Source organism: Proteus sp. G2626 (assembly GCF_009915985.1).
Taxonomy (GTDB): Bacteria; Pseudomonadota; Gammaproteobacteria; order Enterobacterales; family Enterobacteriaceae; genus Proteus; species Proteus vulgaris.
In genome coordinates, this window is the sequence record NZ_JAABNH010000016.1 from 1 (window position 1) to 57,243 (window position 57,243).

The window sequence follows — 57,243 nt, forward strand, 5'->3', positions numbered from 1 at the left end:
AAAAATTGCCCGTCATGGAAAGAGGATATGATTGGTCGAGGTCTGGCGTGGTTACGTGTGACACTCACGTTTGACCAAGAAAAATTCCCTTATGGATTACCCAATGTGAAATGTGAAGTTTGGGGAAAACATCTGTTTGATCCTCGCACTGGGCAAACCGAGTGGAGTAATAATGGGGCTTTAGTCATTTTGGATTATTACCGCCATTATTTAAAAGTACCTGATACAGATATTGATTTTGACAGCTTTAAACAGGCGGCCGATTTATGTGATGAAAAAGTGAGTCTACCAGAAGGTGGATTTGAGTCGCGATATACCCTTAATGGTGCCTATGACTTAAATGAGAGTCCATCGAGTGTCTTGGAAGCGATGCACAAATGCATCAACGCGGAACCGACATTCACCGCAGGAAAACACGGTATTCAAATCGGTGCTTATTATGGGCCGGCAATAAAAACTATCACCGAATCACAATTGATTGGCACTGTCACGTGTACCCCTGAAACAGGTTTAAAAGACGCGACCAATGCGGTGTATGGCACGTTTATTGATGCTGAACAGTTATACACAAAAACGGATTTCACGCCTGTGATTGTAGACGAATGGGTGAAAGAGGATGGCTTAGAAATTCGGGAGAATATCGACTATCGTTTTGTCACCAGCCCTTATCAAGCCCAACGATTAGCTCGCCAATATCTCCGTAAAAAGAAAGCAGGAAGACGGGTTCAACTCACGATGAACTTAGACGGCTATGCTTATCGTCCGGGGGAAGTTGTGCTTTTAGAATTACCCGCTTTGGGGATTAGTGGGCTTGAATTTCGTATTGCCGAATGGGCATTTCATGCTTTAGAGGGTGTGGCTTTAACGTTGGAAGAGGATGGTGCCTATTTATATGAAGATGTGATTGGCAAACCGTTTGAGCGTCCACCATTTGTGAGTTTACCCACTGGTGGTGTTGCTTCCCCTATTAATCTTACCTTTGTTCCACTTGCCGTCAGTGACATCGTACAAGGTACACTTTCTTGGCAGAATGTGGCGTATGATGTGCGTTATAATACGGTTAATATCCTTCAAAATGGTAAAGTGATTCAATCTATTCAAGTGCCGGCTGAGCGTGTTGATATTAACGGATTAGCGCGAGGAACTTATCGTGTTGAAGTTAGAGCAACAAATGTGGCTGGCGCAATGTCGGCACCCGCTATTAGTGATTTTGCTATTCAAGCACCACCACCTCCTGAGCACATTGATGTCACCTCTGGCTTATTTAATCTGACCATTGCACCGAAACAAGGCGATGGCGCTGTCTTTGGTTATACCTTTGAGTTTTGGTTTAGTGAGGAAAAACTCACTAATCTTTCTGAAAATGAAGTGATCACCAAAACAAATAAAGTTGGCCAAGGGAATTTCTGGACGCAAGAGAATTTAAAAGCAGGGCATACGTATTATTTTTATGTTCGAACAATCAACAGCTATGGCAAATCACCGTTTGTGGAAGCTTCGGGTACTTGCTCTTCTCAAACGGATTTAATTCTTGAGGAATTAGCGGGGCAAATTAGTCGAGATCAACTCACACAAGACCTATTGGGTGAGATCAACAGCAAAGCTAACCAACTCGATATTACTGAATTACATGAGTTGATGAGGATAAATCACGACAAGATTTTATCTGAGTTGGTGAGGCATGGAGCAACGATTGAAGAAAGTGAAAAAAAACTGGAGGAGGCAGGAAAATTATTAGCTGAGCGAATGAACCAAGTTGCAACGGCAACAGAAGCACAGGCCGCCGCAATTAAACAAGAGCAACAAGCACGCATTGAGACTGATAAAACTGAAGCACAACAACGACAATCCTTAGCCACTCAACTTCGTGGTGATTATACAGGCAATGATTTATCGAAAGTCACCGCAGGACTTATCTCCGCCGAGAAACAAGCACGTGTTACAGGCGACCAAGCAGAAGCGAAAGCCAGACAATCATTGGAAACACGGATGAATGGGAATGTTTCCGCTATTAATAAATCATTAGAAACCCTCACCTCGAAACAGCAAGCACAAACGCAAGAGATTTCAACGCTCAATTCAAATCTTAAGGGGAAAGCTGATAGTAGTGCGGTAAATGCATTAAATACACGAGTATCTAATATCGATGGCAAAGTGACGTCTGCAACCTCTCAGGTACAAACGTTATCCAGCAAATTAGATAAAGTGAAAGCCGATTTAACGGAATCTGTGGTGGTGGATTTAGATTTATCTAAACTCAATGAAAACACCTATTACCCGGTTATTTTGCCTTTAGTAACCTCTCGACGTTATGCCTTTAAGGTTTTTAGAACCTTAGGGCAATATTCAGATAATAAACCCAGCTATGCGACTCACAGCACCAAAGGTTTTGCCATGATTGTGGAATGGCAAGTGAGTGGTTCTGGATGGGGAACTCAGTCTGAAAACCGCATCATTGATAATTTTGATTGGAAATGGACAAATCAATCCCCTGTGATGGGGCCAGCTCAATTAATGAATGGCTCTGTGGAATATATCTATTTGCGAGGAGGGGCTAAATATCAGCTCACTAAGCATAAAAGTGTTAACCATCAAATTATCACCAGCACTTACACTAATAACAAACAATCGGTGGCACCAAAAGGGTTTGTGGCGAATGATGTGCCTAAATCGAGCGAACAGAAAGCTAATGCAACGGCGAATGCGGTAAACCAACTTGAAACTAAAGTGACCGAGGTTTCAGGAAAGGTGACCTCGACCGCCCAACAAGTGACTCGTTTAGAAAGCCAAGTGGGTACAAGTTCAGCCAAAATAGAACAAACTTCGAAAGTGGTCACAGACATAAATGGCAAAATTTCGGCATCATGGACGATGAAAATCCAACAAGATAGCAAAGGGAATAAAGTCATTACTGGCATTGGCTTAGGGTTTAATGCACAAGGAAATAGTCAATTTCTGGTCAATGCCCAAAACTTTGCGGTGATATCGTCATTAAATGGCAAAGTGGTGACACCGTTTGTGATCCAAAGTGGACAAGCTTTTTTCAATGATGCGTTATTTAGCAAGGCAACCATTGATAAATTATCAGTAGGCAAAAAGATAACCTCCACTAATTATTTAGCGGGTAAGAAAGGATTTAATATTGATGCCACAACAGGGAATGTGGAATTAAATGATGCGGTATTTCGTGGACGGTTAGATATTAACTCAGGAGGAACAAAAGGGCGGTTAGTGATCACGAATAATACTATTTATGTTTATGATGAAAACAATCAGTTAGCGGCAAAAATAGGTTATTTAGGGTAGAGTATGAAGTTTATTGTTTTAATTACAGCATTATTATTGTCAGGGTGTACCTCTGGATATAAAAAAGTCGATTGCCAAGGTGTTTACCAAATAAAAACTTTTCACCATCAACAACCTGTATTGGTGAAGTTTGATAAAAAGAGAGAAACCATTAAAGGGCCTCTTTATCATGCTGTACCTCAATTAGGATTTAAATTCTTAGGAGGATGGGTATCTCCTGATGCCGTAGAGGATTTCTCATGTCGTGGGGAATAGAGATATATGAAAAAGGAAAGCCAATAAAAATCACAGGGCGTTCGTTTATTTTTGACCAAATAGCGGTCACTCAAAATGGCAGTAAAACTTACAATAATATTCCTAAAGGGCGGTCATTGGCCGCCTATATTGTAGCTAGAAATCGAGGTTCTTATTTCACTGTTAGAGTCGAGAATAATAAAATTTCGTGGAATTCTCTACGCGGTAGTCAAGCAATTAATGGAATTATTATGGTACTAATTAAATGAGTAAATATGGTGCATTATTTTTTAATCAGGGAATTACCGAAGAATTAACACCTTATGAATCAGCCGTATTTTTAAAGAAGATAAAAACTAAGCCGGGACTAATTAAAGTTATTGAAGGTAATAATAACGCAGTGCCACTTATTTTTATTCGAGTTCTTAATTCTTCTAATCCATCATTAGGTGGATTATCTGAAGTAATTTATGAGAACAATGCGTGGTGTGTGAATTTAATCGATACTATTCAAGGCAATTCAGCAGAATATGAGCTCTATGTATTTGTGAAGTCTTCTTATCATATTTCACTTCATCCTCAAAAATGGGGAATTCAAATCTATCATAAAGGCGTTATTACACACGCTTCAAGCCAAAGACCGCTTAATTTATTAGAGGGAAATAACTTTGTACTCACAGGAAATAATTGGAATGGCGTGGATGTCGGTTTTCCTTGTGCGGTATTAATCACAACAATTGGGCATATTGGAATGATGGATTCGATGGGAGGAAAAACGATTAGAGTAACCCTCTGTGGGCGAGGTAATCGTATTATCCCTCATTCCATGATAGTAGCCGGACAGATGTCAACAACCTCACTAGGAAAGCAGTATTTTTATATCGATGTAAGGGAGTATGGTGGGGGATAGAAAGGGTTTAGATGGTTAGTTTAGTTATTGAGTACGAAAGACCATTAAATAAAAGTATATATTTCTTTGTGGTCGGCTTCGTGCTATTAACGGACCAATTCCGATCTGTTTTTATTTTAGTCTTTACAATATACCACTAAAAATTATTGATAATAATTTTCAAATCAATAAATTAAATTTCTGTCACTTAGTGAGCTGATAGTCCGGATTTTGCCAAGGAACTGCATTCTCTATTTTAGAAAAAACCGTTGATTCAGAACTATTTTGACATTAACTTTAAATGGATATAAATACAGAAAGAATGCAAGATAATTTCCGACTTGCGGTTATGCTGCATTCTAGTATGCGTTAGGTATTTTCAAACTAGAAGAAATTCATGAATCCAATAATTATTGATGCAGCCACTATATATGATCCTGCTCGCTTGCTTGCAGTATTAGCCTCTGTTGATATTAGATACTCTGAAGTTTGGGTATCCCAACGATACGATCATTTCAAAGAAAAGGATTTCTTAACTGGATGGGGTACAGATGACCGCATTGGGCTTCTTCCGGCGCTAGATGGGAGCTATAAAGCAAAACCCTTAGAAACTCCGTCCCTTGATACGAAATTAAATCCAAAGCATTGCGATACAGGGCCACAGATACTTCGCTGGGCTCTTGATAAAGGTATAGTTGTACCTAAAGATTTGTTTAAGCTTGAAGAGCTTGCTATAGAGCTTGAAGAGAAAAATGGATTAGCAAATCTTTCAGAGGCAATAATGCTTGGTCCACCTGCCACTTACGATTTAAGAGCTGGCGAAGAAAGAACCAAGGAGTATTTGAAAAGAACAGGGAAAGAAAGCTTAGGACCAGAATATGCCTGGAGGTTAGAACCATATGGAATTGGGCACGGTTTTGGTTTGATGTTGGCTGCAGCGGAAGAATACTCAGTGGAGCCATTTTTCAGTCATCCATTTTTTCGAGATGGAATTTCTAGATATAACTATACACATTATAAACGTGACAAGTTTATTGGCGAGTTATCCCAGGCCACTGTGAGCGAAGAAAGAGGCGATGTTGAAATAGGTAACTCCATCATAGAGGCAAAGAACCTCTTAAAAAGTCCTGAGTCACTTACCCTTGCAGAAGTAGCTTTCTATTTGGATCAAAAAGAACGTATTGACTCTATTTCAGGAATCATTACCGCTTCAAAAGATCTCGAAAGTCGTGGGAAAGATATTGGTATAATAGCGAGTAAATATGTTGGTACTGTAGCTGCCGATACCTTGCTTTTCGGAGGTCTACCCGTATCAACGTCAATTGTTTCAATATATGATATCGGAACAAGATTCTTTAAACCGAGAAAGTAGTCATTGTGGTATTTAATTATAATCGCTAGCTTTGTCACTATCCCTATAATGGCCTTAGCCCAAAATAATTTAGAAAAACTCGTTTAAGTAGCTGTCCACATTATTTTAGTAAGAACAGCACAAAATAATTGCAGGCTATCGGACAGGTTATTTCCGGAACTACAGATGTGGTGTAAAGATTAAGGATTAAAAAGTGAAATTTGAACGAATCTACAAAAATATTACTGGTCTTAGCTGTCCAATATTCGGAATCCAGTGGAACGCGCCGATCATAGAAGCTGACGAAGCAAAACATATTATCTTATTTCTTGAAGATAAGCGTGTTTTATTCAATTCAGCGGATATGGAGAATGCAAATCATTGTGCTCAAAGTGTTATTCAAATTAGGAATGAATTAACCAATGCTCTTCAGAGTTTGCCAAGTGATTCTATTTTAGCCAGGTCAATTAAGAGCATGAGAAGAGCTTGCCAAGAATTTAGTGACAAACTTGGGCATCCAAAATTTTCGCAATTTGAATACCCTGTGCAAGTATCCATGCTTGAGCGAGAACTTTTCAAATTAAGAGGAAAGTGCGGCATCTCCGTAGCAAAAATAGCAGTTTCCTATGGTATCGATATTGATGACGGATTGGCTAGTATTATACCTTTTAACAATGCAGAAAATACGTAATGATGCGTATCAACATTTAGCTAGTGTGACTAGACACCTTTCAAGATACGCTCATGTAGCGTTACTGCGGATTTAGTTTAAGTAAGATACTCTAATTTATTACTAGCGTTAATTGTTATAACTAACCTATTATTTAATATAAATAATAGGTTTTAATACTTGATATCAAGCTTGATAAGCTTTCGAACACTTCAAATCACTTCCCCAAAACCACTCCAGCCCAAACTAAAAATCAACCAGTTACATACAAACCAAGATCACATAAAAAAAGATTATCACCCCCAATAATTATAATTTATTTAATAAGTTACTTAATTATTATGGGTATAATGTTACGCCACATGGGTTGGACAGAAGCCGCTGACTTAATCATTAAAGGTATGGAAGGCGCAATTGCCGCTAAGACCGTAACTTATGATTTCGAACGTCAGTTAGAAGGCGCTAAACTGCTGAAATGTAGCGAGTTTGGTGACGCGATTATCAAACACATGTAATTGTTGATTTGATAAATAGTTAACGGGAGCTTATTAGTTCCCGTTTTTTATTGTCAATCTTGAAACGGTTATCAAAAAGTTATCAAAACGAATTATCAAAACTAGCTAAAACCTCTAAATTTATATGAGTTATTTTAGGTGAAAATGAGCCAATTATCCTTGATAAGGAGAGCGAATTTTAATTTATAATTTTTTATGGAGCGAGAATATATATCTATTTACGAAAGATTGGATATAAAAATTACTCTAATTCAAGTATGGCTTTATTGATAGATAATACATAGTTGATCACAGGTATTGGATATATATCTGGTATAATACATAAAAAGTATCTCCTGCCTGAAGGGATTTTCTTATGTCGTATGTCAGTATTAATGATTTCAAATTACTAAATATTAAATGCCAAAAATATTTTGACCTTTTCAGTAAAACAAATGCATTCACTAATCCTGTTATTGATACTAAACTTCAACAAAGATTTGGGTTTTACCTGTTTATGCTTGAATCTCTTTGTAATGAAAAAGATATTGATAAGATAAGTAATTATATTACTGATACAGAATATAATACTTATTTAACAGGTGATCGTTATGATGACCATGGTATTGATGCATTTTTCATTGATGAGGAAAATAAAGAGATAAAATTATTCAACTTTAAATTTCGTGAAAAATTTAAATCAGATCAAAAGCAAAGTTTTAATGAAGCTTTTATTTCTACTAAACTAGTCAATTGTATAATGAACGAAAGCATAGCTGGTTTAGATGGAAAGCTTAAATTATATGTTCAATCTGTCAATGAAATGCTTAATGGTAACGATGTTTGGAAGCTTTCGCTTTATATGATCAGTAATGAAATGGTTCCGATAGAGCATGACGAGAGTGCCATCCAGCAACTAAAAAGTTTTTATGACATGGAAGTGATATCGATATGTTTGCCTAATATTGCTAGTATTATGTCAATAAGGCCGGCTCCTATTAATGCTGAATTGATAATCGATAATGATGCATTAATGTCCTACTCTGAAAGCTCAATATCGACATCAAAATCATATGTTGTTCGATTGAACGCTGCTGATGTGATAAGGATTACATGTAGAAATGTTGATCTACGTTTAGATCATAATTGTGAGAGTATTGAACAGTTAGCTGAAGAAAAGATAGATTTTAGTGTGCTGTTTGATAACGTAAGGGGTTTAGTTCAGCGATCACGATATAATGGAGGAATAGCCAAAACCCTTCGAGAGGAACCAGGGAAGTTCTTCATGTATAATAATGGTTTAACCATTGTTGCTAATGATATTAAAGCATATCCTGTAAATGGAAATAGAAAAGTTAGAATTAGTCTTACAGGCATTCAGGTACTGAATGGAGGTCAGACACTTAGGACTCTTCATGATTTTAATGCTACAGATAAATCCCACATTACGGAGTTTCTTTCAAAAAGCGAAATTCTTGTGCGAATTTTTAATGCTTCGAGTAGTGAAACTGCAAATAAAATAGCTGAGTATACAAATAGCCAAAACTCCATTTCAAACGTGGATCTTAAATCATTAAGCACATTGCAAATACAGTTGGAACAGCTACTAGATGCCCACGATATTATCTATTCTAGAAAAAGTGGCGATACTGGAATGGATGATAAAAAAGAATACCGTTATAAAATTAGCATGGAGCAGTTTGGCCAGATACTTTTTGCTATACAAGGATTCCCAGAGAAATCATCAAATCAAAAGCAACATATTTTTGGCAAGTATTACGATGAAATTTTTAGTGAAGTAAACTTTAATTTATCCGAGGCTCCCGAAATAATCGATTGTTACTTTAATGTTAAAAAAGCATATTCATTATCAACTGATAGTATCCAAAAAATAGAACAGAAAATTTTCTATATACTTTATATGCATAAAATTCGAAGTGATTTAAACTACGAACAATGTATTAATCTCTTAGAAAAAGCACTTAAGAGTTTTGATACGACTAATGTTAATCTAACAGATGCTCGTAAAATGATTCAAGTGCGCTTTAAGGATCATCTAAATTCGATTCTTCATTCAGAAGATTAACTAGGATATTCTCTTCTGAAAAATAAGGTTCGCTTCATAATTAAGCAGCAGATGATATTAGACCTTAGCAAGGTTGATATCATCTATAGTTTTACTGCGAAATCACTTTTCTAAAATAATTGGAATGAAACAGAAAAGTTGAAAAATTTAAAATAAAGAAATATGGTCTAGTCAGTATATTATGCTATATCTAGCATAATATACTGACATTCTTGTTTAATACACATAGAGTTTATTTATATCACTACTTTTATCCAATTTTTCCCTCGATCATCATGGTATTTATCTGTTTGAATTTGGTTTTTATGACCGAGTAAATCTTTAGTATTTATACCTTGTGCTCTATATAACCTTTCAGATAAAGATCGTTGTTCATGAAATGTTGCAGGTGTTCCTTCTCCCCAATCAATATCCGTTTTATTTCTCGCTTTTTTAAAGTTAGTCGTTAGCGTATTTGCAGTAACTTGATCACCACGTTTAGATTGTGAAGTGGTATGAAAATAATGAATAAGATAAGGGCTAATAACGCGATCACGACAACGAGCAACGACATCACGTAATGACATATTTAATTGTTCAGAACGTAGTGATAATGGAATAGCTAATTTAGTACCCGTTTTTTCTTGAGTAATATGTAAATGATCATCCCAAATATCATTAAACTTCATTGCGGAAATATCACCTAATCGTTGGCCTGTAATAAGTGCAAGCAACATGGCATTCCCAACATAACGATGTTGTTTATCAGCAATCTCAAATATCTTTTTCCATTCATCAAAATTAAGACGTTGGCGAGTTACTTTTCGTTTCGGTTGTTTAGTGGCGAGGGCAGGGTTATAACCAGGAGGAACTTCACCTGCATGTTGCGCTTCTTTAAATACATCAATTAAAACAGAGCGAATAACTTGTGCCATTCTGTGCTGACCATTAGATTTATATTCATCCAGAATTTCAGCAATATCTCTGGCATCAACAGCGGGTAATGGTTTCATGGATAAGGCTTGCCTCATTAAATCTACCGGCTTCCTTTTTTGTTTATAAGTATTCGGCTTTATATCACCTTCTTTTAAACGCTCTTCTTGAATAATCCAGTATTTATCCAACCAAGTATTAACCGTGATTTCTTTACCTTTTATTTTTGCCACCCGATCACCAATAGCCATAACTTGTCGGCTACGTTGTTCCGCTAACCTTGTGTTAGCTTCAATGGCTATTGCTTTCGCCTCGGCTTCATTATCACCGAGGGCATGATATTTACCTGTTACAGGATGGCGGTAACGCCAATAAACCTTGTTAGCTTTACGACTAAATAATGGGTAAAGATTAGGGATATTGACGTTATTTTTACGAGGTCTGGCAGCCATCTTTGAGGATCCTTTGTAAAATAGGGTTATCGTTGTTATTGATAACCGGTGATGTCAAATTACCGACAAGGTCGGCATCTTCTCTCACGCGCCAAATGCCACCTTCTTTCCTTGCTGGTGGGTAGAACAGGCCACCACGAGCATATCGTTGTAGCGTTCCTAACTTTGGTGGACGACTTTTATATCTTTCTTGCGCCCACTCCTCTAAAGTCAACATTTGCATATTTTTCTCTCCACACTGTCCGTACACAGTTTAAATAGATATTAGTTGATGCTGGTGGTTATTAGCCCTTTTTCTCTTTATAAAGTTCATTAAAACGGCGGAGGAATAAAGCTTTTGCTTGTGGTGGTGTTAGTGGGTTAACAACAAAATCACTTGCTGGAATACCTTCAAGCATTAACCAATTACTACCTACATCAATTTCTAAATCACGCTTTTCTGTGGCTAACATCATTAAGTCAGCAAAATGAACTGCATCAGATTTAGATTCAGGTAGCCCAAACTTTTTGCGGATCATCTTTTCTACACGTAATTCAATTAATTTATATTCAGGCAATAGCTTTTTAAGTGGTGATGGTAGGTCTTTGACATAAGCTTCACTGGCATCATGAAGTAGGGCCTCTAAAGCAAATTCAGGTGCAACTAAATAACTTGCATATACAGAATGCTGAGCAACAGAATAGAAATTATCAATCTGTCCATTAAAGCGACATTCATTAGCAAGGCCACTAGCAATATCTTGAATATCTATATCTTCGATCCGTACATCGAGATAATAGAAATGTTTATTTGTTGCTGTTGCAATATAAGACATTATTCTCTCCACACAATTTTTAGGTAATAAAAATCCCTCTCGAATTAATCGAGATTACATTTCCCTGGTGTTGCTAATAAAAAATAAAAATGAATTCACACTTCAAATATTGAGCCTGATTATTTTGCCACCTCAGGCGGTGGTGGTAATCTTGGAAGTTCCTACACAACCAAGAGAAAATAAAATGCAAGACAAAACCCTAAATGAATATCCTGACAATGTGCGTATTGCTGGTCTTGAAATGCTATTTCAACTATTAATATCCGCTCAATCTAATGAACAAAAAATAAAGTTTAGTACTACCGCTCTTGAGCTCATCAAAACTATTAAATTATCCTCAGATGAGGTTAGAATTAATGAACTAGAAGATTATTTAGCTAACACAATAGAAAGAGTAATAAGTTTATAATTCTTTAATCCCAAGGCTACTGGCTATTTTTTTAGAAGTAGCTTTTGTTTTTTCTCTATATTTTTTATCACCCATTAACTCAATAATTTTCTTGTGCTCGCATTTATTAATGCATTGAGCTTTATCTGATAATTGTTCTTCAAACGCGAGCGTTATAAATCTGCGAAACATAGTGCAATCTTTTAAGGTCCATTCACACTGCTCAGAGGATATTACTTTTCCTTTTGGTATATCGTTATGAGCATTACTGTGAGTGCATTTTTTTGCAGCATTTTCTAGTTGCGTTACAGACTGCAGTAAGCTTTCTTTAATATTTTCAATACTCACTAGCTAATTCCTCCCCACACAATTGTTTCTCTTCACACGTTCTCTTCACATATAAAAATCATTCACTTTGTATCTGAATAGTGCTTTTATTTGTGTACTCTGCTATTTCAGCATCCAGTTTTGCTAGTTTATCCACCAGCTCTTCACGTCTTGCGTTTAGCTCACCGAGAACTTTAATCGACGATAGTTTCTCTTCCATCCAATCAACAATATCTGCCTCAGTGAAATTAGCTGGCGGTATGATTACTGGTTCAGTTGTCATAAGTATTCTCAATAACTATTTAGTATGGATATTAGTAAACTTACATTTTAAGTCAAGAAAAAAATATAAGTAATCTTACATTTCTTTCTTTTTGTGAGGAGATTGGGATCAGTCTAGATTTATAATGACTTGTTTAACTTTACCAGCTATAACGCAGTCACCGTTTATTTGAATAGGGTTAAATTGTGGATTTAAAGGAGCTAAGTATTTGTTTGGTCCATCAATAATAAGTTTTTTAATAGTAGCTTCATCACTACCTTTTTGTTGTGCTATAACTATTTTTCCATTTATATCATCTAGATAACCATAATCAGGTTCAACTATAACCACTGCTCCTTCAGGAATACTCAACTCCCCGTTGTATGTAGTCATTGATTGACCTTTAACGATTAGTGCAAATGCTTTATCTGATAATTTTAAATTGGTATCAACATATTTGTAATCACTAGGATCTGATTCACAGTATGTTTCAGTCCATACTCCAGCCTGGACCCAACTAATGATAGGTATAGACTTATAAATAGCAGCTTGTAATTTAACATCATCCTCAGGAAGTCCTGTTCCGAACATTAACCATGTTGGATTACAATTCAAAACGGATGATAGTTTTAATAAACTTTCTGCAGATAAACCAGTGTTGTCACTTTCCCATTGAGTAACCGCTGACGCTGATATACCAACACGTTCAGCTATATCTTTTTGAGTCATTTTTAACTGTCGTCTACGCTGCTTTATTCTCTCTCCTACTGTTTCCATAGTTGGCCTCAAATTCACACTCGTCATGTAAGCAATCTTACATTTTATTGACATTAGTATCCTGCTACATTAAATTGTAAGCATGCTTACTTTGTGGGGAGTGTAATGCTTAAAAGTTTAGTTTTAGAACATTTTGGGGGAACGGTAAAAACAGCTTCGGCACTTGGAGTTTCTCATAGCGCTGTTTGTCAATGGTCGCTTATTGTTCCTGAAAAACAAGCCTTGAAAATAGATAGATTAACTAAAGGAGCTCTTAAATACAGTCCCGAATTTTATACAAACAATAACAAAACCGTTTAAAGCAGTTAACTACAAGAATTTATCAATGGTGGTAGGAAATGAGTAACCAATCAATAAAACAGGTAGTGAAAGAAATGTGTGAGGCAACAGCTGGTGGACGCGAGGCAATGGCTGGAGCACTTGGTCTGTCTTTAACGTCATTCAACAACAAGCTTTATGAGAAAAACGGTTGTCGCTCATTTGATTTAAACGAGTTGTTAGCGATGCAAGATATTTCTAAGACCGTTTTATTTGCTGAATTTGTCGCTCGTGAATCAAATCGTTTACTCGTTGACCGGATCAGTCCTGCGGAACTGGATGAAACAGAATTGTTTGTACTGCGTAGCGGTGTTGACGAAATGCAGGGGCGTTTGGCGTTATTGATGAAAGATAGCTTGGCTGATGGCGTTATTGATAACGAAGAAGAACAGAAAATAAAAATGATGCTGGATGGATTAATTTCGCAGATCCGCACATTTATGAATGCGTTTGTTTCGTTACATCAAAAGAGAAATTAAAGATGGCTATATCAAGAAAGGGTGAAGCCAAAGGTGTACGGCCTCTGGCTTCGGTTTGCAAATTTCAATTGTGTGAAGAGAAATTAGCATGAGTAGATTAGCGCATTTAATACCTAAAAAGCAATTCCGTTGTTTACCACTGACTAACGGTAAGTCATTTCGCTATGTAGAAATCATAGCGTCTGACGAACAACCAAACAACTACCAACAAAAAACAGGTTTGGTAGATAGACAGTCGCTTAAAAAGGCATGGGCTGATTTTTATTTTTCAAGTGGAGAGCGGGGCAATGAACAATGAGAACCCAAACCAACTTGATCGCTACTACAAAAATCACAGGGGTATCGTTGTTCATGTTGTTCGTTATGACAGAGAAAAACAGTGTGTCATTTTTATGCTTGATGGTTGTGACGACCCACAGTGTGAACCCTTGCAACGATTCAAAGAGAAGTACACACGTATTAAGTAATGAGGTGGCAAGATGAGTTTATTATTACTAAAAAGTCGCCCTTTAGTCGTTATTCCTGAATTAGCGGTACGCCTTGGTTTAAATGAGGCGATGCTGTTACAGCAAATTCAATATTGGCTAACTGAAACTACTTCAGGTGTTGAATATGACGGCTCACGCTGGATTTATAACACCGTCGAAGAGTGGAAGAATCAATTTCCTTTTTTCTCTGAATCAACGATTAAACGTGCTTTTACCAATTTGAAAAAGCAGGGCGTTTTACGCATCGAGCAAATCAATAAATCGAACCATGACCGTACTAATTATTATGCGATTAACTACGATCACCACTTGCTGACCGATGAGGTCAATATGACCCAATCGAACGATGATAATTCATCTAATCGAATAGTTCAAAATGACCTTATCGATAAGCGCAAATTGAAGCCTTCAAATAGTTCAAAATGCGCTGTTCTGAACGGGTCAAAATGGCCTGTTCTTACAGAGAATACAACAGAGATTACTTCAGAGAGTACAACAGAAACAGATCATTCGTCGCAGAATTCTGGCGAATCCAGCGACCAGCCAAAAAATGATTTTTTAACTCGTTATCCCGAAGCGGTAATTTACAGCCCTAACTTCCAAAAATGGGGCGATGAAGGTGATTTAAAAACGGCAAAATGGATGTTTGGTCGTGTTAAAAAACTGAATCCATCCGCGCTAGAGCCTACTTGGTACGACTGGGCGAACGATATTCGTTTGATGCGTCAAATCGATGGACGTACCCATGAGCAAATTTGTGGATTGTTCGACTGGGCCAACAAAGATTCATTCTGGCACCAAAACATTTTAAGCCCTCGTAAATTACGTAAACACTTTGATGAGCTGATCGTTCGTAGCCAAAAGCCAAAGGATGAGCCAAAGGTTCAAGTTGATACCGTTGAACGTGACAGCGCATTCTCACGCCTGATTGGTTCTCGTTCTAAACCTCAAAACCGTATTGAAGAGATCGCACTTGAATTAGCAGGTAAGACAGGCATTCGCCGTATGAGTGAGTTTTCTGGTCGCCAAGCATGGAACAGCATTTGGAAACAAGCGACTGAAATGTCACAGGAGGTTCAGCAATGATTGATTACGCACTGAAATTACAGGCATTAAAAAGCCAATCTGCTCACAAATTAAAAGAAATTGGTGATCAATGGCGAACACCTGAAAATCTGTATTGGGGTATCAATTCACTCTATGGGCCGTTCACGCTAGATTTATTTACTGATGCGCAAAACAGCAAATGCCCTCATTTCTACACCGTTGAGGATAATGCGCTTACCCAAGATTGGTCAGAAAAACTCAAAGAAATTGGCGGTTCAGCATTTGCCAACCCTCCTTATTCACGTAGTTCATATCATGAAAAACAGGCTGTCACAGGTGTTCGCCACATTATGAATCATGCGTTGGCTATGCGTGAAAAAGGCGGGCGTTATGTTTTCTTGTTGAAAGTGGCCACAAGCGAAACATGGTGGTGTGAAGAAGCGGACCATATTTGTTTTATTCGCGGTCGTGTTGGTTTTGATGTTCCACAATGGTTTGTTCCTGCAGATGAAAACCAAGTACCAACAGGGGCATTTTTTGCTGGCGCTATCGTGGTGTTTGATAAAACGTGGAATGGTAAAGCCATTGATTACATTCAACGCAGTGAGTTAGAGCAAATCGGCAAAACATTTATTGAACAAGCGAAATGGCTTGTATCGAGAGGTGTCGCATGAAAATCACAGAGCAAATCTTAGCGTTGTACAAAGTGGGTGAAGTAGTAGATCGCGACATTGTTACTCGTGATTTAGACACTAATTTAGCTGGCGCATCAAGAGCGCTGGCACACCTTTGGACTTTAGGTGCATTAGTCAGAATTAGCGAAGAACGTCCATTACGCTACAGAGTAACTAAAGAGGCAGAAAGAGTTTATTCAGCAATAACAGAATCACGTAAATCAGGTGAGTCAGTCTACATTGAAAAGTTGAATATTCAGAAGGCTAAAAAATGCGCTTTGCCAACTATCAGATGGGTAAAACACGCCACTTCTAATTTTGCACTCATGGGGAAATTACCAACCGAGCCCTACGATTCATTAGTAAGTTCAGTAAGAGGTAATCACTAATGCTAACTAGATACATTTTGTTCGTTGGTTTTTGGTTTGTAGTGACATTGCTAATTGGCTTATGGGGGACTTATGCCTGAACTCATGCTTACGTTGCCATTTCCACCTAGTGTTAACTCGTATTGGAGAAACATTAAGGGTAGAACGCTGATCAGTGAAAAAGGGCGTAAGTTTCGAATTAACACCATTGCTTCTGTATATGAGCAGTTAAAACGAAAACCCAAAGTAATTAAAGAAAATGTTTCTGTCCTGGTTCGCTTATATCCGCCCACAAAACAGCGCAGAGATATTGATAACTTTTTAAAAGCCCCGTTTGATGCATTAACACATGCGGGTATTTGGGAAGATGATCAGCAGGTAAAGCATATGGATGTGATGTTAATGGAAGTCGTAAAGGGTGGAAAATTAGAAATCACTATCCGCTCATTTAATAACGTGATGTACGGTCACGAGTAAAACGTGGAGAGAAATAACATGAATGGATTAATTGTTATTGATGAAATTTCGATCGCTCCTGAGATCACAGGAGCGCCTATTGCTACTGCTAGATGTTGTCAGCTTGGGAAGAACATGACCAGTCCTAATAATCCTCGTGAAATCCAACTCCATTTCTTTGAGAGTAAAACGGATGAATTGATCCGCATGGTGATGCTGAATAAACAGGTGAGTGCATGAAATTATTATTAACGCCTTATATTCAGCCAGAACTTGGTGTTGTGTTGCTTAAACCTGGTGCTGAATTACTTGAGCAATTTAAAAATCACCATCGTGTGATTATTAGTGATGTGCCTAAAAGTTTAGACGTGTTGCCCTCAGGCGCATTAACGGGTGATGAACAGCCAATTTTAAACAATAAGCACATCATTCAATTTCTTAATAGCAAAAAAGTAATCCACACCATAGATCAAGTATCACCGATGGATACGTGGGTTATCCGTAATATCAAGTGCTGCCAGATTGATAATGATGAAGATAATTACCATCATCACGAATTAGTAACGACATTTAATGAAGCTGGCGTGATCCGCACTTGCTGGCATCACGATAATCATATTCGCCATTCATCAGCAGGTTGGGTTGCTGAATTGGCCCATAAAAACCGTATCAATTGGATGTTGGATACTATTCGTAGTCGCTTGAGATTGGATAATGGCCACCAGCTAACGATACCTGATTTTTTCTCATTTGCAGTAATGCATAGTTTGGTTGATGAATTACCCGAAGCGATATTGCGCCAGATTTTAAATTGGTCAGATAAACAAGAAGAACGCAGAGTCCATGGTGGTTTTCCTGAAGCTGACATTATCCCAAGCAACGTGACAGCATTATCCGCAATGAATGAACGTTTAGATGCGATAAAGCCGATTATTAAAGTTGCTGTTGATCCGGAGCCACCAGCGTCATTTCTTCTTAAACCTAAAATGCAACGTTGGGAAAATACCAACTGGCTTCAATGGGTGAAAACTCAACCGTGTTGCGTGTGTGGGCAACAGGCTGATGATCCGCACCACATCATAGGTCATGGCATGGGAGGCATGGGTACTAAAGCTCACGACTTATTCACCATTCCATTGTGTCGTATTCATCATGACGAGTTGCATCGAGACCCGAAGCAATGGGAAGCCACTCACGACAATCAAATCGAATTGTTGTTTCATTTTTTAAACCGTTCATTAGGCATCGGTGCATTTATTTAACGTGTGTACGGCACGAGGAGTATTAGCATGAAATTAGAGTCAGCATTAAAACAATTTTATCCAAAGTCACCGATGATCACCGATACACCAAACTGTACAGATCCTGACAGAATGAAAGGAATGGATACTGCAGGTGCGCTTGGTATGACAGAACAACGCGCTAAGTTTGGCATATCTGCTTTTTTTGCGAAGAATGACGTGAGTGAAAAAGATAAGTTCAGCACCGTAGAACAGTTAACACAATATGCACTTAAAGTAACCCCCAAGCTGGTGGCTAAATCGGCGGGAAATAAGTTGGGTTACTGTTTAGTGATCCTCGCAAAAATGGCGTTTGAAGATTATGCCCGTTCAGCAGGTTCGGTTTGTGAATGTTCTGTGTGTGCAGGCAAAGGACTAATTTACAGTCGCAAAGATGTCGTTAAGTACCAAGGGAAAACAAGTATTGATGGAACTGTCATCATTGAGCCTTGGACTGAAAAAGAAAATGTCGGTGAGCTATGCAAAACCTGCAATGGAAAAGGAAAACTAACCTATCGTTGTCGCTGTAAAGGACGCGGAAAGGTTTTAGATGAAGAGCAGACGGAATTACAAGGCGGTGTACCTGTATTTAAAGATTGCCCTCGCTGTACTGGTAGGGGGTACAAGAGAATGCCATCTTCAGTCGCATACCAAGCAATAAAACATATAGTACCTGAGCTAACCCAACCTACATGGTCTCGTAACTGGAAACCGCTCTATGAGAAGTTAATTAGTAAATGCTTTCTTGAAGAGAGTGGTGCGGAAGTCGCATTTAATAAGATTACAAGATGACTGGTTATATAAACAGTTAAAAATTGCATTTTGAATAAGATTGCCTTATCATCTTTAAATAGTGGGCGATTTATTACTTACCACACTGAATTTTATCAAGACCTCGCTTATGTGGGGTCTTTGTTTTTTTAAATACTTCCAAATACATTAATTATTTTTTAGATATAGAGCTAGATTTTGAACTACCTTTGTTTGCCTTTATTTTTTATGTGGTAACCTACGAAATAATTTGAGTTATGTGATTAATAATTGCACATATATAAAGCGTTAGGTTAATTACGTTATAAATTAAAGGAATTTGTTGTGAGCAAAGACGAATCTATTGAAATTGAAGTAAGAAATGTAGTTGTTCATTTTCTTGATAAAGAACAGCATGGTGACGCAACACAAATTCTTAGTCCAACAATGAATACTGTAACCAATGCATCTCAGAGATTGATTGATGCAATTTGTGAACGTTATTCCGGAAGGACTGGTAAGGGGTATGGTCATTTTGAGGGGGATACAGATAATTATCCAATGGAAAGGATTGTCGCTGATTATTTAAATGCTCCTGACTCATTTTATGACATTTCAGTTCGTATGATGAATCATCTCGTTGATCGTTCACAGCAGGAGACCATGGCAACAGGAGGATACGTTCTATTTTCTCATATAATTATTGGGTCACATGAACATATACTTATTGCTATGGTAAATGCTACAACAGGCTCAGCAATTAATGATAATTTTATTATTGAAGACAGTGTATATTTAGATATTGCAAAGTTACGAGTTGCTGGACGAATTGATATAACTGCTTGGCAAAATGGTGCTGAACGTTATATTAGTTTTCTTAAAGGTCAGAGTACTGTTTCAAATTATTTCAAGCGTTTTTTAGGGTGTAATGACGTTTTGATCGCAAAGCAGGAATCTGAAAAACTAAAAAATGCTCTTCAGGCATTTGTTACTGAACAAGGGCTTGAAGCTGAGGAAAAAGAAAGCTTTCTCAGTAGAGCTTTTGAGCATTTAAGAGACCTGAGTAAGTCTACAACGCCTTTAAATTTAGATACATTTGTTAATTCAGTATGGCCACATGATCCTGATACTTTATCTGCTAAACTAGCATCAGAAGAGCTTGAATTATCAGATGGCTTCATCCCTGATGGTCGTATAATTCGTGGCTTGGTTAGTTTTAAAGGAAAATCACAATATTGGGAATTGAAATTTGATCGAGCTGGTATAAATAATGGCTCAGTAGAATACAATGAGGAAAATAATGAAATTATCCTCAGAAATATTTCAGATGAGCTTCGGCAGATATTTTTAGATGAGGTTTGATTTGTGAGCGGTTCCATTTCATTTGAGCAACTTATAGAACTATATAGAAGAATTGAGTTTACTGATGACTCAATGACTGGTTCTTTTTTGCTTGAAGATCAAACCGATTGCGATTTTATCGACCAATTGCTTAAGGATGAGCGAAAATTTGGAATTATGCTTGATTCAGGAAATTTAGTTGCAGGGGAAACAATTAGTTTAACCGTTGAGTTGCCAAGAACGTCATTTGGAAGTGTTTTCCGTAATGTAAGAGGAATGCTACAAGCTCCCAAAAATCTGTGTACGGAGCTGGATAACTATTTTATTTTTGATATTCAATTTTCAAAAAAGGACACGGAAGTTCCGCAAGATATTAAAAATTATAGAATGGTAATTAGTTTTTTATCTCTCCTTGAAGAAGATTCGGCATATTTTGATAAAACTACATATCAGTATATTTTTCTAGGTACTGAGGTTTTCAAACTTTCTCCACGCTACTCCTATGAAACTATAAGGGAACTAGATAATACATCTTTAGAAAACTTAATCTCGTGCTTTAAAGAAGATACTCATAGAGAACAAAAGTTAGATATTTTAGTTAATAGTATTCAAGTAGTCACAGAAGATATTGATGATAAAGAGAAATTTGAATATATGTTGAATAACCTTCAAAAACTTAAGGAACAGTTTTTAAAGGGGTATAAGATTTTTGCGTCAGGATTTTCATACGATAAGATCATGGATCAACTTCGTACTGCTAAAGTAGAAGAAATGGGGAAAATACATAAAGCATTTTCAGATATTCAAAATCACATACTTGGTATTCCAGTCGCATCAATCATAGTTGCTACTCAGTTTAAAAAAGCATCAACATGGCAAGGGCAAGGAATAACTAATACTTTTATTTTATTAGGATGTTTTATATTTATTTGTTTGGTTTTTTTGGTTTTATGTAATCAAAAACAAACTCTTAAGGTTATAAGTGAAGAATTAGTACATAAGAAAAAGCAAATAAATAAAGAGTATTCATTTATCAAGGATGATATTGATGGTGTTTTTAAATCAATCGAGAGTCGACTAACCATACAACGTTGGGCATTTAGAATTATTGGAGTTATATTGTTTGTGGGGTTAATATCAACAGTGTTTGCTTACATTTTAGTCACTGAGCCTGTGTTGGTATATGTTACTAATCATTGCAGTTGGTTTGCATCATTTGTAGATCTAATTAATTAATAATCAATATCATAGTTTTCTTATAAAGGTCACTTCGGTGACTTTTTTTATATATGTTAAATTAATTTAACGCATAGCAATCAAATTAATACATTAGCTTCATGTATAAAAATACGTAGCCACAGAATCAATCACGCATTAACCACTTCACACAATAACTGTGTGTCTGTATTCCTTTAACTAAACTCGGACACTCCGTAGGGGGTGTATATGCGCATGGAAAAATTAACCAATGCTACCTACGGAACGGCTGGCTTAACTGCCTTTTTTGCAAGTCTCTCACTTTATGAATGGGGATTTGTAATAGGGATGGGATTCAGCATGCTCCTTGGATTAGCAACTTACTTTATGACACAGCGAGAACAACGAAAACGAACAGCGTTATTTGCTGAATTAGTTCATCGAAATTGTTCTAGTGATCCGCAAGACATAGAAAAGATAGTTGGTGAAATGCTGACTAAAGCTAAAAAGGACATTTAATGAATCTAAAACAAAAGGTAGCTGCAGTTGCGAGTGCTGGTGCGGTAAGTATTGCGATAACAGTGATTGGTTACTTTGAAGGTGTTCGTTATGAACCTTATCGTGATGTTGCTGGAATTCTGACGGTTTGTTATGGGCATACAGGCAAAGACATTATTCAAGGTAAGACATACACACAGCAAGAATGTGACGAGTTACTTCAGAAAGACTTTATCAGAACGCAACAACAAGTTGATGTCCTGGTTAAAGTACCACTGGATGATAAAACAAAAGCTTCTCTATATTCCTTCGCTTTCAATGTCGGCACCACAGCTTTTGCACGTTCTACATTGCTAAAGAAATTAAATGCAGGTGATCAGTATGGTGCCTGTGAAGAAATGAAACGCTGGGTTTATGCAGGTGGCAAGGTATGGCGAGGGTTAGTCAGTCGTAGAGATGCGGAGTCAGCACTATGTCATGGAAACCTTTAATTATCGTTATTAGCTTTATCCTCGCATTACTTATCACAGTCGCTGGTGGCATTTATCTCTCAATTGATAATTCATGTGTTAACGACAAAGCCAGTTTAGAAAAACGCTGTCAGATAGCTCTCTCACATCATCGGTACTAATTATGAAGCATTGGAAACTTTACATTGTCATTGTGATAGTGGGGATTGTTGCTGGTGGTTGCGTGCTGATTAATGCACAAGCTAAAAGAATTAACACACTGACAGAAAAAAACAAAGAACTTACAGCCACACTCGAAGAGCAAAAGATTATCAATGCAGACTATCAAGTTCGCATAGAGCGACTAAATCAACTTGATATAAAGCACACACAGGAGCTTGTTAATGCAAAGAATGAAATTAGTCGCTTGCGTGATATTAGTGAGCGTAATCCTGAGCGGGTGTACATCAAAGCCAACTGTCCAAAGAGTACCAGCAATCCCACCACCAGCATGGATGATGCAACCACCGCCAGACCTACTGACACCGCTATCAGAAATTATTGGTTACTCCGAGAGCGAATTGCAGAATCAGAGCAAGTGATATTGGGATTACAGGATTATATTAGGACGGAGTGTGTGAACTAAAAAAAGCCCTACGTAGGGTACGAGGGCAAACTAACAAGATATCAATTAAAGTATAGCGATGTTTACTTAGTATAGCTTAGGTAAATATATATACCAGATTGATTATTCTTATCTATCTCCTACCTAAATAAACAGCGCAATATAAAAATAACCCTGTGAGTTTGGGCTCCCACAGGGCTTTCACTAGTATGTGTGAAAACAATAGATTATCAATATCCACTAAGCCAATCTGTTAATAATCAACGTAAGTTTTTAGAAAACAATCGCCTCGCAATAGCGGGGCTTTTTAATGGAGAAATATCATGGCAGTAGAAGGTTCAGATAATCCAGTTAAATTCCGTGAAGAACTGGATAAAAGCATTCTAAAAGAATAAAAAAAGCCCAGCATGGGAGGCTGGGCAATACTATCAAGATGTAATTAGATACAAACATAGTGAATTTTTTATTATTACTTAAGTAGGTATATTCACTAGTAGATTATTCTTAGTTATCTAATTTTGATTGGTGTAATGGATACAAAATAAAAATAACCCTGTGAGTTTGATTTCACAGGGCGGCTGAATTTAAGCAAAAAATAAATACATATTAATCATACTGCTATTTTTATTTCGTGCCAATAGAAGAAAACGTAGCGTTGTCGCTGTTTCCTATGTTAGCCATGACCTGTTTTATTCTCGACAGATAGCGCATAGTGAGAGTCAAAAACAATGAATACCACCGCCTTAGCTATTTTCGGTCATTATCAGCAACGTCAGCTGTAGGTAGAAGAAAGGACGTGACTATGGAGAGACATTATTAATTCTACAAACATCATTCATTGCGTGGCGTTGATAGAGTTTATATAGATAGCCATCAGTTAATCGCTGGTGGCTTTTTTATTGGAGAGGATCATGTCAGATAATACTATTCAATTAAAAGTCTCAGTAGATACCACTGAGTTAGATAGGTTAGAAGAACAACTCACTCGCATTAAACAACTGGTGCAAGATGTGGGTATCAATATCAGCATTAAACCAAAGCAAAGTAACGATTTATTTATTGCAGGCTTAAGTGGTTGTTTTATTAAAGATGCTGTTATTGATTCACCAAAAATTAAATTTAGTGCGTCAGGTGATGCGGTATTTAGTGGTGTGCTTGCTATTGGTGAAGTAGAGCAGGATATCAATGCTCAATTGGCAGATTTACGTATGCGAGCTGATCGACAAGATGCAAATATCAATGAGCTAATGCAGGCGCGAGAAATTGAACGTCATGCGTGGGCTAAACTTATGAACGAGCTAAATAACAGAACGTGGTGTAGTCAGAAGTAAAAAAGGGGCCAATATTACCCCCTTAGTAATTAAATAGTTAATGATTAAAAACTATATGGTGCGCTATCTAATATTTTTTGAAATTCACTTTCAGTAATATCATACATTCTATTTTGCACATTTAAACTTTTATAACAGTTTATCATGCGACGATAGTTATCAATTGTTTGAGAATGGGTGTTTGAGATAGGATCTTTTTGTTCGGTGAATCTGTTTATTTTCCAAAAACCCTCAAGAATATTAGTGTATTTATATTCATTATTTCCATCAAAACCGGGAAGTTGAATACCATCTTCAATTAATTTGAGATTATTTTTCTTGATTAGCTCCTGTTGTTTATCCTTAGAAAATTTTCTTAAGGAAGCAGACAACCCTCTATACATATTTAATATCTCTACAAGAAAATCACGATCTTCCTTAGTGTGATTAGACGATTCATCATCTAATAAAAATGAATATTCAGCATTAATAATCCATTCATTACCTGATGTAATAGCATATTTAATAATATCAGGATCTATATCCGAATCTATACCTAAGTGCTTAGCAATGTCGCAAAGAAGTATAGTGTCTATTTTTTCTTTAACATTCATAATATTACCTTTTGGTTTTATATTTAAATTAATAACTCATTAATATATTTAATGCTTATTAGATATTTAGTAAAGGATATGCGTCTCAATTTATAGTTTTATTAATTCAAAAGGTACTCCCAGCGGGGTACCCTCTCCACGGGGCGGCGCGCACGCGGGAAACGGCTAGTTTTCTGATTTTCATGGTGTCAGCAACAGGTCTCATAATTGATTGATATATATAGATATAAACAGTATTGAGGTGACAATATTATTTAATTGTTGTCACCTCAATGCTATTTATCGTATTGATTTTTATTACAAAACAAGAAAATCACCTGACCAAGTGAGGTGTCGATGTCTAATGTCAGCAATCTGGGAGACGCCTATAACTGGAGTGTTGCAAAGATTGCTGAGGCATTCGGGCTAAACCGAGGCACAGTTAAAAAGAGATTATTAGAAGCTAATGTTCCCATTGCTAATACAGTCAGAGGAAACCCTGTTTATGCATTGCGAGATGTTGGGCCGATAATTTTTGCAGATGACAGTAAAGGTGGGGAAGGGATTCAAGATCCTGACCTTATGTTTCCTAAAGATAGAAAAGATTGGTATCAGTCTGAAAATGAAAGAATTAAATTTGAAACTACATTAAAACAACTTATTCCGGCATCAGAAGTTCATCGAGAAATGGCGGTTATTGTCAAGGCTATTGCTCAGGTTCTGGAAACGTGGCCAGACAGGTTAGAGCGAGATCACGGATGGAATGCAGAACAATTAGTACAGGTTCAAATTGTTATTGATGAAATGAGAGAGCTGCTATCCAGTGAAGTGAATAATGCAGAAGCGATGGAGGAATAATGACAGTAAGATTTGCTTCCGCTTCATCCATTCGGCGTGATGTATCCACACTATTAAAACCACCAAACAGATTACCTGTCGCGGAAGCCGTTAAAAAATATATGAGAGTTCCTCTTGATGGTGGTAGCTCATTACCTTGGGATGACACATTAACACCTTACATTATTGAGCCTATGAATTGTTTAACATCTAGGCGATATGATGCTGTTATTTTTGTGGGCCCAGCTCGAACAGGTAAATCCTTAGCGCTAATTGATGGATGGATTGTTTACACCATTGTCTGTGATCCTGCTGATTTTTTATTAATTCAAATGACAGAGGATAAAGCCAGAGAGCACTCTAAAAAACGGCTGGATAGAACGTTTAGAGTGAGTAAAGAGGTATCAAAGCGGTTAAGTCCTCGCACAAACGATAATAACGTTCACGATAAAACATTTAGAGCGGGAAATTACCTAAAAATAGGATGGCCAACTGTCAATATTATGTCGTCATCAGATTATCGTTTTGTTGCTTTAACTGATTATGACCGCTTTCCTGAGAACATTGACGGTGAAGGTGATGCATTTTCGCTAGCATCAAAACGGACAACCACTTTTATGTCAGCTGGCATGACGCTGGTGGAGAGCTCTCCTGGTCGTGAAATAACAAATACAAAGTGGAGTCGAACGTTACCTCATGAAGCCCCGCCAACAACAGGTATTTTATCACTTTATAACCGTGGTGATCGCCGTCGTTGGTATTGGCCTTGCCCACATTGTGGTGAATATTTTCAACCTATAAAAGATAACATGGTTGGATTTTCATTAACGGACGATCCCTTTGAAGCAGGTAAAAATGCTTATCTTCAATGCCCTCACTGTTTATCAAAGATAGAACATGACCAAAAAAGAACATTAAACAATAAAGGCGTATGGCTGATAGAGGGGCAATCAATTGATAAAACAGGGAAAATAACGGGTAACCCTCGCTACTCAAGATTTGCATCATTTTGGATGGAAGGGCCAGCTGCCGCTTATCAAACATGGGCTCAACTAGTAAATAAGTTTGTTGGTGCAGAGCAAGAATATGAATTAACGGGCAGTGAAGAAACATTAAAGTCAGTGACTAATACAGACTGGGGTTTGCCTTATCTGCCGAAAGTTGCACAAGAACAGCGTCAGAGTGATGAATTAATCAATCGTGTTGAAGACTTAGGCGAATTGATTGTTCCTGATGGCGTACGATTCTTGGTTGCCACAGTTGACGTACAGGGCGGTAAAAAACGACGCTTTGTGGTTCAGGTGGTCGGTTACGGTGAAAAAGGCGAACGCTGGGTGATTGACCGCTTTGAAATCACCCAATCTCTTCGTTATGACAACAACGGTGAATGTCGTCGAATTGATCCGGGTTCGTATCCCGAAGATTGGCAAGTATTAATCACCGATGTATTAGAGAAAACCTACCCATTACAGCACTATTCTCATCATGAAATGGGGATCATGATGCTTGGGGTGGACTCCGGTGGTGAAGATGGCGTTACTGATAATGCTTATAAATTTTGGCGTCGTTGTCGAAAAGAAGGGCTACATCGTAAAGTTTATCTCTTTAAAGGGGATGGGCATAAACGCAGTAAGTTAATCACCAAATCATTCCCCGATAACACCAGCCGTTCCGAAAGGCGCGCTCAAGCGAAAGGGGATGTGCCTCTTTATTTACTGCAAACTGACCAACTTAAAGACCGGATCAGCTCTGCGTTATCGCGCGATACCGTCGGGCCTAATTATATTCATTTCCCTGATTGGCTGGATGAATCGTTCTATGACGAGTTGACGTATGAAGAGCGTGACGAAAAAGGGCATTGGGAAAAACCGGGTCGAGGCGCTAATGAGGCATTTGACTTGATGGTTTACGCCCATGCCTTGGTGATATTAAAAGGGTACGAAGGTATCAATTGGGAAAAACCGCCTAAATGGGCAAGGTTGCCTGATGTAACGCTTTCCTCATCTCCGTCAATTGCCGATATCGCCCCAGAGCCTGAAATAAAACCCTCACCCGAAACCCAAAAACAGGAAACGCCTGCCGTATCAGCATGGGTACCGGTATCAAACAGCGGAGGCTGGATATGACGAAAGAAGAAATTGAACACATGATTGAGCAATACCGTTTAGCGGAAGAGGCGGTATTAAAAGGCAAGTCCATCACCTTTAATGGGCAAGCCATGACAATGGAAAACCTCAACGAGATCATTAAAGGCCGTGAGCGTTGGGAGTCACGTTTATCGGCATTGATATCGAGAAAACGAGGCAATCCAATGTATAAATTAGCGAGGTTTCGATGACATTATTAGACAACGCCATTGGTTATTTTGCGCCAAACTGGCAAGCCTCGCGCCTCCGCTCTCGATTACAAATTAAAGCTTATGAAGCCGTTTTACCCACTCGCACACATCCCGCTAAACGTGAAAATCGCAATGGCAACCAGCTGACTCAATTTGGTGGCACATCATTACGGGAGCAAGCGCGCTGGCTAGATAACAATCACGATATTTCTATCGGCATTCTCGACAAGATGGAGGAGCGCATTGTCGGGGCGAAGGGCATTATTGTTGAGCCTCAGCCCTTAGATGGCGCAGGGCAAATCCATGAGGATTTAGCGTCGCAAATTCGCCAAGCTTGGGCTGAGTGGTCAGTATTACCCGAAGTGACAGGGCAATTTAGTCGCCCAGTGTTAGAGCGTTTATTGGTGAGAACGTGGCTACGTGATGGTGAAGTCTTTGCTCAACTCGTCAAAGGTAAAGCCAAAGGATTAGAACCTCAAGCCAATATCTATTTTTGGCTCGAAGCCTTAGAGCCTGACTTTGTGCCGATCCACATGAATATGCCTGAAAGTAAGATTATCCAAGGCATTAAGTTCAATGAGTGGGGGCGACCCACAGGGTATCAGGTGTATAAAAACCTCCCTCAATTCAGTGCCAATTTAGGGGATATTAAAACCATCGATGCCGAAAATATGTTGCACCTGAAATTCACCCGTCGGCTTCATCAAGCGCGAGGTGTCAGTTTATTTTCGGGGATCTTAATGCGCTTAAGTGCGTTAAAAGATTACGAAGATGCGGAGTTAACCTCTGCACGTATTGCAGCTTCATTGGGCATGTACATTAAAAAAGGCGATGCTGGCTCTTTCCCTGATGGCGAATACGACGAAGATGAGCAACGTAACATCGATATTCAGCCGGGCATGATTTACGACGGATTAAAACCGGGTGAAGAAGTAGGTATGATCAAATCAGACCGACCGAATCCTAATCTACAAACTTTTCGCAATGGGCAATTACGTGCGGTTTCTGCGGGCAGTCGAGGCAGTTATTCCAGTATCGCCCGTGACTATAACGGCACATATAGCGCTCAACGACAAGAGCTGGTGGAGTCGTTTGAAGGTTATAACATTTTTCAAGACACCTTTGTGGCGGGTATTAGCCGTCCGATGTATCGCAATTGGTTAAAAATGGCGATAGCCAGTGGTGTGATCGCAGTGCCTCCTGATGTTGACGCTAAATCACTGTTTAATGCGGTTTACAGTGGCCCCGTAATGCCGTGGATTGACCCGAAAAAAGAGTCTGAGGCATGGAAAACCTTGTTACGTGGTGGGGCGTCAACAGAAAGCGACTGGATACGTGCTAAAGGGGGAAACCCTGCAGATGTGAAACGTCGTCGTAAAACCGAAATTGACGAAAATAAACGATTAGGACTGGTATTTGATACTGATCCTTCTAATGACAAAGGGGCACAAGATGCTAAGCAACAAGAACTTGATGACGATGCCTAAAATGTCGAGGCCAGTAAATCAAAAAAGCTGGTTTCGCATGCAGGCCAAAGAAGACCAAACCGCAGATATCTATATTTATGATGAGATCGGCGGGTGGGGAATTAGCGCAAGACGCTTTACAGAAGATTTACTCTCGCTGGGTAATCTCAGCCATATCAATCTGCATATTCACTCACCGGGTGGTGAGGTGTTTGATGGTATTGCCATTTATAACCAACTTAAAAATCATTCCGCGACAATCACGGTTTATATCGATGGTTTGGCCGCCTCAATGGCGTCGGTCATTGCGATGGTGGGTGATACGGTCATTATGCCGAAAAATGCCATGATGATGATCCACAAACCGTGGGGTGTTTCATGGGGAGATGCGAATGATATGCGTGAATATGCTGACTTGCTCGACAAGTTAGAAAACGTACTCATTCCTGCTTATGTGGCCAAAACAGGAAAAACAACAGAAGAAATGACCGCCATGTTGGAGCAGGAAACATGGCTTGATGGCGATGAGTGTGTTGAACACGGTTTCGCCGATAAAGTGATTGAGCCAGTGAAAGCAATGGCAAATCTTACATCTAAACGAATTGAGGAATTTTCATCTATGCCAAGTGAAATTAAAAATCAAATTATCCCTAAAAACACGACGAGTCCTACTCAACAACCTAATCCAGCGCCGACACCTGCGCCTCAACCTAATGTCTCCTATGCTGATGAGCAAGTGCGCTTAAATGGGATTAAAGATTTATTTGCCATGTTCGGAGGTCGTCATAATGATTTGATGATCACTTGTTTAGCGGATGCGAGTTGTTCTGTTGAGAAAGCGCGGGAGCAATTACTTAACACGGTTGCACAACAACAAAATCCTGAACCATCAAATACGGTTAATATGCAACATATCCATGCAGGAAACGGCAATATTGTCGGTGACAGTGTGCGTGCTTCTGTTATGGCGCGTGCGGGTTATCAGGATTATGAAAAAGATAACGCCTATAACAGCATGACACTGCGTGAATTAGCGCGCGCATCACTGACAGAGCGTGGCATCGGTGTGGCCACGTATAATCCGATGCAAATGATCGGTATGGCCTTTACGCACAGCACCTCTGATTTCGGTAATATCCTGCTGGATGTCGCGAATAAAGCGATTTTGCTCGGCTGGGAAGAAAACGACGAAACCTTTGAAAAATGGACGAAAAAAGGGCAACTCAGTGACTTTAAAACTGCACATCGTGTGGGATTGGGGGCATTCCCTTCCTTACGTCAAGTGCGTGAAGGAGCAGAATATAAGTACGTTACGCTGGATGATAAAGGCGAAACCATCGCACTGGCGACCTACGGTGAGTTATTTAGCATTACCCGTCAAGCCATCATCAATGATGATATGAATATGCTGACAGATGTGCCAATGAAGTTCGGTCGTGCAGCTAAAGCCACTGTCGGTGATTTGGTGTATGCGGTGCTTATCGACAATGAAAAAATGAGCGATAAAAAAGCACTATTTAGTGCCGATCATAAAAACATGATCACCGGCGGGATGGATGTAGAAACCATCAGTGCGGGTCGAACTGCTATGCGTCAACAAAAAGAAGGTGAGCGTACACTCAATATTCGCCCTGCCTTTATGTTGGTACCGACCACGCTAGAAACACAAGCTATCCAAGTGGTTAAATCAGGCAGCGTGAAAGGCGCGGATGTTAATTCTAATATCATTAACCCAGTGCGCGATTTAGCGGAAATTATCGCTGAGCCTCGTTTAGATGATGCAAGCGAAAAAGATTGGTATATGGCCTCACGCCAAGGCAGTGACACCATTGAAGTGGCGTACTTAAACGGGATTGATGTGCCGTATATTGATCAGCTTGAAGGTTTTACCTCTGATGGTGTCACTACAAAGGTACGTATTGATGCAGGTGTGGCACCGGTTGATTATCGCGGTCTGCTTAAAGTAACTGGTAAGTAGGACATCTTTTTTCTTTGATTTGTCCTGATGCCCTTATGGGCTTTTTTTATATCTAAAATCCGGTGCTTCGGCATCGGAAGGAGTTTTTATGGCTAAGAATTATGTACAACAGGGTGGCACAATTGCTCTGATTAATGGCACAAAAGAGATCATTAAAAGTGGTCAACTGGTGCACGTTGGCGCTATTGCTTGTGTTGCGATCACGGATATTCAACCTAACGAAACCGGTGATGGTTTTGCAGAAGGTGTTTTCTTGCTGAATAAGAAAGCTGGTATTGCCTTAAAAGCCGGCACTACGGCGTCCGTTAAAGACAATATCGTGGTAGATACAGGTGGTACACCTGCCGGTGTGGTTTGGGATGATGCGGATGCATCGAGTGAAAATGTCACCGTTAAACTCAATGTCTTTGTGCCATCAACTGGCGCACCTCAAGGTTAAGGTCAACACCGATGAATCCATTTGAGCGGTTGGTAAAAAGAATGGATAACGTGACCGAAGAACGGATGGGGGTTCCCATCCGTATAAATGGTGTTTTTTATCAAGCACTAGAATCTCACTTTATCCCTGAATTGGGGCCGATGAGCGGTGATGGGGTGAGTTATGTTATTTTTTCGTCAACCTATCAACCTGACCGTAAGGATCCGGTTGAAATTGATGGCAAAACTTACCAAATCACGCGATATCAAAAGTTTAATGGTAAACCACATATTTGGATTAAATAGGTGGGTGATATGAAAGGGTTAGAGCAAGCCATTAAAAACCTAAATAGCATTAATGATGAAATGGTACCGAAAGCAACGGCAATGGCGATCAACCGTGTTGCTCGCCGTGTCATTAGCCATAGTGTTAAACGGGTTTCAGCTGAAACCAAAGTGCCTCAACGCCTGATCCGTCAACGTGTTCGACTTAGTCGAGCGAGTAGTCGCTATAAAACGCCTCGTGCTAGATTAGTGATAAACCGGGGTAATTTACCCGCCATTGCTTTGGGTAGTGCTCGCGTTCAACTATCAAGAAAACGAGGTAATCAGAAAGGAGCAGGGAGTGTGTTGAAAGTGGGCAAATTTTCTTTTCCTAATGCCTTTATTCAACAGCTTGATAATGGGCGCTGGCATATTCTTCAGCGCGTTGGGAAAAGTCGTTATCCCATCGAAGTAGTTAAAATTCCGCTCGTCACACCGTTAACAACGGCTTACACCGAAGAGTCAGAGAAGCTTATTGAATCTGATATGCCTAAAGAAATGGCATCGGCCTTAAAGCAACAATTACGGCTTTATATAAAAGGGAGGGTTTGGTGATCAAACACACACAGATCCGACACGCAATTAAAGGGGCGATTGAGCCTCATGCTAATGGGGCGACAGTCTTTGATGGTCGCCCTTTTTTTGTGGATGAAAACGACTTCCCAGCGGTTGCCGTGTATATCACGGATGCTGTATCAACAGGTGAAAACCTTGATGAAGATAGCTGGCAAGCGATTGTTCACATAGAAGTTTTTCTGAGTGCGAATAGCCCTGATGCTGAATTAGATAAATGGGTTGAAGCTGTGATTTATCCCGCACTGACCTCCATTCCCGCACTGTCCGATCTTATCGAAAATATGACCCCTAACGGCTACGACTACCATCGTGATGAAGAAATGGGGTTGTGGGGTTCTGTCGATCTCAATTATCAAATTAGTTACTCAATGTAAAAGGAATCATTATGCCTACACCAAACCCATTGGCACCCGTAAAAGGTGCTGGTACCACGCTTTGGATTTATAGCGGTACCGAAGACCCATTAAAAGCGCCGTTTGATGATACGGATTGGACGCGACTGGCAAAAATTAAAGAGTTACAGCCGGGTGAAATTACCGCAGACAGTTATGACGATACGTATCTTGACGATGAAGATGCAGATTGGAAAGCGACTGCTCAGGGGGAAAAATCAGCAGGTGAAGCCAATATTACGCTGGCATGGAAACCGGGTGAGCAAGGACAAAAAGATCTGGTTGATTGGTTCCAGCTGGGAGATGTTCGCCACTATCGTATTCGTTATCCGAATGGGGCAGTCGATATTTATCGTGGCTGGGTCAGTTCGCTGGGAAAAACGGTACCCGCAAAAGAAGTGATCACCCGCACGATTAAGATCACTAATAGTGGTCGTCCAGCTCTTGCTGAAGAAATTAAATCAGCGTCAGAGCAAGGAAAAAGTGCGCCCGTTATTAAAAAAGACAATGAATAAAAGGTAACAGTATGTTTTTAAATAAAAAAGAGTTTACTTACGGCGGTAGTTCTGTTGTGTTGTATGAATTGTCAGCACTACAGCGCATTGAATACTTTGATTTTTTAGTCGAGCAATCAGAAAAAAACGACGATATTGAAAAAGTGGAAGGCGTTAAAAAAACAGCCCTGATTATTCGTGCAAACACAGAATCAAATGCCTGGTTAGTGTCTCGTTCATTAGCGCACGGTGGATCGGGTGATGTTGAGCTAATTTACAATGATGTTCTTTCTACATGGAATCCTGAAGCACTTGCTCTTGCAGCTAAAGAAGTGCTGGTGATTAGTGGGATGGCACAAGTTGAAAGCGCGGAAAATGAAAATATTCACAGTGATGCACAGGAAGAGTCACTGGAAAAGTAGTTGCCCGTGAACATCAATTTATCCTGCGTTTGTCACATGAATTTAAACGTGCTGATTGGCGCAGGATGCTCAGCGAAATGACAGCGACCGAGCTCGCTGATTGGTTACACTTCTTTAATGAAACTCCCTTCACCCTCCAACTTATCGATCATGCCTTTTCTGGGCTCAACTTTACTGTCGCCAGTGTTTTTGGTGGCAGTGATAATTTGTCTCCAGAGGATTTTAGCGTGTTGTTACGAAAATCCGCTGTTGATATGGACGATGAAACCATGATGGCGGTCAGTGAAGGGATAGCGGGCGGAGTACGATATGAGCCAACAAATAGCGGATCTCACGATTAATTTAGGCGCTGAAACAGCAGATTTCAGCCAGCAAATGGGGCGTGTTGAACGTCAACTGCAAGAAACCGCAGAAAAAGCCGAAGCCAGTCAACGACGCATGGCTCAACTGGTTGAACAACAAGCGCAAACTGCTCGCAGTTCAGCAGAGAGTACTGCGCAATCTCTTCAAGAACTTAACAATCAACAAGAAATTTCTCAGCAACAACGAGCGGATTATTATCAGCGGATCGCACAGGAAGAAGCGCGCGCAGCTATTGAATCACGCAAACAAGCAGATGCTTTTTTAGAGCAATCCCAAAGTGTTGGGCAAACGAGAGATGCACTCAAACAACTCACTGAGGTTTTAAATAAATCAACAAAGGCTTATGACAAGCTCAAAATTACAGGTGAGCAGTTTGCCGAAATTCAGAATGTCACTAAATCAAGAATAAAGGCGATACAAGATCAACAAGATGCGAATACTGAAAAATACTACAAACAAATCGAAGCCGTTAAAGGATTATCAGGTAGTGCATCAGCGTTAAGAGCCATTCAGGCTCAGTTAAACCAAGAAGTGAAGAAAGGCACTATCCATCAGCGCGATTATCAGGTGCTTATTTCTGCTATTACTTCAGAGTCAATGAAGTTACGCCGAGAAGAAGAGTCTCTAACACAACAAAAAACACGGTTTATTCAGCGACTAAAAGAACAGGTTGCCACTCAAAATTTAAGTCGTGAACAGATGTTGCGTTATCAAGCCTCTCAACTTGGTGTCAGTTCTTCAGCTGAGATCTATATTCGTCGTTTATCTGAATCGAACAAAGAAACTAAAGAGTTTGATAAAAACAGCAAGTCATTATCTGGCCGTCTTCAGAGTATTGCCAATTCCTTTAATATGGGCTCACTGGTTCGTGGTGGTATTTGGGGAGGAATTACTGCTGGTTTAACGGGCGTTGCAAAATTAGCTTATGATGCAGAAAGAGAGTTTTCCCAATTTAACAAGCAGTTGATATTAACGGGTAACTACGCCAATAAATCTGCCAGCCAATTAAATGAAATGGCGCGAACCCTTGCAGGTGGCGGTATTACGCGTGGTGAAATGGCATCATCCATTTCGAGTGTGGTCGGTACAGGCGTATTTTCAAATAATGAAATTTCTCGTGTTTCAAAAGCGGCCGCACAGATGAATTACATCACTGGGCAGGCGATTGATACCACGATTGATCAGTTTAAACGCTTGCAAGATGAACCACTTCAAATGTCGCTTGAATTAGAAAAAGCGAATCATCATCTCACAGCATCCCAATTAGAGCAAATCAGAACACTCGAATTACAAGGTAATAAAACAGAAGCAGCTAAGCTGGCAATCGATGCTTATGCGCAATCTATCAATGATGGCGCTAATGATATTGTTGAAAATTTAGGGTTCTTAGAATCCGCATGGAAGGGGGTTCAGGACGCGGCCAAAAAAAGCTGGGATGCAATGCTTGATATTGGGCGAACAAAAGACTTAAGACAACAAGTTAACGAATATGAGCGGATATTAGTTGATTTCCAAATAAATCCTGCATCAAAAGGTATTTTCTTTGCTGAAACCAATATGACGCCAGATGAGTTAAAAACCAAGGTGGCTGAACTCAAAGAGAAACTAGCTGATATTGATCTTAAAAAGGCTCAGGATCAAGCTGAAAAAGTAGCTAGCCAATCAGAGGTAAATAAATTCCGAATTAAACAAGAATTCTATAATAAATATGCAAGCTGGGAAACAAAGAGGAATGCAGAACTTACAAAGTTAAACGCTAATAAGCATGCATTATCTGAAGAAGAGTATAAAGAATATGAAAAAATGATTAATTATCGACTAAGAGACCGTCAAATGCCGGGTTCTGGTCGAAGTAAATCATATACAGTTCCAGCAGGTGATAAAGAAGAGGAAAAAGCTTCTCGTGATTTATTGGCATTACAAGCTCAGTTAGAAATTCTTAAAAAGCATCAGAGTGCTAATGATGTTATCAGTCAACAACGTAAAGAGCTTCAAAAAGAACAGGCGCAATTTGCAATTCTAGAAGAGGTGCAATTAACGCGCCGATTAACTAATGCCGAAAAATCTTTACTATCCAATAAAGAAAACATTCTTGCTCAAAAGGAAAAACTTGCATTAGTGGGTGATGAAGTTGCTTTGCAAGAACGCTTAAATAAGATGCAAGATCAGGCTGATAAATATATTGCTCAGCAATCGGAAAAGCGCTCAGCTATTGAAGAAAGTATGGGTAAATCAGCAAGGGAGCAACAACGGTACTTAGAGCGCGCCCAATTGCTTGCTGGACAAAAAGACAGTCCACATCTGAATAACATGTTAGCTGAACAACAAAAGACCTATGAAGTTGAAGATCAGAAACGGGCTGATTGGTTAGCGGGTGCCCAAACAGCATGGGGCAATTATAAAGACACAGCACTTGATGTTAACTCTCAAGTACAAAATGCAACATCGATGGCGCTTAATGGGTTTAGTAGCCAACTAACCAACGTATTGTTTGAGGGTGAAGCCAATTTCAAAGACTTTACAAAATCGATTCTTAAAATGCTAACGGATATTTTAATTAAAATGTCTTTGGTTAAAGGAATAGAAGCGATGGGCTTGGGTTTTGGTGCGCCAGTTGCGAATGCGGACGGTGGAGTTTACAACTCAGCCAGTCTAAGTGCTTACAGTGGGCAGATTGTTCATAAACCTACCATGTTTGCGTTTGCAAAAGGTGCGGGCTTGATGGGAGAAGCTGGGCCAGAAGGTATTTTCCCTTTGCGCCGTGGCGCTGATGGGAAGCTGGGTGTTATTGCGAAAATGCCTAATCAGGGAGGAGGTGTTACTCAGCATTATCATATTAATATACAAAATGACGGTAACAATGGTCAGATAGGGCCTGAAGCATTGAAAAAAGTTTATGAAATCAGTAAACGAGGTGCTCAGGACTATATTATGAGCCAGCGTCGTGATGGTGGGGCTATGTAGATGGAAATATTTAAGTGGAAAGTTAAACCTGATATGAAAAAGGAGTTTGAGCCTCGAGTAAAATCAGTGAAATTTGGCGATGGCTATGAACAGCGTCGCCCTGATGGTATTAATAATAATCTAAAAAAATACAATGTAACGCTGATCTATATAAATAGTGAAAGCTTACAGATTGAATCATTTTTAGAAAAACATGCTGGTGTTACCGCATTTTTATGGAAGCCACCTCATCAATCAGACTTAGTTAAGGTACTATGTCGAAAATGGTCGTCTTCAGTAGGGATGATTAGAACTGACATAACGGCTGAATTCGAACAAGTTGTATCTTAAATATTGTTAATTGAGGACATATGAAAAAACTTATATTGATAGTTTTATTATTTCCATTTTTTACACAAGCTGAAGTTTCAGAAAAAGATTTTATTATTGATACGATTAATATAACTTGTGCGGAACATAAAGATCCTGAGTTTTGCCGTTGGCAGGTAGAAAATATAAGCGCTGTATCAAGTATAAATACATTAACTTATTACAGATGTAAGCTTGATAATAAAAAAGACAAAGAGTGTCTAAGAGCAGTAGAGATGTTTGATTATATACAAGGACAGTATGATAAAAATATGAACGATATGAAGAAATGATAATATTAACTTAAAGACCCGCTTCGGCGGGTTTTTTATTGGAGCTAATATGCAACATATTCCTCCTGAAATGCGAATTAGTGTTACCGAACTCTCCTCCACTGATGCTTTGCTTGAACTTTACGAATTTGATTTAACCAAAATAGGCGGTATTCGGTACCGCTTTTTTGATGGACTCAATCAGCGTAAAGAACCGTTAATCTGGCAAGGAAATACCTATGAACCTTACCCTGTGAAAGGTGAGGGATTTACCTTCAATGGCAAAGGCCCATCAGGGCGACCCACTATTACATTGTCTAATTTATTCGGGCTCATTACTGGTATTGCCAGTCAGCTAGATAGTGCAATTGGTGGGCTGGTGGTACGTCGCATTGTCAGCACACAATTTTTAGATGCGGTCAATTTTCCCCAAGGTAATCCTAATGCCGACCCGTCACAAGAGATTGTGACACGCTGGATCATTGAGCAGATGACCAGTTTAAATTCAGTGACTGCTACCTTTATGTTGGCGACACCCAGTGAAACCGACGGATTGATGCTTCCTGGTCGCGTTATTTTGTCAGATATCTGCCCTTGGGGATATCGCTCTGAAGAGTGCGGATACAAAGGGGCTCCTGTTGCCGATGAATGGGGAAAGCCAACTACCGATCCGTTAAAAGATAAATGCGGTAAGCGTCTTAGTGATTGTAAGTTACGAAAAAACGAGTCACGTATAGGCGCGTTTGTCTCCACGTCCCGCATTGGTAACAGTTAATTCCCTTCTAAGGTATTTCTTATGATTGAACAAGCAATTTTGGCGCATGCGAAAGAGCAAGCGCCATCGGAGGCATGTGGTTTATTAATAAGTACCGCGCAGGGTGAACAGTATTTACCTTGTGTTAATCAGCATGCCGATCCGAAAAACCATTTCACGATTTCTTTTAATGATTTTATTCGCGCCGAACAGCAGGGCGAGGTGATCGCGGTTGTACATAGTCACCCTGACGGCCAACAGTACCTCAGTACATTAGACCGACAACTGCAGGTGAACAGCGCATTGCCGTGGTGGGTGGTCTGTGATGAAAAAATTCACAGCTATCAGCCAGTACTTCATCTGTTAGGTCGCCAATTTGTTCATGGCTCAACAGATTGTTATGGGTTGTTTCGAGACGCTTACCATTTGGCAGGGCATGAATTGCCTGACTTTGAGCGCCATGATAATTGGTGGCGACAAGGTAAAGAACTGTACCTCGATAATATGGTGAGCAGTGGTTTTCGACAGGTAAAAAAAGAGGCACAACCCGGCGATATTATTTTGTGTTGCTACGCCAGCTCTCGCGCCAACCATGCGGGGATCTATTTAGGCAATCAAACGATTTTGCATCACATTCCAAACCAACTTAGCAAACGCGAGGAGTATAACGAACGATGGCAACGAATGACGCACTCAATTTGGCGTTACCGCGATTGGCAACCTTCCGACTTTACGGGAATTTGCAACGATTTGGACGTCGCTTTGAATTAAATGTGAATACTGCCTCTGAAGGGCTTCACGCGCTTTTTATTCAAATCCCAGCATTACGCCTCGCCATTCGTGATGGTTGGTATCAAGTCCGTATTGCCGGTACCGATATTTCCCCGCAAGAAATTCATCAAAAATTCAATGAAGCTTTACCTGATAATGCGGTCGTTCATATTGTGCCGAAATTATCAGGGGCTAAAAACGTCGGCGTTTTTCAGTTTGTTGCGGGTGCCGCCTTATTTTCACTGGGATGGTGGGGGCCTGCGTGGATTTCCGCAACAGTGGCGACTTCTTTGATGGCAGGTGGTGCGGCCATGATGATTGGTGGTGTCGCTCAAATGCTGATCCCCGCACCTAAACCCCCTAATTTATCTCGTGGTGATGAAGAAAAAGGCAATACCTATTTTAGTAATCTTGATAACGCAGTTGCACAAGGGATGCCAGTACCCATTGCGTATGGCGAAATTATGTGTGGTTCACGCGTCATTTCACAATCTGTTGAAATTATGGATGACAGTGATGGCGAAGATATCGATGCCGGCAAACACGGTGGTTAAGAGGAGTTCGTATCATGGGTAAAGGTGGTGGTGGTCAAAAAACACCGTATGAGGCACCAAACGATTTAACATCACGGCAAAAAGCCTCATTAATTGATTTAATCAGTGAGGGACCGATTGAAGGTCCTATTCATATTCAAGGCTCGATGGATGATTTAGGGTGTATTTATTTGGATGATACGCCTGTGATAGACGGCTCTGGTAATAGCACCATTAATGGGATGTATGCACAATGGCGGGCAGGGACATTAGAGCAACCGGCAATGAGTGGCTTTACCGCGTCTGCGAATGAAGTGCCGGTGGGGATTGAGGTTAAATATAATTCCCCCGTCACTCGTACTATTACCTCACCCAATATTGACCGTTTACGTCTAACCTTTGGTACACAAGCACTGGTTGAAACTAAAGATAATGGTGATCGCGTACCGACTTCTGTTCAATTACAAATCCAAATCCAGCGCAATGGGACGTGGATAACAGAGAAAAATGTCACGATTAATGGCAAGCGCTCCAACTCACCTTATTTAATGGCCGTTGTGTTGGATGATTTACCGCCCGTTCCGTTTAGTGTACGCATGATCCGTATCACTCAAGATAGCACTTCTGACAAAATTCAAAATAATACCGTTTGGTCGAGCTATTCTGAATTAGTGGATATTTCACAAACTTATCCGGGCTCTGCGGTTGCAGGATTGATGTTTGATAGTGAACAGTTTGGCAATAAATTTCCACGCCGCAATTATTTAATTAAAGGGCGTATTATTCAGGTGCCGAGTAATTATGATCCAGATAAACGGATTTATACAGGGATTTGGGATGGCACCTTTAAACCGGCATTTACCAATAACCCAGCATGGATATTATGGGATTTATTAACTCATCCTCGTTATGGGATGGGGAAACGTCTTAATATCAGTGAGGTCGATAAGTTCGCTCTGTATGCGATTGGTCGTTATTGTGATGAACAGGTTGATAATGGGTTCGGTGGAAAAGAGCCCCGCATGACGTGCAATGCCTACATTACGGATATGCGCAAAGCCTATGATGTCATGGGGGATATGTGTGCCATGATGCGCATTATGCCGGTCTGGAATGGGCGAACATTAACCTTTATTCAAGATAGATCGTCTGATGTGGTGTGGCCATATACTAACGCCAACGTGATTGATGGTAACTTTCAGTATAGTTTTAGCGCATTAAAATCGCGTCATACTGCCATCGAGGTTCGTTTTATTGATCCCGATAATGGCTGGAAAACCAGTGTTGAGCTGGTTGAAGATGATGCCAGCATTGCCCGCTTTGGGCGTAATGTCATGCGCGTCGATGCCTTTGGTTGTACTAGCCGAGGACAAGCTCATCGGCATGGTCTTTGGTTATTAACCACGGAAAAATTAGAGACACAGACGGTTGAGTTTACTGTTGGCAGTGAAGGCTTGCGTCATATGCCGGGTGATATTATCGAAATTGCCGATAACTATTACGCGGATAATCAAATTGGTGGACGCCTAACACACATTGATTACGTATCAAAAACATTAACCTTAGATCGCAATATCGACACACCCAAAAGCGGTAAATCAAGCGTCACACTCATCAATGCACAAGGTGATCCGCAATCTTATGAAGTGCTGAATTATCCCGCATCCAATCAAATAAATCTGGATACCTTACCGTTAGGATTACGAGAAGGCGGGATTTGGACATTAACGTTCCCATCTTTACGCCGTAGATTATTTCGTGCCATTAGTTTAGCTGATAACGGTGATGGCAGTTTTACGGTTATTGCTGTGCAACACATACCCGAAAAAGAGGCGATTGTTGATAAAGGCGCTAAATTTGAGCCAAAGCCCGATACGCCACTGGGTGGATTTATCCCACCGGTTGAAAACCTTTCTGTGGATATCGAATCGGATGCGAGTGCGTGGCAAGTGGAGGCGAGTTGGAACACGCCTTATTCCAGTCGAGGAGTCGATTTTTTATTAAAACTCACTACGGGTGATCGCATTGTTGGTACCGCTTCAACCACAGATACGATGTATCGTTTTGGTGGTTTGCCTCAAGGAAATTACGTTTTATCCGTTGCACCTCAAAATGATCGGAAACAAAAAGGCGAGGTGGCCACAACATCATTTGCAATTAATCCACCCTTACCACCGAGTTATATTGAAGTGGAGTCAGGTTATTTTAGCTTGGGTATTATTCCGCGTTCTGGTGGCCAAAATAGCCTACGTGCACAGTATGAGTTTTGGTTTTCAGAAAAACAGATCACCGATATTTGCGAAGTGGAAAGTCGCGCTGAATATTTAGGTGTTAGCTCTATGTGGGTTATACAGGGGCGCAACCTAAAAGCAGGGCATACCTATTATATTTATGTTCGCAGTATAAATTCCGTTGGAAAATCAGTATTTGTTGAAGCGAAAGGGGAGCCTAATAGTAATACCAAAGAAATACTCGATGAGCTAGACGGCCAGTTCATGACAACAGATGCCGGCAAACAACTCAGTGATAAATTAGATTGGAACGCTGAGACAGTACTCATTCTTAGTAACGCTGACTCTCAACTATCACGCAGTTTGTTAGTGAAACATGGTCAATCTCAAGCTGGAATCAAAGAGCTATGGCAAGTACGTGCAACGGATAACGAAGCATGGGCACAAACTGTTACTCAGCTCTACTCATCAATTGATAATGCAGAGAACACGTTTAACTCTGAAATCAAAGAAGTTAAAACAACGATTTCTGATTTAGATAAAGCGTTCGGTCAAACAACTACGGAGATCCGCACAGAGTTAAAAACAACTAACCAAAATTTAGCCGACACCAACCAGAAGTTAGGCAATACAGATAAAGAAGTCGGTCGTATTCGTGCAGATGTTGCGACGAACAAAGAGGCGATATCTGAAACTAATAAAGCAATGGCTAAATCTGAAGAACAGGTACAGGCGCAATTTGGCAAACAGCAGGGCATGATTAACCAAAAAATGCAGGCTGAATTTAGTCAAACCGGTGACGGTGTTGTCACACACTCAATTAATATCACGATTGTTCATGACAAGGTTAAATATAACGCAGCAGGACAAGTAATTAGTGCTCAAGTTAAGAATGGAAAGCTTGAAAGTTTCTTTGGTTACAATGCGAATAACTTTGCTTGGTATAACCCAGCAAATGGCAAGATGGAATTATTCATGTATGCCAAAAATGGGCGGTTGTTTATGCGTGAGGCCTTTATTAACGAGGCGTGGTTAAATTCTGTTGTTGTTACCGAATACATTAAATCTGGCGACTATGTTCCTGGTAAAAGTGGTTTTTTAATTGACGGTAAAACTAGCAATATTGAAATGAATAAAGGAACGTTCCGAGGTGAATTAGATATAGGAACAAACAAGACGGGGGCGCATACCGTTATTACAAATGAACGGATTGCGGTTTACGGTGATAAAGGAGAGCTTAGGATTGAAATAGGGAAAATAACAGGAGTTTAATTAATGTATGGTGTTTATGTTAAACCAGAAATCGGCAACGAATATTATTTAGATGCTGATGATAATCAAGTAATGGGGTATTTAGGAACGATAAATATTGGATATAGATTCGGGCACTTCCCTCGTAAAGGGTGGAATGCATTAAAACATAATATCGTCGAATATGAAAAATATAAAATCATTATTATACCCAGAATAATTTCTCGGACATGTAAAATACCCGGTTCATATTACTGGTTCTCATCTAATGTCACTGATTACAATATAGCTGGCGATAATTTTAATTTTTATGTAGATGAGGAGCCTGCAGGGGCTAGAGTATATACAGAGGATTACGATTCTGAGGAGAATGATCCAGACTTTAAATTTGATTTTTATGGTTATCCAAAAACAAATAATGAATCATACGGAATTAGACTACATGGAATGAACGGTATTAGTGAGCTTACGCCATCGATGCGAGGGTATTGTGTATTTGCTGAAGTCGTGAAAATAAATGCGGGTAAGCATAATGGATGGAGAATACCATCACACATTACAAGTGAAATGAGCCCCGTTATCTTTGCGCGCCCAAAAAATTCTAGTGCTGTATTTTCATATACTAAAACTAAAGGGCTAGTTGTTAGTCATTCATGTGAAATGTATGTCGTTATATTTTGTACTAACTTTAAATTAAACCCACCCAAATATGGCATTGTGATTTATAACGAGAAAAAAGAAATTACATTTTCATCCAACTATAAACCTATGAAACTCGGAGAGACGACACGATTTAGTAATCGGAATGGCGCTTCATTCTATAAACTAAAAAAACCGATGATTATTCCGGACGCGCAGTTTGTTAACTGGAAAATAGAAGGAACAAATCGAGATGATGTTGTCTATCTAAGGACTGGCTTTGGCTTTAGAAATGATAGTAATAGTGTTTATTGGGATGATATATACAGTATAGGTTCAGAATATGGTGGCTCTTACGGCGCAATTGGCGGTAATGCATTTAAAATAGAATTTAATATTTATGGCATCGAACTCAGCGACTACTTCAATATTTAATTAACCCTCATTTATACCTCTAGGAAAACTTATTTATGATATACACAACAGGCACTGTTAACACAGTGTCAGGGTCTGCTATTGTTCGCGGAACTGGCACTAAATTTAAAAATAATAATCCAGCCATTAATATCGGAATGACTATTTTAATTAAATCGGGAAACACGAATATTCCGTATATGATTAAATCCGTTAATTCCGATACTGAATTAGTATTAGCTCATCCCGCATTAGCCACAGCAACTAACGCCACATTCTCAATTCATATTACAGAACCCGATAATAATAGTGATGCAGCAAGAACCATGGTCGCTATTAATGCATACACACAATATTTCCTCGATGCGATGAGTGCGTGGATGAGTGAAACGGGTCAGACGAAAATTGAGATGCCAAATGGTGAAGTTGTCACACTCGATAGCATTAAAAAGATGCAGAGTGATATTAGTAATAAATTTGATAAAAAAGGTGGAACCCTAGAAGGGAATTTAATTTCAAATGGAATAATTGAAGCCTATGGTGGCTCTTTAGCTGCGGTCATTCCTAATGGTGTGGGCGCACAATTAAATGTATCGGGCTCTCAACCCGTAATGCACTCCAGAATTAATTCCACTTCTGGATGGAGAACTCATAATTTCCCTGAAAAATCAGGAACTCTAATGCAGGTGGGTGATTATGGTTTAGGCTCTAACGCTACTTATCGTGGAAATGACGAATTAAAAGATACGTTAATCCCAACTAACTTTTTTTCAATGGGTGGCGGGGTTACAAGTGACCACTTCGGTTATTATGGTTCTGGCGTTAATATATATTATAACAGTGATATTGCATTCAGGATGTTTGTTTCTGTCCTCGGTATACTCACCAGTGAATATTATAGCAAAAGTGCTAATTTAATTAGGCGTCACGTTACATGGGGAACATTAAATACCACTGTAGACCCTCAAGGTTTCATCAAAAAAGCCTCTCCAGTAATCAATATCAATCCTGACAGCACATTTACAACTAACGACGAATCCGAAGGCGCTACGGTTACTCGAATAGCAAAAGGTGAGTATCTTATCGAAGGTGTATTGGGTTTTAACTCAGATGCAGGATGGGGTGGAGTCGATGGCGGCATTGAAATTCCACTCGATGTAAATAAACAACCACTGATATGGGTTAACTCTAAAGTTAACAAAGATGGCTCCATTCTCGTTAAAACGTATCACCGTACTCACCCTAGCGCACCTAAGTTCGCCCGTAATAATATTGATGGTTTCAATGATGGCGACCCGATTGATATCCCTGATGGTCGTTTTATTTCTGTTCGTGTACAGATGCCAGAGCAATCAATCTATAACGTGAGAATGTGTGAGATTGAAGAAGCTCAGAAAGAAGAGGAACGCAGACAAAAAGAAGAGGAAATAAAAGAGCAATTTGGGAATGATGAATTGTTGTAACTATTAACTGTATTGGCTCAATATTAGAACTTATGCTGTTATAGCATTGAACTATATGTGAGCCAGTAGTCTGCTTTGTGCCAGAAACGGACATAGAAAACACGATGTTATAAGATTAGGTGCATATCTCCGATCGCATTCATTGGACGTAATGATCGTACTAAGCCGATCTCAAAGGAAAGCATTAATCAGGTAATTGAGCTATTAGGATAAAAAGGAAGGCTGACGGGGAATGGTTTTCGTCACACATTGAGTACCATTCTGCACGAAGAAGGATTCAACTCTGCATGGATCGAAACACAGCTTGCACATGTGGTTCAGAACGCTATTCACGGGGCTTACAATCATGCACAGTATTTGGAAGGGAGACAACAGATGATGCAGTGGTATAGTGATTACATAGATAGCTTGTCTAGAAATAAACTTCCGCAATTTTTTCTTCAAAAAAAGCAGTATGAACAATAAATCTAGTTGATGCATACAAAGGTTTATTGTCGATAGCAAGAGGAGCGTCACAATCATGAATGTACAGAAAACCAAATTTTCATCTAAAGAATTTTTAAGGCGCCGTCGCCCTGAAAAGTTTTCTGATTCAACAATCAGAGAGACTGGTACTTTAGATAGAGTTGTACTGGAACACTTCCTCTCTACGCTAAATACAAGAAATCAAGAATTACAATTCGAGGATTTTGCAAAAAAAATATGTGAAAAAATAATTTGCCCTAATCTCCTTGAACAGACTGGTCCTGTAGCAGGGGGGGATGGTAAAACTGACACACAAACATACCCTGTTTCGGAACAGAATAAGCTTCTTTGGTTCGAAGGTGTTAATGAAGCATCAAATAAAGAACGTTGGGCCTTTGCGGTAAGTACACGTAAAGACTGGAAGAAAAAATGTCATGAAGATGTACTTAAGATAAAAGAAACAGAGTGTGGGTATACTAAAGTATTTTGCGTAACGAATCAATCTGCAAAGTCCAATATTCGTTCAGAGGTTGAGGATACACTAAAAACAAAAACTGGAATAGATGTCCGTATATTAGATATTAATTGGCTATTAGATCAAATTTACAAAAATCATTTTGAGCAATTGGTCATTGATTCATTGTCAGTTCCAACGCAATATAAAAGAGAAGTTATTTTTGGAGAAAATGATTATAAGAAACATAAAAAATATGAAGAATTAACCGAGTATATTAGAGAGAAAATAAACCCTGCTGAAATTTCATATGAACAAGTGGATATATTTTTAGAAATTGCAGAGTTAAGCGCTGAACTTGAGAAACCACTAATTGAAACACAAGGTCTATTTGAAAGAGCTATAAAAATCTCAAAAAAATTCGGGACTAATCAACAATTGCTAGATGCGTATTATCAATACGCCTGGAAATCTCATTTTTGGATGGAAGATTTTAATCTCTTCGAAGAAAATCTTCAATTAGCGTATGAAAGTATAGCATCATCAACTAATTCCTCAAAATGGGAAAAAGTTTTAAATTTAGTAACCGTTCATAAAAGTTATATTAGACTTAACAACGCAACATCTACAATCGACATTGAGAATATTGAACGTAACATGCTCGCCAAACTAGATGAGATAGCTGACGATGATTCACGTCCCAGTAATGCGCTCACAGCGAGAACTCACAAAGCCATTTATAAACTGACAACGTTTTCAGATGTAGAAGATGCTTCGGTTGTATTTGAAGAGTTACATGAAATTTTTAAAAATAGCGGGAATTTAATAGGCTATCCGTTTGAGAAAAACTTCCAACTTTTGAACGAACTAGATGACATTTTTTTCGATGTAGATGCATATGAAAATTTATTAGACTATATGACTGAGCAATCTGTTGTTAGAGGTGGTGAAGTTAAAGGGGCATTATTAAATCTGCGAAGAGGTATAAAGAGGCTTCAAAATGGTCACCCTTATCAGGCAATCAAGTATTTAGGAAAATCTTTTATTCCACTCTATAAAGAGGAATCACGAGATAAATTTATATTAGCATTAAAAGCTATTGCTTATGCTTACGAATCCATTGGATTGCTATGGAGTTCACGTTCATGCTTGCTTCTATCCGCTTCTTTGATTACAGATAACTTCTGGAAGTATGATGAGATATCTTTAAAGCAGGCTGAAATTTATTATAATTTATGTCTAACAGAAATAAAACTAGGGAAATTAGCACATGCTCTTTTATGGTATGAACTGTTTTTAATAATTAACGAGAATATCAGTGATAGCTCGTTCGGCGATAAAGAAAATCAGCAAGTCGATTTTTACATAAGTCAACTCATTTTGAACACTGACCTAAAGGGAATAAATCGACAGAGTAATATCCCCGATGAACTCGATAGACTAGGCCTTTTTGTATCATCGGGATGTCTTAAATATGCTTTAGGTTATATTGAAGATTTTGAACGTGAGTACGGAGTTACTGCCGATAAAGATCATAATGATTTCTTGCGAAAAATACGTGACTTTGATACAGGATTTAATAGTAAGGGCATAAAAGATAACCATGACAAACGAGGAGTACATACATCTTTTATTTTTGGATGCACTATAGAAATTAACTTTCCGAATCGGTCACCATTTATAGAGTTTTCAACTAATGTCTTATCACTTTTAGAGGGTGCTTTTGCAACCTGTACGATTGACAACATCTATCTTAAAGAAGCATTTCTAATTATTGAAGTAATAGCAGATAACGATGATGACTTATCCTTATCACATGAAATAAATAGCAATAGTGGAAAACTAAATCTTACAATAAATTGCGTTGGTTTTGATGTAAGTGATTTTAGAATCGAGGCGCAACAAGAAATCACTAATGGATTCAAAGGATTAGTGTTCAATCTTCTCCCCGAGTTATTTTTTATAAAAAATACAGAATACATTGAAAAAATGATCTTCGAAGATGCTGCATTCGACAGAGCAATTAGTTTTGGTGCCTGTATCAAATCTATTGAAAATGTTCTTGGTAATGATATTGATCAACAAATTAAGAAAATTTATTCCGCCAGTTCTGAAAAGAAAACTTACCCTCTTTTAAGAGATAAATCCTGGGATAGTGAATTTTCGAAAGTGTTGGAGATCGAGGATATAAAAGCCCCAACACCCGGTAAAGGAAGAATGCCTGAAGAGGAACTTAATTTCGAAAATATAACACATAAAGATTATTCCATACAAAGTCTAATCAAACCTCGTCTATGGGATAGAACACGCTGGCAAGGAGTAGGTTTCGCTCAATTAAAATCGTGTTATCCAGGATTATATCTATTATTTAAACACTCCGATATAGGTGAGGATATTTTTAAAGATCTTATATCATCAGTAGGCTTGGTAGATAGTAAAGCCAGATTACGGGTTTGTATTGTCAAGGGCATCTCAGTTAAAAACCCAACTCATTATAGAGTACTAATATCTGAAAATATGATGACAACTCCATTAACTAAAAGAATGACAATGATCAGTAGAATTAATACGATGACTCCTGATAGCAATGTCAATCTAGAAAGATTTCTTACTGCGTATCAGGCCTGTGGAAAATTCTATCTTGGATGTGATGCGATGTTAAAAAATATTGTTCCTGAGCATCCACAAAGAGATAGTTTAGGGATAGAAATGAGTACGTTAGATGTTAGGTGGGCTTGGGAAATTGGGTTAAATGATGTTGATTGTATTGGGGTTAATTTAAAAGAAGATGACCCCTATATTCCTAATGATGTAGCTGAGATCCCATTATTGCAATTGATAAACAGTAAATAAAATGTTTGCCAAGAATACCGCCTTTTAAGGGGGCGGATTCTAAACAAATATTTAGCCTCTTCACTAATACTATTAGTGTTATTGCTTTCACAATAAATTGCTGACCTACTCCCCATTGCTTAACAAGCATCGAAGTAAGTATACATTCTGAACTTCCGCTTTTCGCTCATAGAGGACTACTCAATTAGTTATACCTCATGAAAAGGTAATTATCTTAAATTTGAGCTAATACTAATTACTCTGTTTTCAAATACTGCACCGAATTTGCATCAGGCAACCTCTTACTTCTCTCGCGATAAAACGCTAATCGTTCATTAAAGTACGCTCTCAAATGTGCTGGTTGCTGTCGTTCAACTACGGATGCAACAACTGGCATGTTTAGTCGTTCTTTATACGCGACACCACTTGCAGCTAAATCGACATTGGTTTTGTTTTTTTCTTCTTGAGATAAGTTTGCAAGGTTTATAACGGATCTAATTAGTTTTTTGAGAGTATAGCGGGTGGATTAAAAATGAGTAAACTAATTAAATATTAATTGAACTTCATAAAATAAATGGTTAAGAATATTAATATTTTATTATTAGTGGTATTTTATACAGCTTGCTTGAACTATATTTCTTATATCCGATTTATTTAATTAGTATGGAGGATTAATGTCATTTTATAAATATATGACAACTACTACGGGTAAAATAATACTTGAAAACAGTACACTTCGATGGTCGAGTCCAAGTGTTTTTAATGATGTTGATGAGTGTCAATTTTCACCTTTCTCTGATAGTGAGTTTGAATCAGCAAATAATGCTGTATTTAAAATTTTAGCTAATTGTGCTGCGGGTCATCTAATATATAATTTTAATACGTTTACTTTTGATAAACAGATGATAATAGGGCTTTTAAAGAAAGATATTGAAAATGGTATCGTGAGTGGCAATAGTTATTTTGATTCATTTAAAAAAATTGTTCCTAGTATGGAAGATTTTTTCCGTGAGTATATAAACGTGGGACTTATTAATTGCGCTCGTGTTCTGTGTGTGACATCGGACTATGATAATAATCTAATGTGGGCCCATTATGCGGATGAGCATCGAGGTTGTGTATTTGAATTTGAAAATGTGTATAAAGAGGCTCCAGATAGACTTCATCAAGGATCTGTACAGTATGTAGATGAACTTAAAAGTTCTACAACCGCAATTGAGTTACTATTATATGGAGAGACTAAATCTATTCACGATGCTCTTATTAAAGATGTTTTCTTTTCAAAAAAATCCGCATGGCAATATGAAAAAGAATATAGATTATTATTTAGTGAAAGTTTTGGTGTAATCCAAAGTAGAATTAACTTTCAAACAAATGAAAAAACATGGGCTGTCAGTGGACAATCCAATCAATTATATACTGATGTAGAGTTTGCTCCAGAGTCATTACTTTCAATTACTTTTGGAGTCAGAACTCAGGCTACTATAGTTGATGAAATTATATCTATTGCACGTAGTAAGAACCCTCGGTGTACGTTTTATCAGATGATAAGATCCGGAGGATCTACAGTACGTCATCGCATGCAAATTTAGTTTTTCTTTTTTAAAGGGTGTTTTAAGCCCAAATAGCCATTTGTAGTCTTAATATATGGTTATCAAAACCAATGAAAGTATTATGGTAATCAAGTAGTTATAAAAAGGCATATTCATGGTCTTTTGAACCAAATAAGAATAAATATACTTTAATAAACAAATAGTTAATAATGACGGGTTTATATAATGTTACGCCACATGGGTTGGACAGAAGCCGCTGACTTAATCATTAAAGGTATGGAAGGGGCGATTGCCGCTAAGACTGTCACTTATGATTTCGAACGTCAGTTAGAAGGCGCTAAACTGCTGAAATGTAGCGAGTTTGGTGACGCGATTATCAAACACATGTAATTGTTGATTTGATAAATAGTTAACGGGAGCTTATTAGTTCCCGTTTATTTTTTGTACTATAAAATTCTTCCCCAAAATATCCCCAAAACTCTTCCCAAAAATTGTTCAATTAAACAGCAATAATTTGCCATTCTTTGCCTCTATCGTCGTGGTATTTATCGGTCATATTTTGTGTTTTATGCCCCAATAATTTTTGTGTATTAATTCCTTGTTCTCGATAAAGTCGTTCGGATAAAGATCGCTGTTCATGGAAAGTTGGTGCCGTACCTTTTTCCCAAGTTAACCCACATTTATCTCGTGCTTTTTTAAATGTTGTGGTTAACGTATTTGGTGTGACTTGTTCACCGCGTTTCGCTTGTGCGGTGGTATGTCGATAATGCACGAGATATTTGCTCACAACGGCATCACGACATTGAGCTACAACATCCCTTAAGGAGAGATTGATAGCTTCACATTTAAGCGAGAGAGGGATGGCCAACTAGTTTTATTTAAACTAAAAGTCGAGGTTCGATACCTTGATGGCGGCCTAATTAAATATAAAGCTTCTCATCTATTTTTTATTTTAATCTATAGAAAACTTGATATTAGGAGCATAAACTCTTAGGAGTTATTATGACAGGACTAAATCAAACAAAAGTAATTAGTCGAGTTTTACAATGGATTAGTAGTGTTGGCCTGATATTACTTGCAATTATTTTAATAATTTTTTAGTTAAAGAAACTATTATCCTTGCTAATTTATTGTTTACAGTTAGTGATCCAGTTTCAATTTATTTATTAGTTGATGGACTTATCATTTACTTTCTTTATTTTGAATTTATTGCATTAATTATTAAATATTTTCAATCAAATTATCACTTTCCATTGCAATATTTTATTTATATTTCAATAATTGCGGTAATTAGGTTAATTATTGTTGAACATAAAAATCCTCAGTTACTTATTGTTTACTCAGGAACGATACTGCTACTTGTTATTGCATTATATATATCTAGTGCTGAAAGATTGAAACCTAATTAAATTTATAAAAGTAGTAAAAAAAGCATAATCTTACTAATATGAATACAGTTATGATCCACTATAATCAGATTATATGAATGTTTCATATGAGGTAGTAAGAATGTTTAACTCTGTTACAGATATTCACAAAAATAATTTTGTTGGTAAAAAAATTATTGTAGGGATTAGCACTTGTTTATTAGGGAATAATGTTAGATTTGATGGTGGTCATAAGCGCTTTCATCTTGCCGTAGATGAACTATCTGATTATTTTGAATATCAATCGGCTTGTCCTGAGATGGCTATTGGTTTACCTACACCAAGACCCGCACTAAGATTAGTTAAATCAAATTCAGGAGAAATTGCATTAAAATTTAGTAACGGGAGTGAAGGTGATTTAACTGAAAAGATGAATCGGTATTCTGTTGAGTATTTAGAGAAATTTAATCAGTTTAGTGGGTATATTGTTTGTGCAAAATCACCAAGTTGTGGATTAGAGCGTGTTCGTGTATATGATCCTATTGGTAATGGTAACAGGAAGGCAGGGACGGGTATTTTTACAGAAAATCTGAAAAAAATGATGCCTTGGTTACCAATAGAGGAAGATGGACGATTGAATGATCCTCATATAAGAGAAAATTTTGTTATACGTGTATTTGCACTGGATGCGTTGAATGAATTGAGAATGAACGCATTTACTCGTCAGTCTTTAATCGATTTTCATACAAGATATAAACTGCTCTTATTGGCTCATTCACAACCTCTTTATAGAGAGTTAGGTCGCTTTGTTGCTAATAATAAAGAATGGCATTCATTGGAAGCTTTTTTTGATGAATATCGAAATAGATTTATGACATTATTACAGTACCAAGCAACACGACGTAATCATACCAATGTTCTTATGCATATACAGGGGTATTTTAAGCGCTATTTAACACCAAATCAGCGACAAGCATTAAGTCAATTGATTTTAGAATACCGTCAAGGAATACAGCCTTTATTAGCACCTTTAACATTAATTAATCATTATCTATCAGAGTATCCTGATAATTATTTGAGTAAACAGCGATATTTTCATCCTTATCCTCAATCCTTAAGATTACGTTATGGATTATAATAAACTTATTGATAGGAGGAAAATATGATACGTTCTTTTGTCATTTTTTTAAGTTCATTTATTCTTACTGGATGCAATGTTATTCCTCCGAGTGACATTGAGCCTGTTAATAATTTTGATCTATCACGTTATCTTGGGCAGTGGTATGAGGTCGCTAGAATAGATAATCGTTTTGAAAAAGGCTTAACGAAAGTTACCGCAAATTATTCATTACGAGATGATGGTGGTGTTAAGGTTATTAATCGAGGTTGGAGTCAAAATAAACATCGCTGGAAAGAAAGCATCGGTAAGGCTTATTTTGTTGGTTCATCTAATAAGGGTGCATTAAAAGTATCATTTTTTGGTCCATTCTATGGTGGATATAATATCATCAAATTGGATAAAAATTATCAATATTCTTTGGTTGTAGGGCCAGATAAAGATTATTTATGGATATTATCACGTACACCGACCATGCCATCAAATTTGTTGAATGAATATATTAATTTTGCAACATCATATGGATTTGATAGTAACAGGATCATAATATTTTAATAAAAAGGTATATAACTGAATTTAAATACTATCTAATTTGATGGTATTTAATTATGATTTGAAAATGCCTATTCGTATTATCCATTATAATAACACTGGTAATGATTATTTACACCTAAGAGCATGGGGATTTATGAGTTAGTGTTATCCAGGCCAGTTGTTTTGTTTTTATTGGTGAATAAAATGTGCATTTTTCTGATTTTTTATTTATATCGTTCTCGATTTTAGTTGTTTGTTTAACTGACTGATTTTTATCATCATTAGTTATTATAATGAAAGTAATTATAAAAAATAAAGAAATAAGAAATAAAATAATATATCGCACTTGATTACTCCGTTTCATAAATATTATTTATTATTTTATGAATAAATTTATAAATATGTACAGTAATAAATAAGAATTACTATATTTTTATAAATCATCTCGAAAATCTCTTAATAATTTCTCTTTATATTAATCATTAATGGACACTCCTCTGGGGGTGACTATGCGTATGGATAAATTAACCAATGTTACCTATGGAACAGCAGGCCTAACGGCCTTTTTTGCCAGTCTCTCTTTATATGAATGGGGATTTGTTATTGGGATGGCGTTTAGCATGGTTCTTGGTTTAGCTACTTATTTTATGACTCGTCGAGAAGCGGAGTCAGCACTATGTTATGGAAACCTTTAATCATCATCATCGCTGGTGGTATTTATCTCTTGATTGATAACTCATGTACTAAAGACCAAGTTAGTTTAGAAAAACGTTGTCAGATTGCATTCTCACATCATCGGTATTAATTATGAGATACGGGAAACTCTATGCCATCATCGCGATGGTAGGCATCATTGTGGGTGGCTATTGGGTGATTAACAGGCAAGCTAACAGGATTAATCTGTTGATAGAAAAAAACAAAGAACTAACGATTGCACTCGAAGAACAGAAGTCTATTAACACTAATTATCAAGCACGCATAATGCGATTAAATTAGTTGGATATTCAATATACGCAGGAGCTAGCGAATGCTAAGAATGAAATTAGTCGGTTGCGTGATATTAGCGAGCGTCATCCTGAGCGGGTGTATATCAAAGCCGAGTGCCCCAAAAGCAAAACCACTCCCGCCACCAGCTTGGCTTATGCAACCACCGCCCGACCTACTGACACCGCTATCCGAAATTATTGGTTACTCAGAGAGCGAATTGCAGAGTCAGAGCAGATGATTAAAGGGTTGCAGAGCTATATTGAAGCAGAGTGTTTATATTAATTTAACCCTCCTTGTGCATTTATAAAGTTTTCAGCAATAATATTTCCTAATTCATTTGGAATCGATAGCCCCACATCAGTGGGGCTTAATCGTTAACCACCGCGAGACATTTTCTCAATTTTTTTATCCGTATTGTATTGAGAAAGCGCATAAACCGACCAGATAGCCGCAGGGATCCATCCGATTAATGTGATTTGTAGGATAAGGCAGAAGATACCAGCAAATGGGCGACCAATCGTGAAAAATTGTAACCAAGGTAGTAATAACGCCAGAATAAGTCTCATAAAACCCCCTCTATTATTCGAAATTTCAGTTTATCAATAATTAAATCAATAGCAAATAACAAGGAATATTGCATTTATTCAGGGTGAAAGTTTGCTTTTGTAGTGTTCACTCCAAGGATTGAATTTATGGCGGGAGCATTAGGTAGATTAAATATTGATTTGACGCTGAATACGGCAAATTTCACAAATGCGATCAACCGTAGCCAGCGTTAAACAGAACAATTTGGGTAAAGTATTCGCGTCAGTCTTCAAGCTATCACCGTACAACAAGAGCGAATGTTATCGCAAGCCAATGCAACGGCGAATGCGGTAAGCCGTCCAAGTCGGTTCATATTGTCGCAATAAGATGAAAAAGAACCGTAGAATCTTTACTTCTAGAAAAGGAGAGGGTGATTTGTTCAAAAGTATCAAATAGCCATTTAACTCTATCTATAGTTGCATCTAATATATTTATTCCAAGAGGAATTTTTCGTTTACAGGACATAACTATTACCAAAATAGATTAGCCAATAGTATTAATAAATAAAAATATTGTATTGCGTGCTGGGGTTTTTAATTCATTTAATAGAAAATATAGTTCTTGGGATGCATTAAGAAGTCTGCCAGAATTTGGTACAACAAATCAAATAGGTCGTGATCTTCTTGGTTTACAACGTGTTACTGCTCCTGGGCGTAATTTTTCTATGGATATATCATTGTATTTCTAATGCTGAATTGATAGACAACTATTTAGTTTATTACAATTAGCTAAAGCCTCTTAAATGAGGCTTTAGCAAGATTATTTATATAATATTAGAATTAAATTGGTGGGTAGGTTATTTTATATATTAGTTGATTTATTTTTTTTCTGTTGCCAAAAGCGAAAAAGGTAAGTTAATCCAATAATAATTAGATAAATAATAGGCTCTGGTGTCGGCGATTTTAATGATAAAAAATAATGAATACAGACTAATAATAAGAGTGGATAAAATAGACTATGTATTCTTTTCCATTCTTGATTAAATTTATTTTTTAACCAATCAAATGAACTTATAGCCATCAATAATAAAATAACCCAACATAAAGCTCCTATAATAAGATAAATACGGGAAAAAACTTCGCTAAAAAAGAAAGTAATATTTTCCCAACCTATTTCAAGTAGCAGATAACTTGCTAAATGTAAATTAGCCCAAAAAAAACACCATAATCCTAATAGTTTTCTTACTTGAAATAATGTGTTTAATTTTAAGTAAAAGGAAAACATAGGGATCAGAGCTAATATAATTAATAAACGCAACGTTGTAAT

General features: G+C 38.2%; 63 protein-coding genes and 6 pseudogenes (1 of these 69 only partly in view). 58 read left to right on the forward strand and 11 right to left on the reverse strand.

Annotated elements, in window-relative coordinates; genetic code table 11:
- The 8 genes from GWJ05_RS07785 to GWJ05_RS07815 form a co-directional block, all read left to right on the forward strand.
- Positions 1-3,306, forward strand: a 3,306-nt coding sequence (locus GWJ05_RS07785; protein WP_161681270.1) for a phage tail protein, incomplete at its 5' end; no start/stop codon positions are given.
- A 3-nt stretch (positions 3,307-3,309) separates the two neighbouring features.
- Positions 3,310-3,561 (forward strand): hypothetical protein, encoded by a 252-nt coding sequence (locus GWJ05_RS07790; RefSeq protein ID WP_161681271.1) that lies wholly within the window; start codon positions 3,310-3,312, stop codon positions 3,559-3,561.
- Positions 3,546-3,809 carry a hypothetical protein gene (locus GWJ05_RS07795; protein WP_161681272.1) on the forward strand — a complete coding sequence of 88 codons (264 nt, stop codon included), beginning with the start codon at positions 3,546-3,548 and terminating at the stop codon, positions 3,807-3,809. Before GWJ05_RS07790 ends, GWJ05_RS07795 begins: the two co-directional genes overlap by 16 nt.
- Positions 3,806-4,450, forward strand: a complete 645-nt coding sequence (locus tag GWJ05_RS07800; protein ID WP_161681273.1) for a hypothetical protein — start codon at positions 3,806-3,808, stop codon at positions 4,448-4,450. The genes GWJ05_RS07795 and GWJ05_RS07800 overlap by 4 nt, the downstream gene beginning before the upstream one ends.
- 376 nt (positions 4,451-4,826) lie before the next feature.
- Complete coding sequence (locus GWJ05_RS07805) at positions 4,827-5,801, forward strand: hypothetical protein (protein ID WP_161681274.1); 975 nt, start codon at positions 4,827-4,829, stop codon at positions 5,799-5,801.
- Positions 5,802-5,994: 193 nt separating this feature from the next.
- Positions 5,995-6,471 carry a DUF6650 family protein gene (locus GWJ05_RS18420; protein WP_202612562.1) on the forward strand — a complete coding sequence of 159 codons (477 nt, stop codon included), beginning with the start codon at positions 5,995-5,997 and terminating at the stop codon, positions 6,469-6,471.
- A gap of 317 nt (positions 6,472-6,788) precedes the next feature.
- A complete protein-coding gene (locus GWJ05_RS07810; RefSeq protein ID WP_258867261.1) occupies positions 6,789-6,965 on the forward strand; it encodes an isocitrate/isopropylmalate family dehydrogenase in 177 nt (58 codons plus the stop codon).
- A gap of 355 nt (positions 6,966-7,320) precedes the next feature.
- Positions 7,321-9,030, forward strand: a complete 1,710-nt coding sequence (locus tag GWJ05_RS07815; RefSeq protein WP_161681275.1) for an AIPR family protein — start codon at positions 7,321-7,323, stop codon at positions 9,028-9,030.
- A 236-nt stretch (positions 9,031-9,266) separates the two neighbouring features.
- Here GWJ05_RS07815 and GWJ05_RS07820 read toward each other — a convergent pair whose 3' ends face one another.
- From GWJ05_RS07820 to GWJ05_RS07830, 3 genes are all read right to left on the reverse strand, one after another.
- Positions 9,267-10,394 (reverse strand): site-specific integrase, encoded by a 1,128-nt coding sequence (locus GWJ05_RS07820; protein ID WP_161681276.1) that lies wholly within the window; start codon positions 10,392-10,394, stop codon positions 9,267-9,269.
- Complete coding sequence (locus GWJ05_RS07825) at positions 10,375-10,617, reverse strand: excisionase (protein ID WP_036894694.1); 243 nt, start codon at positions 10,615-10,617, stop codon at positions 10,375-10,377. Before GWJ05_RS07825 ends, GWJ05_RS07820 begins: the two co-directional genes overlap by 20 nt.
- 61 nt (positions 10,618-10,678) lie before the next feature.
- Positions 10,679-11,209 carry an HD family hydrolase gene (locus GWJ05_RS07830; protein ID WP_161681277.1) on the reverse strand — a complete coding sequence of 177 codons (531 nt, stop codon included), beginning with the start codon at positions 11,207-11,209 and terminating at the stop codon, positions 10,679-10,681.
- A gap of 151 nt (positions 11,210-11,360) precedes the next feature.
- Here GWJ05_RS07830 and GWJ05_RS07835 point away from each other — a divergent pair, with 151 nt between their 5' ends.
- Positions 11,361-11,618, forward strand: coding sequence for a hypothetical protein (locus GWJ05_RS07835; protein WP_161681278.1), 258 nt, complete (start codon positions 11,361-11,363; stop codon positions 11,616-11,618).
- On the opposite strand, the gene GWJ05_RS07840 is transcribed toward GWJ05_RS07835, so the two are convergent.
- The 3 genes from GWJ05_RS07840 to GWJ05_RS07850 all read right to left on the reverse strand — a co-directional run bounded on the left by GWJ05_RS07840 (position 11,613) and on the right by GWJ05_RS07850 (position 12,963).
- Entirely contained in the window at positions 11,613-11,945 is a 333-nt protein-coding gene (locus GWJ05_RS07840; RefSeq protein WP_161681279.1) for a hypothetical protein, read from the reverse strand. The genes GWJ05_RS07835 and GWJ05_RS07840 overlap by 6 nt on opposite strands.
- A 58-nt stretch (positions 11,946-12,003) precedes the next feature.
- Entirely contained in the window at positions 12,004-12,207 is a 204-nt protein-coding gene (locus GWJ05_RS07845; RefSeq protein WP_161681280.1) for a hypothetical protein, read from the reverse strand.
- A gap of 108 nt (positions 12,208-12,315) precedes the next feature.
- Positions 12,316-12,963: a LexA family protein gene (locus GWJ05_RS07850; protein WP_135022259.1), complete on the reverse strand. Its 648-nt coding sequence runs from the start codon at positions 12,961-12,963 to the stop codon at positions 12,316-12,318.
- 105 nt (positions 12,964-13,068) lie between these two features.
- Here GWJ05_RS07850 and GWJ05_RS07855 point away from each other — a divergent pair, with 105 nt between their 5' ends.
- From GWJ05_RS07855 to GWJ05_RS07935, 18 genes are all read left to right on the forward strand, one after another.
- Positions 13,069-13,263: a Cro/CI family transcriptional regulator gene (locus GWJ05_RS07855; protein ID WP_135022261.1), complete on the forward strand. Its 195-nt coding sequence runs from the start codon at positions 13,069-13,071 to the stop codon at positions 13,261-13,263.
- Positions 13,264-13,301: 38 nt separating this feature from the next.
- A complete protein-coding gene (locus tag GWJ05_RS07860) occupies positions 13,302-13,760 on the forward strand; it encodes a YmfL family putative regulatory protein (protein WP_109400941.1) in 459 nt (152 codons plus the stop codon).
- 88 nt (positions 13,761-13,848) lie between these two features.
- Positions 13,849-14,058: a hypothetical protein gene (locus GWJ05_RS07865; RefSeq protein WP_109850088.1), complete on the forward strand. Its 210-nt coding sequence runs from the start codon at positions 13,849-13,851 to the stop codon at positions 14,056-14,058.
- The gene (locus GWJ05_RS07870; RefSeq protein WP_161681281.1) at positions 14,048-14,227 is read left to right on the forward strand and encodes a DUF4222 domain-containing protein; all 180 of its coding nucleotides are present in this window, start codon (positions 14,048-14,050) and stop codon (positions 14,225-14,227) included. The genes GWJ05_RS07865 and GWJ05_RS07870 overlap by 11 nt, the downstream gene beginning before the upstream one ends.
- Positions 14,228-14,239: 12 nt before the next feature.
- Complete coding sequence (locus GWJ05_RS07875; protein WP_161681282.1) at positions 14,240-15,334, forward strand: replication protein; 1,095 nt, start codon at positions 14,240-14,242, stop codon at positions 15,332-15,334.
- Positions 15,331-15,969 carry a phage N-6-adenine-methyltransferase gene (locus tag GWJ05_RS07880; protein ID WP_161681283.1) on the forward strand — a complete coding sequence of 213 codons (639 nt, stop codon included), beginning with the start codon at positions 15,331-15,333 and terminating at the stop codon, positions 15,967-15,969. The genes GWJ05_RS07875 and GWJ05_RS07880 overlap by 4 nt, the downstream gene beginning before the upstream one ends.
- Positions 15,966-16,358 (forward strand): hypothetical protein, encoded by a 393-nt coding sequence (locus GWJ05_RS07885; RefSeq protein ID WP_006533945.1) that lies wholly within the window; start codon positions 15,966-15,968, stop codon positions 16,356-16,358. The genes GWJ05_RS07880 and GWJ05_RS07885 overlap by 4 nt, the downstream gene beginning before the upstream one ends.
- A gap of 72 nt (positions 16,359-16,430) precedes the next feature.
- On the forward strand, positions 16,431-16,814 hold the full coding sequence (locus GWJ05_RS07890) for a RusA family crossover junction endodeoxyribonuclease (protein WP_161681284.1): 384 nt from the start codon (positions 16,431-16,433) through the stop codon (positions 16,812-16,814).
- Positions 16,815-16,832: 18 nt separating this feature from the next.
- A complete protein-coding gene (locus GWJ05_RS07895; RefSeq protein WP_443094229.1) occupies positions 16,833-17,033 on the forward strand; it encodes a hypothetical protein in 201 nt (66 codons plus the stop codon).
- On the forward strand, positions 17,030-18,055 hold the full coding sequence (locus GWJ05_RS07900; protein ID WP_161681285.1) for a DUF968 domain-containing protein: 1,026 nt from the start codon (positions 17,030-17,032) through the stop codon (positions 18,053-18,055). Before GWJ05_RS07895 ends, GWJ05_RS07900 begins: the two co-directional genes overlap by 4 nt.
- Before the next feature lie 27 nt (positions 18,056-18,082).
- Positions 18,083-18,865, forward strand: a complete 783-nt coding sequence (locus GWJ05_RS07905; protein ID WP_161681286.1) for an antitermination protein — start codon at positions 18,083-18,085, stop codon at positions 18,863-18,865.
- Positions 18,866-19,168: 303 nt separating this feature from the next.
- Complete coding sequence (locus tag GWJ05_RS07910) at positions 19,169-20,185, forward strand: nucleoid-associated protein (protein ID WP_337247519.1); 1,017 nt, start codon at positions 19,169-19,171, stop codon at positions 20,183-20,185.
- 3 nt (positions 20,186-20,188) lie between these two features.
- On the forward strand, positions 20,189-21,400 hold the full coding sequence (locus GWJ05_RS07915; RefSeq protein WP_161681287.1) for a hypothetical protein: 1,212 nt from the start codon (positions 20,189-20,191) through the stop codon (positions 21,398-21,400).
- A gap of 210 nt (positions 21,401-21,610) precedes the next feature.
- A complete protein-coding gene (locus tag GWJ05_RS07920; protein WP_036904926.1) occupies positions 21,611-21,880 on the forward strand; it encodes a bacteriophage protein in 270 nt (89 codons plus the stop codon).
- Complete coding sequence (locus tag GWJ05_RS07925; protein ID WP_100160167.1) at positions 21,880-22,350, forward strand: lysozyme; 471 nt, start codon at positions 21,880-21,882, stop codon at positions 22,348-22,350. The genes GWJ05_RS07920 and GWJ05_RS07925 overlap by 1 nt, the downstream gene beginning before the upstream one ends.
- Positions 22,332-22,490, forward strand: coding sequence for a hypothetical protein (locus tag GWJ05_RS18425; RefSeq protein WP_006533932.1), 159 nt, complete (start codon positions 22,332-22,334; stop codon positions 22,488-22,490). Before GWJ05_RS07925 ends, GWJ05_RS18425 begins: the two co-directional genes overlap by 19 nt.
- Before the next feature lie 2 nt (positions 22,491-22,492).
- Positions 22,493-22,954 (forward strand): lysis protein, encoded by a 462-nt coding sequence (locus GWJ05_RS07930; protein ID WP_161681288.1) that lies wholly within the window; start codon positions 22,493-22,495, stop codon positions 22,952-22,954.
- Positions 22,955-23,844: 890 nt separating this feature from the next.
- Complete coding sequence (locus GWJ05_RS07935; RefSeq protein ID WP_161681289.1) at positions 23,845-24,264, forward strand: hypothetical protein; 420 nt, start codon at positions 23,845-23,847, stop codon at positions 24,262-24,264.
- Positions 24,265-24,308: 44 nt separating this feature from the next.
- Here the strand turns inward: GWJ05_RS07935 and GWJ05_RS07940 are convergent, their stop codons facing one another.
- On the reverse strand, positions 24,309-24,857 hold the full coding sequence (locus GWJ05_RS07940) for a YfbU family protein (protein ID WP_161681290.1): 549 nt from the start codon (positions 24,855-24,857) through the stop codon (positions 24,309-24,311).
- Positions 24,858-25,193: 336 nt separating this feature from the next.
- On the opposite strand from GWJ05_RS07940, the gene GWJ05_RS07945 reads away from it, so the two are divergent.
- From GWJ05_RS07945 to GWJ05_RS08055, 23 genes and pseudogenes are all read left to right on the forward strand, one after another.
- Entirely contained in the window at positions 25,194-25,694 is a 501-nt protein-coding gene (locus GWJ05_RS07945; protein WP_161681291.1) for a DUF1441 family protein, read from the forward strand.
- Positions 25,694-27,799 (forward strand): phage terminase large subunit family protein, encoded by a 2,106-nt coding sequence (locus tag GWJ05_RS07950; RefSeq protein WP_161681292.1) that lies wholly within the window; start codon positions 25,694-25,696, stop codon positions 27,797-27,799. The genes GWJ05_RS07945 and GWJ05_RS07950 overlap by 1 nt, the downstream gene beginning before the upstream one ends.
- Positions 27,796-28,011, forward strand: coding sequence for a hypothetical protein (locus tag GWJ05_RS07955; RefSeq protein WP_004247869.1), 216 nt, complete (start codon positions 27,796-27,798; stop codon positions 28,009-28,011). The genes GWJ05_RS07950 and GWJ05_RS07955 overlap by 4 nt, the downstream gene beginning before the upstream one ends.
- The gene (locus GWJ05_RS07960) at positions 28,008-29,498 is read left to right on the forward strand and encodes a phage portal protein (protein WP_161681293.1); all 1,491 of its coding nucleotides are present in this window, start codon (positions 28,008-28,010) and stop codon (positions 29,496-29,498) included. The genes GWJ05_RS07955 and GWJ05_RS07960 overlap by 4 nt, the downstream gene beginning before the upstream one ends.
- Positions 29,464-31,455 (forward strand): ClpP-like prohead protease/major capsid protein fusion protein, encoded by a 1,992-nt coding sequence (locus GWJ05_RS07965; protein WP_161681294.1) that lies wholly within the window; start codon positions 29,464-29,466, stop codon positions 31,453-31,455. The genes GWJ05_RS07960 and GWJ05_RS07965 overlap by 35 nt, the downstream gene beginning before the upstream one ends.
- 88 nt (positions 31,456-31,543) lie before the next feature.
- Entirely contained in the window at positions 31,544-31,894 is a 351-nt protein-coding gene (locus GWJ05_RS07970) for a DUF2190 family protein (protein WP_161681295.1), read from the forward strand.
- Between the two features lie 11 nt (positions 31,895-31,905).
- A complete protein-coding gene (locus GWJ05_RS07975) occupies positions 31,906-32,178 on the forward strand; it encodes an ATP-binding protein (RefSeq protein WP_161681296.1) in 273 nt (90 codons plus the stop codon).
- 9 nt (positions 32,179-32,187) lie between these two features.
- Positions 32,188-32,751: a phage tail protein gene (locus GWJ05_RS07980; protein ID WP_161681297.1), complete on the forward strand. Its 564-nt coding sequence runs from the start codon at positions 32,188-32,190 to the stop codon at positions 32,749-32,751.
- The gene (gene gpU, locus GWJ05_RS07985) at positions 32,751-33,146 is read left to right on the forward strand and encodes a phage tail terminator protein (protein WP_337247520.1); all 396 of its coding nucleotides are present in this window, start codon (positions 32,751-32,753) and stop codon (positions 33,144-33,146) included. Before GWJ05_RS07980 ends, gpU begins: the two co-directional genes overlap by 1 nt.
- 11 nt (positions 33,147-33,157) lie before the next feature.
- Positions 33,158-33,619, forward strand: a pseudogene (locus tag GWJ05_RS07990) (phage tail tube protein); the annotation flags it as partial.
- 71 nt (positions 33,620-33,690) lie between these two features.
- Positions 33,691-34,080 (forward strand): phage tail assembly chaperone G, encoded by a 390-nt coding sequence (gpG, locus tag GWJ05_RS07995; RefSeq protein ID WP_161681299.1) that lies wholly within the window; start codon positions 33,691-33,693, stop codon positions 34,078-34,080.
- A gap of 65 nt (positions 34,081-34,145) precedes the next feature.
- Positions 34,146-34,421 carry a phage tail assembly protein T gene (locus tag GWJ05_RS08000; RefSeq protein ID WP_237585105.1) on the forward strand — a complete coding sequence of 92 codons (276 nt, stop codon included), beginning with the start codon at positions 34,146-34,148 and terminating at the stop codon, positions 34,419-34,421.
- The gene (locus tag GWJ05_RS08005; protein WP_161681300.1) at positions 34,390-37,407 is read left to right on the forward strand and encodes a phage tail tape measure protein; all 3,018 of its coding nucleotides are present in this window, start codon (positions 34,390-34,392) and stop codon (positions 37,405-37,407) included. The genes GWJ05_RS08000 and GWJ05_RS08005 overlap by 32 nt, the downstream gene beginning before the upstream one ends.
- Complete coding sequence (locus GWJ05_RS08010) at positions 37,408-37,737, forward strand: phage tail protein (protein WP_161681301.1); 330 nt, start codon at positions 37,408-37,410, stop codon at positions 37,735-37,737.
- A 20-nt stretch (positions 37,738-37,757) separates the two neighbouring features.
- A complete protein-coding gene (locus tag GWJ05_RS08015) occupies positions 37,758-38,048 on the forward strand; it encodes a hypothetical protein (RefSeq protein ID WP_161681302.1) in 291 nt (96 codons plus the stop codon).
- A gap of 49 nt (positions 38,049-38,097) precedes the next feature.
- Entirely contained in the window at positions 38,098-38,802 is a 705-nt protein-coding gene (locus GWJ05_RS08020; protein WP_161681303.1) for a phage minor tail protein L, read from the forward strand.
- Positions 38,803-38,823: 21 nt separating this feature from the next.
- Positions 38,824-39,552 (forward strand): C40 family peptidase, encoded by a 729-nt coding sequence (locus GWJ05_RS08025; protein WP_161681304.1) that lies wholly within the window; start codon positions 38,824-38,826, stop codon positions 39,550-39,552.
- Complete coding sequence (locus tag GWJ05_RS08030; protein ID WP_202612564.1) at positions 39,456-40,106, forward strand: tail assembly protein; 651 nt, start codon at positions 39,456-39,458, stop codon at positions 40,104-40,106. Before GWJ05_RS08025 ends, GWJ05_RS08030 begins: the two co-directional genes overlap by 97 nt.
- Before the next feature lie 14 nt (positions 40,107-40,120).
- The gene (locus GWJ05_RS08035) at positions 40,121-43,588 is read left to right on the forward strand and encodes a host specificity protein J (protein WP_161681305.1); all 3,468 of its coding nucleotides are present in this window, start codon (positions 40,121-40,123) and stop codon (positions 43,586-43,588) included.
- 3 nt (positions 43,589-43,591) lie between these two features.
- A complete protein-coding gene (locus tag GWJ05_RS08040) occupies positions 43,592-44,641 on the forward strand; it encodes a hypothetical protein (protein WP_161681306.1) in 1,050 nt (349 codons plus the stop codon).
- A 35-nt stretch (positions 44,642-44,676) separates the two neighbouring features.
- Entirely contained in the window at positions 44,677-46,083 is a 1,407-nt protein-coding gene (locus GWJ05_RS08045; protein WP_161681307.1) for a phage tail fiber protein, read from the forward strand.
- A 129-nt stretch (positions 46,084-46,212) separates the two neighbouring features.
- A pseudogene (locus tag GWJ05_RS08050) lies at positions 46,213-46,548 on the forward strand (tyrosine-type recombinase/integrase); the annotation flags it as partial.
- A 55-nt stretch (positions 46,549-46,603) separates the two neighbouring features.
- On the forward strand, positions 46,604-49,855 hold the full coding sequence (locus tag GWJ05_RS08055; RefSeq protein WP_161681308.1) for a hypothetical protein: 3,252 nt from the start codon (positions 46,604-46,606) through the stop codon (positions 49,853-49,855).
- Between the two features lie 235 nt (positions 49,856-50,090).
- Here GWJ05_RS08055 and GWJ05_RS08060 read toward each other — a convergent pair whose 3' ends face one another.
- Positions 50,091-50,321 (reverse strand): DNA polymerase III subunit theta, encoded by a 231-nt coding sequence (locus tag GWJ05_RS08060; RefSeq protein WP_161681317.1) that lies wholly within the window; start codon positions 50,319-50,321, stop codon positions 50,091-50,093.
- Positions 50,322-50,508: 187 nt separating this feature from the next.
- On the opposite strand from GWJ05_RS08060, the gene GWJ05_RS08065 reads away from it, so the two are divergent.
- Positions 50,509-51,426: a DUF2971 domain-containing protein gene (locus tag GWJ05_RS08065; RefSeq protein ID WP_161681309.1), complete on the forward strand. Its 918-nt coding sequence runs from the start codon at positions 50,509-50,511 to the stop codon at positions 51,424-51,426.
- 183 nt (positions 51,427-51,609) lie between these two features.
- Positions 51,610-51,777, forward strand: a pseudogene (locus tag GWJ05_RS08070) (isocitrate/isopropylmalate family dehydrogenase); the annotation flags it as partial.
- Between the two features lie 109 nt (positions 51,778-51,886).
- Here the strand turns inward: GWJ05_RS08070 and GWJ05_RS08075 are convergent.
- Positions 51,887-52,255: pseudogene (locus tag GWJ05_RS08075) on the reverse strand (tyrosine-type recombinase/integrase); the annotation flags it as partial.
- Positions 52,256-52,389: 134 nt separating this feature from the next.
- On the opposite strand from GWJ05_RS08075, the pseudogene psiE reads away from it, so the two are divergent.
- The 6 genes and pseudogenes from psiE (at position 52,390) to GWJ05_RS08095 (ending at position 55,674) form a co-directional block, all read left to right on the forward strand.
- Positions 52,390-52,796 (forward strand): annotated as a pseudogene (gene psiE / locus GWJ05_RS08080) (phosphate-starvation-inducible protein PsiE).
- Positions 52,797-52,896: 100 nt separating this feature from the next.
- Positions 52,897-53,892, forward strand: a complete 996-nt coding sequence (locus tag GWJ05_RS08085) for a YbgA family protein (protein WP_161681310.1) — start codon at positions 52,897-52,899, stop codon at positions 53,890-53,892.
- Between the two features lie 24 nt (positions 53,893-53,916).
- On the forward strand, positions 53,917-54,426 hold the full coding sequence (locus tag GWJ05_RS08090; protein ID WP_087802833.1) for a lipocalin family protein: 510 nt from the start codon (positions 53,917-53,919) through the stop codon (positions 54,424-54,426).
- Between the two features lie 488 nt (positions 54,427-54,914).
- Positions 54,915-55,100: a hypothetical protein gene (locus GWJ05_RS18430; protein ID WP_052038517.1), complete on the forward strand. Its 186-nt coding sequence runs from the start codon at positions 54,915-54,917 to the stop codon at positions 55,098-55,100.
- Complete coding sequence (locus GWJ05_RS18670) at positions 55,082-55,210, forward strand: hypothetical protein (protein WP_257474695.1); 129 nt, start codon at positions 55,082-55,084, stop codon at positions 55,208-55,210. Before GWJ05_RS18430 ends, GWJ05_RS18670 begins: the two co-directional genes overlap by 19 nt.
- 2 nt (positions 55,211-55,212) lie before the next feature.
- A pseudogene (locus tag GWJ05_RS08095) lies at positions 55,213-55,674 on the forward strand (lysis protein).
- A 92-nt stretch (positions 55,675-55,766) separates the two neighbouring features.
- On the opposite strand, the gene GWJ05_RS08100 reads toward GWJ05_RS08095, so the two are convergent.
- Both GWJ05_RS08100 and GWJ05_RS08105 read right to left on the reverse strand, forming a co-directional pair.
- Positions 55,767-55,958, reverse strand: a complete 192-nt coding sequence (locus GWJ05_RS08100; protein ID WP_004242485.1) for a YqaE/Pmp3 family membrane protein — start codon at positions 55,956-55,958, stop codon at positions 55,767-55,769.
- An 820-nt stretch (positions 55,959-56,778) separates the two neighbouring features.
- Positions 56,779-57,243, reverse strand: partial view of a protein-methionine-sulfoxide reductase heme-binding subunit MsrQ gene (locus GWJ05_RS08105; RefSeq protein WP_103004775.1) — the 3' portion only. It continues 147 nt past the right edge of the window; only the last 465 of its 612 coding nucleotides appear in the window; its start codon lies off the right edge, out of view; its stop codon occupies positions 56,779-56,781.

Excerpts from the sequence above, each read along its gene's own strand:
- GWJ05_RS07790 (WP_161681271.1), top strand. The coding sequence starts at position 3,310 with ATGAAGTTTATTGTTTTAATTACAGCATTATTATTGTCAGGGTGTACC.
- GWJ05_RS07795 (WP_161681272.1), top strand. The coding sequence starts at position 3,546 with ATGTCGTGGGGAATAGAGATATATGAAAAAGGAAAGCCAATAAAAATC.
- GWJ05_RS07800 (WP_161681273.1), top strand. The coding sequence starts at position 3,806 with ATGAGTAAATATGGTGCATTATTTTTTAATCAGGGAATTACCGAAGAA.
- GWJ05_RS07805 (WP_161681274.1), top strand. The coding sequence starts at position 4,827 with ATGAATCCAATAATTATTGATGCAGCCACTATATATGATCCTGCTCGC.
- GWJ05_RS07815 (WP_161681275.1), top strand. The coding sequence starts at position 7,321 with ATGTCGTATGTCAGTATTAATGATTTCAAATTACTAAATATTAAATGC.
- GWJ05_RS07820 (WP_161681276.1), bottom strand. The coding sequence starts at position 10,394 with ATGGCTGCCAGACCTCGTAAAAATAACGTCAATATCCCTAATCTTTAC.
- GWJ05_RS07825 (WP_036894694.1), bottom strand. The coding sequence starts at position 10,617 with ATGCAAATGTTGACTTTAGAGGAGTGGGCGCAAGAAAGATATAAAAGT.
- GWJ05_RS07830 (WP_161681277.1), bottom strand. The coding sequence starts at position 11,209 with ATGTCTTATATTGCAACAGCAACAAATAAACATTTCTATTATCTCGAT.
- GWJ05_RS07845 (WP_161681280.1), bottom strand. The coding sequence starts at position 12,207 with ATGACAACTGAACCAGTAATCATACCGCCAGCTAATTTCACTGAGGCA.
- GWJ05_RS07850 (WP_135022259.1), bottom strand. The coding sequence starts at position 12,963 with ATGGAAACAGTAGGAGAGAGAATAAAGCAGCGTAGACGACAGTTAAAA.
- GWJ05_RS07855 (WP_135022261.1), top strand. The coding sequence starts at position 13,069 with ATGCTTAAAAGTTTAGTTTTAGAACATTTTGGGGGAACGGTAAAAACA.
- GWJ05_RS07860 (WP_109400941.1), top strand. The coding sequence starts at position 13,302 with ATGAGTAACCAATCAATAAAACAGGTAGTGAAAGAAATGTGTGAGGCA.
- GWJ05_RS07865 (WP_109850088.1), top strand. The coding sequence starts at position 13,849 with ATGAGTAGATTAGCGCATTTAATACCTAAAAAGCAATTCCGTTGTTTA.
- GWJ05_RS07870 (WP_161681281.1), top strand. The coding sequence starts at position 14,048 with ATGAACAATGAGAACCCAAACCAACTTGATCGCTACTACAAAAATCAC.
- GWJ05_RS07875 (WP_161681282.1), top strand. The coding sequence starts at position 14,240 with ATGAGTTTATTATTACTAAAAAGTCGCCCTTTAGTCGTTATTCCTGAA.
- GWJ05_RS07880 (WP_161681283.1), top strand. The coding sequence starts at position 15,331 with ATGATTGATTACGCACTGAAATTACAGGCATTAAAAAGCCAATCTGCT.
- GWJ05_RS07885 (WP_006533945.1), top strand. The coding sequence starts at position 15,966 with ATGAAAATCACAGAGCAAATCTTAGCGTTGTACAAAGTGGGTGAAGTA.
- GWJ05_RS07890 (WP_161681284.1), top strand. The coding sequence starts at position 16,431 with ATGCCTGAACTCATGCTTACGTTGCCATTTCCACCTAGTGTTAACTCG.
- GWJ05_RS07895 (WP_443094229.1), top strand. The coding sequence starts at position 16,833 with ATGAATGGATTAATTGTTATTGATGAAATTTCGATCGCTCCTGAGATC.
- GWJ05_RS07900 (WP_161681285.1), top strand. The coding sequence starts at position 17,030 with ATGAAATTATTATTAACGCCTTATATTCAGCCAGAACTTGGTGTTGTG.
- GWJ05_RS07905 (WP_161681286.1), top strand. The coding sequence starts at position 18,083 with ATGAAATTAGAGTCAGCATTAAAACAATTTTATCCAAAGTCACCGATG.
- GWJ05_RS07920 (WP_036904926.1), top strand. The coding sequence starts at position 21,611 with ATGCGCATGGAAAAATTAACCAATGCTACCTACGGAACGGCTGGCTTA.
- GWJ05_RS07925 (WP_100160167.1), top strand. The coding sequence starts at position 21,880 with ATGAATCTAAAACAAAAGGTAGCTGCAGTTGCGAGTGCTGGTGCGGTA.
- GWJ05_RS18425 (WP_006533932.1), top strand. The coding sequence starts at position 22,332 with ATGTCATGGAAACCTTTAATTATCGTTATTAGCTTTATCCTCGCATTA.
- GWJ05_RS07930 (WP_161681288.1), top strand. The coding sequence starts at position 22,493 with ATGAAGCATTGGAAACTTTACATTGTCATTGTGATAGTGGGGATTGTT.
- GWJ05_RS07935 (WP_161681289.1), top strand. The coding sequence starts at position 23,845 with ATGTCAGATAATACTATTCAATTAAAAGTCTCAGTAGATACCACTGAG.
- GWJ05_RS07940 (WP_161681290.1), bottom strand. The coding sequence starts at position 24,857 with ATGAATGTTAAAGAAAAAATAGACACTATACTTCTTTGCGACATTGCT.
- GWJ05_RS07945 (WP_161681291.1), top strand. The coding sequence starts at position 25,194 with ATGTCTAATGTCAGCAATCTGGGAGACGCCTATAACTGGAGTGTTGCA.
- GWJ05_RS07950 (WP_161681292.1), top strand. The coding sequence starts at position 25,694 with ATGACAGTAAGATTTGCTTCCGCTTCATCCATTCGGCGTGATGTATCC.
- GWJ05_RS07955 (WP_004247869.1), top strand. The coding sequence starts at position 27,796 with ATGACGAAAGAAGAAATTGAACACATGATTGAGCAATACCGTTTAGCG.
- GWJ05_RS07960 (WP_161681293.1), top strand. The coding sequence starts at position 28,008 with ATGACATTATTAGACAACGCCATTGGTTATTTTGCGCCAAACTGGCAA.
- GWJ05_RS07965 (WP_161681294.1), top strand. The coding sequence starts at position 29,464 with ATGCTAAGCAACAAGAACTTGATGACGATGCCTAAAATGTCGAGGCCA.
- GWJ05_RS07970 (WP_161681295.1), top strand. The coding sequence starts at position 31,544 with ATGGCTAAGAATTATGTACAACAGGGTGGCACAATTGCTCTGATTAAT.
- GWJ05_RS07975 (WP_161681296.1), top strand. The coding sequence starts at position 31,906 with ATGAATCCATTTGAGCGGTTGGTAAAAAGAATGGATAACGTGACCGAA.
- GWJ05_RS07980 (WP_161681297.1), top strand. The coding sequence starts at position 32,188 with ATGAAAGGGTTAGAGCAAGCCATTAAAAACCTAAATAGCATTAATGAT.
- gpG (WP_161681299.1), top strand. The coding sequence starts at position 33,691 with ATGTTTTTAAATAAAAAAGAGTTTACTTACGGCGGTAGTTCTGTTGTG.
- GWJ05_RS08000 (WP_237585105.1), top strand. The coding sequence starts at position 34,146 with ATGCTCAGCGAAATGACAGCGACCGAGCTCGCTGATTGGTTACACTTC.
- GWJ05_RS08005 (WP_161681300.1), top strand. The coding sequence starts at position 34,390 with ATGAGCCAACAAATAGCGGATCTCACGATTAATTTAGGCGCTGAAACA.
- GWJ05_RS08010 (WP_161681301.1), top strand. The coding sequence starts at position 37,408 with ATGGAAATATTTAAGTGGAAAGTTAAACCTGATATGAAAAAGGAGTTT.
- GWJ05_RS08015 (WP_161681302.1), top strand. The coding sequence starts at position 37,758 with ATGAAAAAACTTATATTGATAGTTTTATTATTTCCATTTTTTACACAA.
- GWJ05_RS08020 (WP_161681303.1), top strand. The coding sequence starts at position 38,098 with ATGCAACATATTCCTCCTGAAATGCGAATTAGTGTTACCGAACTCTCC.
- GWJ05_RS08025 (WP_161681304.1), top strand. The coding sequence starts at position 38,824 with ATGATTGAACAAGCAATTTTGGCGCATGCGAAAGAGCAAGCGCCATCG.
- GWJ05_RS08030 (WP_202612564.1), top strand. The coding sequence starts at position 39,456 with ATGGCAACGAATGACGCACTCAATTTGGCGTTACCGCGATTGGCAACC.
- GWJ05_RS08035 (WP_161681305.1), top strand. The coding sequence starts at position 40,121 with ATGGGTAAAGGTGGTGGTGGTCAAAAAACACCGTATGAGGCACCAAAC.
- GWJ05_RS08040 (WP_161681306.1), top strand. The coding sequence starts at position 43,592 with ATGTATGGTGTTTATGTTAAACCAGAAATCGGCAACGAATATTATTTA.
- GWJ05_RS08045 (WP_161681307.1), top strand. The coding sequence starts at position 44,677 with ATGATATACACAACAGGCACTGTTAACACAGTGTCAGGGTCTGCTATT.
- GWJ05_RS08055 (WP_161681308.1), top strand. The coding sequence starts at position 46,604 with ATGAATGTACAGAAAACCAAATTTTCATCTAAAGAATTTTTAAGGCGC.
- GWJ05_RS08065 (WP_161681309.1), top strand. The coding sequence starts at position 50,509 with ATGTCATTTTATAAATATATGACAACTACTACGGGTAAAATAATACTT.
- GWJ05_RS08085 (WP_161681310.1), top strand. The coding sequence starts at position 52,897 with ATGTTTAACTCTGTTACAGATATTCACAAAAATAATTTTGTTGGTAAA.
- GWJ05_RS08090 (WP_087802833.1), top strand. The coding sequence starts at position 53,917 with ATGATACGTTCTTTTGTCATTTTTTTAAGTTCATTTATTCTTACTGGA.
- GWJ05_RS18430 (WP_052038517.1), top strand. The coding sequence starts at position 54,915 with ATGCGTATGGATAAATTAACCAATGTTACCTATGGAACAGCAGGCCTA.
- GWJ05_RS18670 (WP_257474695.1), top strand. The coding sequence starts at position 55,082 with ATGTTATGGAAACCTTTAATCATCATCATCGCTGGTGGTATTTATCTC.
- GWJ05_RS08100 (WP_004242485.1), bottom strand. The coding sequence starts at position 55,958 with ATGAGACTTATTCTGGCGTTATTACTACCTTGGTTACAATTTTTCACG.